The sequence below is a fragment of the Actinomadura rubrisoli genome (assembly GCF_004349215.1).
GTDB lineage: Bacteria > Actinomycetota > Actinomycetes > Streptosporangiales > Streptosporangiaceae > Spirillospora > Spirillospora rubrisoli.
On the sequence record NZ_SMKU01000007.1, the window covers coordinates 1 to 57,671 of the forward strand.

A 57,671-nucleotide genomic window follows, 5' to 3' on the forward strand; every position below is an offset into this window, starting at 1 on the left:
GCGGCGAACGCGGCTTCGCGCTGCTGACCGAACGCTGGACCGCACTCAAACACACCACTCTCAGCCCCAGCAGAATCGGTGACCTCGTACGCGCCGCCCACGTCCTCACACTCTTCGAACACCGCCGGATCCGCTGAAAGTCACTGGCAAAACCTCATTGCCGCTGTCACCGGCTGGCTCGTCGTACGGTACGTGCGCGAGACCCCTTTGCAACGCGTGTCGTTCGACGTCCGCAAACGCACCTTGGAAGGTTGAAGTTCCCGAGTTCGGGAAAGCCGCGAGGTTCCGTGGCGCTCCTTGATTTCTTGGTGCTCAAGGCATCTGCCGACGCAGCCTATGCCGGCAGATGCCGGCTATTGGGACGGCCGGTCGTCCCCTGCACTGGCCTCTCCGTCCTATGATGCGATGTGGAGGAGATGGGGATGACGAAGGCCGGGGATGCCGGACGGCTTGGCCTGTACGTGCGCACCTTCGACCGTGGGCTGGAGGTCCTGACCTGCTTTTCCGCCGAGACGCCGGAGCTCAGCGTCACGGAGGCCGCGGCACGGGCCGGCCTGGATCGGGCGACGGTCCGGAGGCTGCTGCTGACGCTGGAGGCACTGAGGTACGTCGAGCAGGTGGACGGGCGGTACCGGCTGACCGCCAGGGTCTTGGACCTCGGGTACGTGGCGCTCGCCTCCCGCGGCTTCGCCGAGCTGGTGCAGCCCTATCTGGACGATCTGTCGCGCGCGATGGACCAGTCGTGCTCGCTCGGGGTCCTCGACGGCGAGGCGGCGCTGTTCCTCGCGCGGGCCGCGGTGCGCAGGGTGATGACGATCTCGCTGGGTGCGGGGACGCGGGTGCCCGCGTACGCCTCGGCGCTGGGACGGGCGCTGCTCTCCGGCCTGACGGAGGAGGCACTCGCCGATTACCTGACCCGCGTGCGGCTCGTCGCCTACACCAGCCGGACGATCATCGATCCCGGGGAGATCACCCGCCGGGTGGAGCGGGTCCGGCGGGACGGCTGGGCGCTGCTGGACCAGGAGCTGGAAGAGGGCGTCCGCAGCGTGGCGGTACCCGTGCGCGGCCATGCGGGCGCCGTGGTCGCCGCGATCTCCATCGGCACCCACACGAGCCGGGTCGAGGTCGCGGAGCTGACCGGGACGATCGTCCCCGCGATGATAGACTGCGCCCGCGCGATCGAGAGGGATCTGACCGCTCAGCCCGTCCCGCTGCCCGGCGTCGGGCAGACGCCCGAGAACTTCGCGGTCATGTAGGCGTCGGCGATGCGCAGCAACAGGCCCTCGCCGCCCCAGGGGCCGATGAGCTGCATGCCGGTGGGCAGCGCCCCGGCGGGCCCGCACGGCAGCGACACCGCGGGAGTGCCCGCCATACATCCCGGATAGGTCAGGCGCACGAGCGTGCGCGTGATCTCCTCCTGATCGACACCGATCGGCGGCGGCGGGATCGGGACGACCGGCGCGGCGAGGACGTCCAGCTCTGACAGCACGGCGGCGACCTCGTCCCGCCAGCGGGTTCGGAGGCGGCGCGCCTCAAGGTAGTCCGCGATGGGCACCCGCTCGCCGTCCAGCAGCCGGCGCCGCACCGACTCGTTCGGCGATCCGGCGTCGGTGAACGGGCGATAGCTCACCGCCGCCTCGGCCCACACGAGCGTCTTGGCGGCTGCCGTGACCTCCTCCGCAAGCGGCAGCCGCACTGCGGAAAGGGACGCGCCGAGTCGCCTCAGCTCGGACACCGCCGCGTCGACCGCGGCGAGCACGCCGGCGTCGCATCCGTCCCGGAACCATCCGTCCAGGACTCCGACCCGAAGGCCCGCGAGCGGTGGGCCGTCCCGGACGGGCGGCTCTGTCACCGGCGGGAAAGCGCCGAGGGGCGAGGGGGTGACGCCCGGGCCGACCATCTCCGCCAGTGCGGTGCGCAGGTCGCGGGCGCGGGTGGCCAGCACGCCGACGGTGTCCAGCGTGGTGCTCAAGGGCGTTACGCCGGCGATGGGAACCCGCCCGCCGGTCGGCCGGATGCCGCAGACGCCGGTGAGCGCGGCCGGTATCAGCACGGAGCCGCCGGTATCCGTGCCGAGCGCGAAGGGCACCAGGCCCGCGGCGACGGCGACCGCGGAGCCGCCGCTGGACCCGCCAGGGCTGCGTCGCGGGTCCCAGGGGTTGCGGGCGGTCCCGTACAGCGTGTTCTCGGTTACCGCGGCGCAGGCCAGTTCGGACATGTTGGCCCTGCCGACCGGAACCGCGCCGGCCGCCGCCAGCATCGCCACGACCGTGGCGTCGGCGGCGGCCGGCGCGAGGCCGCCCGCCGCCGTTCCCGCGGTGGTGACCTCGCCGGCCAGGTCCATGTTGTCCTTGATCGCGAAGGGCACGCCCGCGAGCCGGCCGCGCGGATCGACCGCCCCCGGTGGGCGGGTTCTGGTGAAGGCCCCGGCCGCCGAGCCCGCGGCCCGGATCCGGCGCAGCGCCTCGCGGGCGGGGCCGTCCGGACGGACCCGTCCCGCGCGCACGTCGGCGGAGATCTCCTCGATGGGCGGCCACGGCGGCTCGGAGCCGATCGCGGGGTCGGTCACAGGACTGGGCTCCGTTCGTGCATCCGGGCCGCGTCTTCGACGCATGCGCCGATCCGGTAGAGGGTGGCCTCATCGTGGGGCTTGCCGATGAGCTGGACGCCGATCGGGAGCCCGGCCTCGTCCGCCCCGCACGGGACGCTGAGTGCGGGGAGCCCGGTGAGCGACGCGATCAGGGCGAAGCGGAGCATCGCCGTCGTGCGGTCCTCGGTACGGCCCGGCGCTGTCTCCACGTCCTCGCGGCCTATCGGCGTCGCGGTGAACGGTAGCATCGGCGTGACCAGCGCGTCGGCGCCTGCGAGCAGCGCGACGACCTCCTCGCGCAGCAACCGGCGGTAGCGCTGGGCCTGCAGATAGTCGCGCGCCGACACCGAGGTGCCCGCGACGAGCAGGGTGCGGACGTCGGCCCCATAGTCCTCCGGCCGCTCGGCCAGCCATCGCTCGTGGACGGCCGCCGCCTCCGCCAGGATGAGGGTTCGCCCCGCCGTGAGGTGGTGGGCGAGATGCTCCAAGCGCACGTGGCGGTGCTCGGCGCCGTCCCCGACGAGCCCGTCCAGCGTCTCCTGGACGGCCCGCGCGACGGCAGGCTGGACGTCGTCGAGCCACTGCCCGTCTGCGGTGACGAGCCGCAGGCCGCCCACGTCCGGGCGGGGCGGCACGGGCGGTACGGCCGCCCCGCCCGCCAGCACGCCGAACAACGCGGAGTTGTCGGCGACGGTTCTGGTCATCGGCCCCACCGTGTCCATCGTGTAGGCCAGCGGGAAGACCCCGCCGGTGGGCACCCGGCCGAGGGTCGGGCGCAGCGCCACCGTGCCGGTGAGCGCGGCGGGGAAGCGCACCGAGCCCCCGGTGTCGGTGCCGAGGGCGAGCGGGACGCAGCGGGCGGCCACCGCCGCCGCCGAGCCGCCCGACGAGCCGCCGGCGATCCTGCCGGTGTCCCATGGGTTGCCGACGGTGCCGTAGTGCGGGTTGACGCTGGTGCCGCCCCAGGCGAACTCGTGCATGTTCGCGCCGCCGACGACCACCGCGCCCGCCTCCCGCAGCCGACGCACCACGTCCGCGTCCTGCTTCGCACGACGGCCCGCCAGGATCTTGCTGCCGGCGGTCATCGGCTCCCCGGCGACGGCGATGTTGTCCTTCACCGCGATCGGCACGCCGGCCAGCGGCAGGTCGCAGGACGTTCGCGCGAGCCACCGCGCCGTGTCGATCGCGGCACGCTCGTGCACGGCGATGAACGCGTTGAGTCGCGCCCCGGTGTCGGCCATGCGGTCGAGTGCGGTGCGGACCGACTGCTCCGGCGTCACCTCGCCGCGGCGGACGGCCGCCGCGGTCGCGAGCGCACTCTCGTGGTCGGTCATCGCTTGTCCTCCATTCTCCGGTCGAAGGGCTCCACACCGAAGATCGGGACGACGTCGTCGTGCCGTTCCTGGGCCAGGTGCGCCCGCAGCGCCACCACCTCGGGCTCCCATGCGGCGGCCGCCTTCGCCGCGGCCTCCTCCGGTCCGCCGTTCACGCGGTGCCCATCCGCGTCGCCCCCGGCTCCGCCGCCCTGGTCGCCGGGCGCTGCGAGGTCGACGCCGGTGAGGCTGCGGCCGCGCGTCTCCGGCACCGCGAGCACACAGGCCGCGCTGACCATGCAGATCACCGCGATGAACAGCGACACCAGCCACGTGTTGGCGCCTCCGCCGGCCGCGGCGAGGAGCGCGGCGGCGATCAGCGGCCCGAATCCCGAGCCCAGCACCGACGCCGTCTGGTAGGCCAGCGACATGCCCGTGTAGCGGACACCGGTGGGGAACAGCTCGGCCAGCAGCGCCGCCGCCTGCCCGAACATCGTGCAGAAGATCAGCGTCGCGATGAGGAACGCCAGTAGGAACAGCGTCACCGAGCCGGTGTTGACCAGCCACAGCAGCACGAAGCCGTTGACGGCCAGCAGCAGTGCCCCCACCGCGTACACCGGGCGCCGCCCGACGCTGTCGGTGACGAGACCGAACAGCGGCTGCACGGCCAGTTGCACGACGGAGATCATGATCAGCGCACCCAGCGTGACACTGTTGGAGTAGCCGCGGTCAGCGGCGTACGAGACGACCCAGACCACGGTGATCATCTGTGCGCCGAGCGGGCCCACCGCGAGTCCGATCGCGGCGAGCAGCCGGCCCCGGCCCGTCCGGAGAACCTCGACGATCGGCGCCCGGTCCCGTCCGCCGTCCGGTCGGCGCTCGGCCGCGAACACGGGGGTCTCCAGGGTACGGGCGCGGACGAACAGGCCGATTCCCCCGAGCACGATGGCCAGCAGGAACGGCACGCGCCAGCCCCAGGCGTGGAACTGGCCCTCCGGCAGTGCCGCGAACAGCGCGAAGACCGGTGTGGACAGCAGCAGCCCGGACGCGGAGCCGAGCTGGGACACGCTGCCCCACAGCCCGCGGCGCCGACTGGGCGCGTGCTCGACCGCCATCAGCGCCGCGCCGCCCCACTCGCCGCCCACCGCGAGGCCCTGGACGAATCGCAGGACGGCCAGCAGCACCGGCGCCCACATGCCGATCTCGTCGTAGGTCGGCAGCAGGCCGATCGCGAAGGTGCCAAGGCCCATGAGCAGCATGGTGGCCATGAGCACCGACCTGCGTCCGATCCGGTCGCCGAAGTGGCCGAACAGCACGCCGCCGATCGGCCTCGACACCTCGCCGACCGCGAAGGTCGCGAGGATCGCCAAGGTGGCGACCGTCGGCCCGGCGTTCGGGAAGAACAGGTCGTCGAACACCAGCGCCGACGCCGTTCCGTACAGCAGGAAGCCGTACCACTCCACCACGCTGCCCATGAAGCTGGACAGCAGCGCGCGCCGCGCCGCCGCGGGCGCGACTTCACTGTTGACAGTCATCGATGCCTCCGGAGGTGCTTTTCCGCCCGTCGAGCAACGGGCTTCGGACGATCGCGCCCTGGTCGATGAGGAGGCCCGCCAGCTCCTCCGCCGGCAGGTCACGCGGCGACGCGCCGTGTTCGACCGCCAGCGCCGCGGCGGTCCCGGCGGCGTGCCCGGTGGCCATCGCGGTGCCCATGTGCCGCATCGCGCCCATCGCGGTCTGCGTCGCCGAGGCGCACCTTCCCGCCACGAGCGTGCCGTCGAGTTCCCGCGGCAGGAGGCAGCGGTAAGGCACCGAGAACGGCGCGGGCGGCTCCTTCAGGATCAGCCCGGCGCCGTTGCCGTCGTGCACGTCCAGCGGTCCGCCTCCCTGAGCGATGGCGTCGGGGAACTGCCGTCCGCTCATGACGTCCTGCTCGGTCAGCACGTAGTCGCCCGCGATCCGCCACGTCTCCCGCACCCCGATCCACGGGGCGAGCGCCGAGAGGTAGGCGCGCTCGAACCCCGGGACCTCGCGGCGCAGGAACCCCACGGCGGCGCGGACCTGCCTGCGGCCCTCGACTTCGGCGCGGGTCAGATCCCTGCTGTCCGAGCCGTCGAGACCGGAGACGCGTGTCACCATGACGAATCCGTCCTCGCCTGCCGGCGAGCCGACCATCGACAGCAGTTGCAGCGCGAGTTCGCCGCTCTCGACGCCACGCCGCGCGAGCGCACGCTTCTCCTGCCTGGGCAGTGACCGGAACCGCTGGACGTCGACCGCCGACAGCCGGGCCATCATCGTCATCGGCTGCCGTTCGCGGCGCTGATCCGGGGAGTTCTGCGTGGCGCAGCCCGCCCGCCGGACCAGCGTGGCGTTCGCCGTCGCGTCCACCACGACGTGTGCGGGGACGGCCTCCGCCCCGTCGATCCCCTGGAGGATGACGCCGGTGAGCGCGCCGTCGCGCAGCATCGGCTCGACGGCCTGCGTGTGCAGGAGCACCTCGACGCCCGCCTCACCGCACAGCTCGTCCAGAACGATCTTGAGTATCTCGGGGTCGAAGGGGAAGGTCCGTACCTTCGCCGGGTTCTCGCCGGCCTCAGCGAGCACGTACGGGCCGAATCCGGTGGCGCCGCCCGCCTCGATCAGCCGGCGCGTCACCTCATAGCCGATGCCGCCGCCTACACGCAGGTCGCGCCAGTAGAACCCCATGAAGCTGGCGACCATCGCGCCCGTCGCCGTGCCGCCGAGGAACGGCGCCCGCTCCACGAGCACGGCGTGCGCCCCGGACCGCGCGGCGGCGACCGCCGCGCAGAAGCCGGCCGGTCCCCCGCCGGCGACCACCACGTCGGCGTGCGAGCGGACGGGCAGGTCGCGGGCGGGCAGCGTGACCTTCGGCGGCTGGAGGCCGGGCTCCCCCGGTGCGGATGTCATGGGTGATTCCCCTTTCGCTGGGACTCGTCATGCCTGCGCGGCTCGGTGGGCCGCGCGGTGATCACCGTCTCCGCCGCGTGGCGGACGGCGATCGCCGTCCAGCCGCCGTGGCCCGCCGCGGCACCGACCGGGGTGACGGTCTTGCCGGGCGCCGCCGCCCGCGCTGCTTGAATGGGCGCGCCCGATCCGTCCGGTCCGAGCGATACCAGGACGGGACCGGTCCCGGAGATCACCCGGCGGCCGGCGAATGTGCGCACATGGACGGCGTCCGGCTCTATCGATTCGATGGTCGCGTTCGGCAGGAACTCCACACCGGCATCGGCGCGCAACCGGGCCAGCGGGAGCAGCTTGGCGCGCGGGCCCACGTCCTCAGCGGGTTCGTCCCCCGCGCCGACGAGGACCACGCGCACGCCGCGTGCGGCGAGGTGGTCGGCGACGGCGGCGCCGTCGCGGTCGGCGCCCCACACCACGTACTCCGAATCGAGCGGTGCGCACAGTCCGCCGTCGAGCCAGGCGGTCAGCTCGCGCACCCGAGGCAGGCCGGCGCCGGGAACGTCCGGGACCAGGCCGGGCAGGCCCGTCGCCATGATGACCAGATCCTCGTCCTGGCCGGCGAGGTCGCCCGGAGCGACCTCGGTCCCGAGTTCGACCAGCACGCCGAGCCGGTCGAGCCGGCCCGCGTACCAGTCGACGATGCGGTGATATTCCGGGTACTCGTGCAGGCCCGCCGCGAGCGCGAAGGTGCCGCCGAGGTGGTCCGACCGGTCAACGATTCTCGTCCGGCGGCCCAGCGCGGCGCTGCGGCACGCGGCCTCCAGCCCGGCGGGCCCGGCGCCGACGACCAGCACGTCCGGCTGCTCGCCATCGGGCGCGGGCGCCGCCGGCAGCGCCTCGTGCGCCTCGGGGTTGACGGTGCAGCCGACAGGCTCTCCGGTACGCAGCATGTCGGCGCAGTAGTTGCAGGCGATGCAGGGACGCGGCGGCTCGCCGCGCAGGATCTTGGCGGTCCAGGACGGATCGGCGTGCAGCGCACGGCCGACCGTGATGAAGTCCGCGCCCTCGTCCCGCAGGACGTGTTCGGCGGTGGCGCCGTCGGCGATCCGGCCCGCGACGCCCACCGGCGGACCGAGGTCCGCGAAGCCCCGCGCCGCCACGGCGTGCAACCCGGCCGGCAGTTCGCCGGTCGGCGTGATCCACTGCCCGGCCTCGTAGCAGCCGGCGGACACGTCGATGAAGTCGAGCCCGCCCGCCCCGGCGCGGTCCAGAATCTGGACGGTCTCGTCGACGCCGAGGCCGTCCGGCACCCCTTCGTAGGCCGAGACACGCACCCCCACCGTGGTCCCGGGAACGGCGGCCCGCACGGCGGCGATGACCTCCCGCAGGAACACCGCCGGGTCGCCGTACCGGTCGGCGCGCAGGTTGGTCCGCGGCGAGAGGAACTGGGAGATCAGGTAGCCGTGCGCCGCGTGGATCGAGATGACGTCGGCGCCCGCGCGGACGCTGCGGCGGGCCGCCGCACCGAACCGCTCCACGAGGTCGGCGGCGTCGGCGGCGTCCAGTTCGAGCGGGAGGTCGCCGTCGATCACCGTGGCCGCCACGGGCGACGGCGCGACGGAGGTGAATCCGCTGACCTCCGCGCGGGCCAGCCGCCCGCCGTGCACGAGCTGCATGCCGAACAGCGCGCCCCCGCGATGGACGGCGTCCGCGAGCCGCCGGACACCGGCGATCGCGCCGTCGTCGTCGATGGCGAGCTGCCGCGGACGTACCCTGCCGTCGGCGCGGACGTAGGCCGCCTCGGCATACACGAGCGCACTGCCGCCGCGCGCCAGCGCTGACACCTGGTGCTCGTAATGCCCGGTGGGCACGCCGTCCGGGCCGCAGTAGTTGCGCTCCATCGGCGCGGCCACCACGCGGTTCGCCAAGGTGAGCGCACCGAGCCGTACCGGCGTCGCGGCCGTCCTGGCGGCGCCCCGTGGTTCACCGGTCACGACGGCACCACATCGATCACGACCTTTCCGGCGCCGGCGTCGCCGGCGTGGACCAGCGCGAACGCCTCCTGCGTCCGCTCCAGCGGGAACCGGTGCGTGATCAGCTCCTCGGCGAGGCCCCGGTTGCGGGCGATGAACGCCGCCGCCTCCGGGAACCGGTCCATGCTGTTGCGGCTACCCAGCAGATCGAGCTCCTTGTACGGCAGCACACTCATCGGAAGCCTCGCCTCCGCCGTCGAGATCCCGACGGCGACCACGGTGCCGGCCGAGCACACCAGGTCGATCGCCGTCGCCAGCGCCGCAGGCGCACCGGTCGCCTCGATCACGACCGACGGACCCTCGCCGTCCGCCCAGTCGAGGATCTCGGCGCGGCGGCGCGGGTCGTCCGCGTCCGCGACCCACATGGCCGACGCCCCGAAACGCTCGGCCCGCCGTGCCCGGGCGCCGGAACGGTCTACCCCCGCTACCCGCACCCCCCGCTCGGCGAGCGCCCCGATCGCCAGCAAGCCGATCGGCCCGCACCCGAGGACGAGCGCGTGCGCGCCACGCTCGGCTCGCGACCGCGCCACAGCTTGCAACGCGATGGAGGCCGGCTCGATCAGCGCCGCGGTCGCCGGCGGCAACCCGTCCACCGGGTGGATCCGGCCGCTCGGCACCACGATGTGTTCCCGCAGCCCGCCGTCCGCGTGGACGCCGAGGACGGACGAACTCACGCACGCGTTCGACCGCCCGACACGGCAGGCGTGGCAGCGTCCGCACGCCCTCGCCGGGTCCACCGCGACCAGACGGCCGTCCACCCACCCGGCGATCTCGTGCCCCTGGACGAGGGGCGGCGGCGCAGACGGATAGTCACCCGCCCAGATGTGCGCGTCAGTGCCGCACACACTGACGCAGGCCACGGCGACGAGCACCTCGCCGTCCTGCGGCTGGGGCACCGGCCGTTCCAGGACGTCCACCTGGCCCGGCCGCAGCGTGATCGCCGCCCGATCGGGCGCTGTACGCACATTCGTTTGCATAGCGCCTCACTATGAACATTTGCTGGTAAGGTGTCAATGCCAACCAAGGATTCGAACCAACGTGCGTACAACGCGCATGTGGAACGGGACGCATCGTTGAGCGAAGCCGAACTCCTGACCTCGCTCCAGCGTGGCCTCGCCGTGCTGGCGGCCTTCCGCGCCGACCGCGCCACCCTCAGCCTCAGCGAGGTCGCCAAAGCCACCGACCTGGACCGCTCCTCGGCCCGGCGGCTCCTGCACACCCTGGTCGAACGCGGCTACCTGCGCACCGACGGTCAGTCGTTCGGGCTGCACCCCAAGGTGCTGCGCATCGGCAACGCCTACCTCGGCGCCCTGGCACTACCGGAACTCGCCCTCCCGCACCTGCGCGCCCTGGCGGGCGACCTGCACGAGGCCGTCTCCATGGCCGTCCTCGACGGCGACGAGATCGTCTACGTCGCGCGGATCCCCGGCCGACGGCTGATGAGCCTGTCCCTGACCATCGGCAGCCGGTTGCCCGCGCACGCCACCTCGATGGGCCGCGTCCTCCTCGCGGCCAGGACCGACGACTGGATCGACGGCTACCTCGCGTCAGCGACGCTGCACCGCCTCACCGAAACCTCCATCACCGACCACGCTCTGCTACGCGGCGAACTCCAGCGAACACGCCGCGTCGGCTGGTCCCTGGTCGACCAGGAGTTGGAGACCGGCCTGCGCTCCATCGCCGTCCCCGTCCACGACGCCTCCGGCCGCGTCGCGGCCGCGATCGACATCTCCAGCCACGCGGGACGCCGCGACGTGGACGACCTGACCGGCACCATGCTCCCCCGGCTGCGGCGCACCGCCGCGGCGGTCGAACACGACTTCCACCACCGCCCTCGAAAATAGACCGCACGTCATCCGCACCGCCGCAGTCGGTACCGTAAGGCGGAACCACCTGGCCGCCGTCTTCCAGGACGAGGCGACCAGTCGCCGACCGCGAACGGGACCCCATCTGCGCGTGGGGCTGGTCACGGCAGCAGGCACAGCCCGAGATCGTGACGCTCCAGGAATGGCACCAGCCCCACCTGGTCACCCCCAGATCAGACGACGCCGCCGATCCAACTCGGCCTGGGAACACGCGGTCGCCGACGAGCACGTACGGCTGAAAGCCGGCGGGCGCCAGATCAAGGTGCCGGTGCGCGAGGGCCGGCTATGACAGAGGACAGGGCTGCGGAAGGTGTCTAGCGCGCCGCCGCAGTGTCATCCCGGCTGATTATGTTCGCTCGTGGGCAAAACCCAGACATCGCGCGGGGATCGACCACATCATTGTTGCGAATCACAGACAACAACGACGGCCGGGCTCCTTGCCCTATGGCCAACCACAGCGGGCGTGGGTGCCGGATACTGCGTCACCTCATGCGACCTCCGAGTCATGCTGCGCGAACTGCAGAAGGCAGGGATCCTCACCCTGGCCGACAAGGCCCGAGGTGATCGACGGCTGCCCGACCACCACCGGTCTCACTCTCAACACCCCACCCGTCATCACCAATTGACCCTGGTTAGGCGCCGACCAGATACCCATCCAACACGTCACCGCGGAGCCGGCGTTAGACGACGGGGCTTCTGGCGCGGGCACCTGCGAGCACCCGTGATCTCCGTCCGTGACGGGGTCGAATATCAGACTGCGGGCCAGCCGGGAGAAGTCGACCATCCTCTGGCCGTCCATCTAACGAGCTTTCAGGCGTGATGTCGTCAGGGTGAGGCCGGTGGCGGCGAGGCAGCCGTTGATGAGGTCGCTGCGGTATTGGAGTTTGCGCAGGCCGTGGCGTAGGGCGGTCAGGAGTTGGTCGGGGTCGGTGAAGTGGCGATTGGTCTGGCTGCTGCGGCGGAGCAGGGACCAGACGGTTTCGACGGGATTGAGGTCGGGTGCGTAGGTGGGCAGGTAGAACACCCTCAGCCAGTCGCTGGCGTCGATGAAGGTCTTCAGGCGTCTGTCGCGGTGGACGTTCAAGTTGTCCCAGACCAGCACGACCGGGGCTTGAAGCTGGTGGTGAGCGGTGATGAGCAGGTCGCGGTAGTCGGTCCAGGCGAAGCTGCGGCGCTGGCCGGTCTTGTGGTCGGGGTGTTGTTTGGGCCGGTAGATCAGCCGAGCTCGTTCGCCGGGCTTGTAGCAGGTCAGCGCGGCCAGGGAGAAGCGGCGTTGCGACCGGCCTCGCACCCTGATCACCGGAGTGCGGCCGCGAGGGGACCAGGTCTTGCGGGTCGGCGGCGTCATCGAGAAGCCGGCCTCGTCTTCGAAGACGATCCAGGCGTCGAGCGCCGCCGCGGTACTTCCACGCGCGGCCAGGTCTCCCTCACCCACCCGGCGATCACCGACTCCTGGCGTTCGACCGCGCGCCGGGCCGGTGTCTGGTGGCTCCAGCCGTGCCGGTGCAGCACCTGACAGATGGCCGCCAGGCTCATGGACTTGTGAAACCGGCGGCCGATCACCGTCTGGATCCGCGACAGGGTCCAGGTCTGATCCGGCCACCCGTGCGCCACCGGCCCCTTCTCGAGCTCGGCTTCCAACATCGCCCACAACCTCGGGCTCAGCTTCGGCCGACCAGGCGACCCCTTGGACGACAGCCCTTGCGGCCCGGCCTTGGACCAGGCTTTGCGCCAGCGCTGCACCGACCGCACACCGACCCGCAGCTCGCGGGCGATCACAGCATTGTTCGACCCGGTGGCAAACAGCTCCGCCGCCTGCAGCCGCACCCTCTCCCGAAACACCCGCCGCTGCGCGGTCAACCCACCACCCTGCGGATACCTCATAACCCGAACTATCCCGGCCCAACAGAGCCTGTCCACCCCCGCGACATCACGCCTGAAAGCTCGTTAACGGCCGCACACCCGACTATGCATCTGTGTTGGTGCGGGTGACAGCGCCGGGATTGCCTGCGTTGACGCGGCATCGCCGGCACGATCCCGGTGCCTGGCGAGCAGGCCGGTCACCGGCAGCGGCGAACACGCAGGCTCGTGCCGATCGGGCGGCGAGTGCGCGGCCTGGTGGTGCAGAGCGGGGCGGGTCAGAGGCGGCCGAGCACCGTCACCGCCTGCGTCCCGGCCTCTTGGGTGATGGTGGTGTAACTGCCGGGTGCCGGTGGCTTGCGGGCGGGCGACAGAGCCAGGAATACCACATGGCCGTTGACTCTGATGATTGCGTACTGGTGCCGCTGCGCCCCGGTGGGAGTGCTGAGGATGTAGGTCGTCAGGCGTTCGATTCTGCCGCCCCTTCTGCGGACGTTGTCGCTCTCCACGAACATCCGCATCGCCTCTCCGTTCGAGCGGAAGTGGTGGTCACGGCACTGCGTAGTGATCGGCTTTGCGATCAGCTTGCTCGCCGTGGTGTCAGGCAGCGCGACGATGCTCTCGCTGACCATCACCGACCGGGCCGAATCGGTCCAGATGCCTAGCGCGGCCGCGCTCCTGACCGGCCCGGTCGTCACCCCCTCTAGCTGGCCGGAGGAGGTCTGGCCCCACACGCAGGCGTCCGGTTCCCGAGGGCCGGCGATCAACTCTTTAATGATCTTTTCGAACGGGCCCGAGGCGACCCCATAGCGCACCGGGTCGGGCTTGCCCGTGGCTCGCGGCATGATGAGCGCCTGCTCCACCCGCTTGAGCGCGGACGCGCTAGGGGAGGACGGCGCGGCCGTCGCTCGCCGTCCGGTCGCCGCGCACCCGCTGACCATCAGCACCGTCCCGGCGATACCGGCAAGACACGCAGAAGGCCGAAGCATCCGCTGATCGTAGGGGACACCACAGCGAAGATGACCTTGATCCCAACCTCCCTGCTGGCCAGATCAGGCCCCCGGGCTTCGCATGGAGGCGCTATCCCTGATGCAGAGCCCCGTGTTGTCCGGTCCCTCAACGCGGTCCCACCAAGCAAGAATCGCCCGTTGCGCTGCGCACCGTCCTCAGCACCGGTCTTCAGCAGGTTCTGCAGCGTGTGCGGGCAGCAGTACGCGCAGGCAGGTTGCCCCGCACGCTCGATCCGTAGGACCGCGCCTAGGCACTGCGGATGCTGGCCGCCGAGGCTCCCGGCAGCTGCGCAGCGCCACCGGATCGGGAGGCTGAACCAGCCGAGTTGGTTGAAGGGCGCGACGAGCTCCTGCACTTCGATGGACTTGATCTTCGGCTCCATGGCCCTCAGGACCGCGCCGGTGCTGCGGACGGCGGCACTCTCGGCGGAGTGGCCGGGCCGCCCATTTTCGACCAGCGGAGTGAAGGCATTTCGCGCTATCCGCGAATCGCTGCCCGGGTTACCGCGAGATTGACTTTACGGTGACGACCCTTGGTGATTGAACCCCGTATTGTGGTGGGTAGTGATTGGTCGAAACAGGTCGGCGGCCGATATCGAATGATCTTCAATCATAGCGACGGGCTCCGGATGGAGTGCGTCATGACAACCTACGCATATACCGATTCTCTTTTCCGCGTGGCTCCGTTGGCGCGCGGTGGCTCGCTGACGCCCCATCATGCTGGACCGCGCGGAGCACGGCCCGGCCGACCCTAAGGACAGCCAATGACGCCGCACATCACTGGACGGGAGAAAGCCGCCGTCCCGGATCCCCTGGGCATCCAGGCATTGTCGGCCTGCATCTCAGTGGGCGACCTGGACGCCTGTATCGCCTGGTACACCCAGAATCTAGGCTTCCGCTTACTGAAATTGGTCCAATTCCCAGAGCTGGGGGCCCGCGTCGCCTTCCTGACAGGCCACAGCCTGCGGCTTGAATTGGCGGAGCAGGCTGAAGCGGAGCCGGGACCGCGCCGTCAAGATCCACCGCGCCACAGCGTTGTGCGGGGCGTCACGCAGATCGCCTTCTATGTGACCGACGCGGAGTCGATTCTGGCCCGTGCGCGGCAGCACGGACTCAACGTCGCGATGGATCTCGCAACGGTACCCGAGCTCGGTCTCAAAGCGTTCTTCGTGCGTGACCCTGAGGAGAACCTCATCGAGTTCATCGAGCTCACGGACGCCTGAGCGGGCCAAGTATTTCTTCGGAGGAAAGATTGTCATGGGAACCCAGACAAGTCGGACCGTAGTCGACAGCTTCTTCACGAGCCTTGAGCGAGGCGACCTGGACTCCGCTTTCTCGACGCTGTCAGAGGACATCGAGTTCGAACTGCCGTTGAACCAGTGGAATGCGGTGATCCCGTATCTCGGGCGGCATGTGGGCATCGCGGAGGTGAGCAGGGCCTTCGCGGTGCGCGCAGAGACCACCGAGGTGCTCGACTACGCGCTGCGTGATCTGCGCGCCGAGGGCGACACCGCGTTCGCGGTGATCTATACGCGGGCCCGCTGCAGCGCCACCGGCCAGGAGTTCGAGGTCGAGGACGTCCACCGGCTCACCGTCACGGACGGGAAGATCGCAGACTGGAAGGTCTACTTCGACCCCAATTCGGAGGTCGCCGCCTTCACCGCGGAGCGGGACCGGGAATGACCGCGGCGGCCCGAGACGGCGACCGGGAACGCGCCGCGGAGCTCGTCCGGTCCGGCTCCGGCGTTCGTTCCAGGGACTGCACGTCACCAGCCGGTGGCTGCGGCCGGGCGCCCGCCGTCGTATCATCTCGGCGTACATGACGTCCTACTTCGCCGGTGGCGCGGCCGGTTCGGCGCTCACACCCGTCACGTACGGGCGGCGGGCTGGACGGGCGTGAGCGTCCTCGGCGCCGTGACGTTCCTGGCGTGGCTCGGGGCGGCGGCCTGGAGCCGCCGCCCGTGCTGTGCCCGGCGGGCGGCCGATGGACCGGCGCGTCCCGAGGATCGGCGCTGAACGCAGCCCTGATCCTGTCCCGCGCGAGTTTCGAGTTTTGGTCTCTGAGCTGCGGTTGTGCGGCGTGATGCTATTCGTTGGCCGTGCCTGTGACCACGGGTTTCGCCGGATGGGTCGCAGTTCCGCAAAATCGCCCCGATGCGTGGCAGCTCGACGTCCTTGGACGAGTCCGAGCGGCAGTATCAAGGCGGTCCAGGTTGCCGAGCCCATGGCGGTGAGCGGCGACGTCGATGTCGAAGCCCGGGAGTGCGGGCCGGAGATCGAGTGCGACAGCGTTACGGGCTCCGACATGGACTCCGCCCACGGTCGCTCGCAATGGAGGGTCAGACGGCGGCGAAGGCGCCCGTCCGCGCTCTGGTGTTACCGCGCGATGTCAGCAAGGCGCCGGAAGGACCACTTCCGACCAGTCGCCCGAATACGTCGGAACCGTGGCCTCCCCTCGCTCGCGGGCGTCCTGCCCGCACGGCAACTCCCGCGGCGGCGCGAAATAGGGCCTTTCGTCTCCCGATGGCAGCGTGTCCGAGTCGGTGGTGTCGGTCGTCCAATCGCCGACCGTATAGTCCCAGCGTTCCAGAGTGAGGGTGAAGTCGGCTTCGTTTATGCCCCGGTTGGACACAAACAGGATGCCTTGTGCGCTGTACTGGTCGTCCGGTCCCGTCCAGGTCACTTCGCTGCACGCTCTATAGACAACTGGGCCGGCCTCTATCTCCGGCCCGCACGCATAGTTCACGACGGGGGCCGGGGCGGTGGCCGCCGCCGGCTGCGCGGCGAAGCCGAGCATCGCTATGGCACCGGCCAGCGGCATGATCCAGTGATTACGGCGTGTGCCAAGAAAATTCATGTCCGTCTCCTTTACTGCGGTCGGCTGTCCTGCGTACTCACTCGATGACCGTCCTTCGCTCAGGGTGAGCGTGAGGCATCCCTTCCGTGCGTTGGGACGGAAGGAACCCCTGCCCTCCGGCGCTACGCGATCACCGGTGGATGGTCGGTCGTATCGACGGTAGAAGCCTCCGGGCGCGGCAGGCGATCCAGCCCACGCGTCCATTTCTGGTGCAGCAGGCCGTACCACTCCGCTCGCCTCCACAAGGGAATGGGCGTAGCTCGAACGCAGTGGCCGACGCCGGGCTGACGATCCGCCGACCCTGACCTTTTGCCGAAGGTGCGGGTCGGACGGCCGGCACCGCGGCAACACGAGAAGGCATGCAACCATTGGTCAATGCGGGCATAGCAGTAGCGTTCGACGCTCTCAATCCGCGGGTTCGACGTTCGGGTCACTGACGACGCACCGCACCCCACCAAGGCAAACGCGAGAATGTATGTGTTTGTCCATCCGTATTTATCCCCTTGTCCCTTCATGCGTCGGCGAGGCGGTTCGATCTACCGATGCGGAGTGGGAACAACGGGAGCCGCTCCTACGACTGATCAAGTCCCGCTCCAGAGCCCGCCGTCCCTCGCCCTTCGGCAAGCGCAATGTCGGCTAAGTGCGGATTGTGACCTGGAGGAGGAGTGCAATGTTGAAGAGGCCTGCGGTCCGCGCTCCGTGTCCGTCACGATGAGCATCGGAGGTTCGGATGGCTGACCGGGAACGCATACCCAACATCAACGCGCGACGACTCGGGCTGTATCTGCGCCGGGCCCGCGAGATCATCGAGTGGTCCTATGAGGAGGCGGCAGCGCGTAGTGGCTGCGACGCTGATTGGCTGGCCCGAGTGGAGACGGGGTTCGCCCAGCCCACGGTCGCCGACGTCGAGCGGCTGCTGGAGCGCTACCAGGTCCGAGCCGCCAAGGTCGCCGATCTGATGGTCGACCTGGCGACGCGGCCCAACGGACCTGACTGGCTGGCGCCCCTGCTGCCCGACATCAAGGCCCTCAAGCGAGACGGGCTGATCTCCGAGGCGGAGGCATGCGTCGTCCATTCCTACGGCATGCGGCTGATACCGCCCCTCGCACAGGTCGAGGAATACACCCGCCTGCTCAACTCTCACCGCCTCCCGCCGCACAATCCCGAGGCCGATTGGGACATCGTCCTGCAGCGCCAGCGGTTCCGCGCCGGGGGACGCCCCCGCTTCCTCGATCTGATCATCGATGAGGACGCGCTGAAGCAGGTGCCCGAGCCAAAGGTGATGACCGCTCAACTCCGGTGGTTGCTGGCTCTCGACGAAAGCCCGGACGGCAGGGTACGGATCGTGCCTTCGTCCGCTCCGCTGTACGAGGACCGAACCTGCAACTTCGACGTGCTGGAGTTTCCCGGAGTCAGCGACCGGCTCAGCCTCGCTCACAGCGTCTTCGGCGTCGAACTCGCCGGGACCGACCTGACCGACCTGTGGACGCTGATCGAGGAGGAGTCGGCGCTCCCGAGAGATGAAAGCTGCGAGATCATCCGTCACTACCTGAACCGCCTCACCACCCAGTGAGCGGCGCAGCGGGAGGGGCAGCGTGTCGTCGGTGATCAGTTACGCAACCCGGGCGGTGCCCGCGTGCCTTCCCGCGCGGCAGGTCGCTTGACCTTGACACAGTGGCAAGGTCTTCACTGGGGGGAGCCGAGGAGGTGACTCCGACCATGCCGAAACAGGACGCGGACACGATGCGAGCTCTCCAGGGGCTGGAGAGAAGCAGCCCGTCAGTGCGGCTGCGGGCGGCGCTGGCGGTCGGCACGGCCCCTGACCCGCGGTTCATCGACAAGCTCATCGAACGATGCGCGATCGAACCTGAGTTCTACGTGCGCGACATGCTCACGTGGGCGCTCACCCGCCACCCATCGTCGATGACGGTCCCAAAGCTTCTCAATGAACTCCGCTCGGAGCGCGCTCAGGCGCGCAGCCAGGCGTTGCACACGCTATCCAAGATCGGGGATCGTCACGCATGGCCGGCGATCACACGGGCGCTGCTGGCCGACGCCGACGACGAGGTGGCGCGGAGCGCCTGGCGGGCGGCGGTCGTGCTCGTGCCCGAAGGCGAGGAAGCCGAGCTGGCCGCGGCGTTGGCGACACAGCTCGGTCGCGGCGGGCGGGAGACGCAACTGAGCCTCAGCCGGGCGCTGATCGCGCTCGGTGAGGTGATCATGCCGACCTTGCGCGCCGCGATGACGGATCCCGGCCCTCGCGTGCGTCAACACGCGATCGCCACGGAACGGCTGTCGCACGACCCGGATGCCGGATTCGAGTTCGCGATCGAGGAGGCGAAGCGCATCATGGCCCTTGGCGCGCCCGGTCAGGAGGGGTGATGGGCAGTGCTGATCGGTGAGGTGGCACGACGGTCCGGGGTCAGCGCCCGCATGCTCAGGCATTACGACTCGCTCGGCCTGGCGCGGCCAACGGGACGCACCGACGCCGGCTATCGGGAGTACTCCAGCGAGGACATCCGGCGGATCTTCCATATCGAGAGCCTGCGGTCTTTGGGTCTGTCGCTGAGTGAGGTCAGGCGTGCGCTCGATGATCCCGGCTTCAAGCCCTCGGACCTCGTCGACGACCTCGTCCGCCAGACGCGAGAGCGCATCGCGAGTGAGACGGAGCTGCTCACCCGGCTCCGCCGGATCGGTGCCGCGGAACCCGCCGCCTGGGAGGACGTCCTCCAGATCGTCGCGCTCCTCCACGCTTTGGAGTCGAAAAGCGCCGGGAAGCGCCAGCGCGCGGCCTTGTCCTCCGTTCCGGTGCCGGTGGAAGCGCTGGTCGAGGCGGCCTTGAGCGAGACGGATCCGAACGTCGCCGGAGCCCTTCGATGGGCTCTGGCGCAATCGGGAGAGGACGGATTGGCGCTGCTGGCGGAGGGTCTTGGCTCACCGGTGGCCCAGGTGCGGAAACGTGCCGTCCAGTCCATCGCCGAGATCTCGACCGGTGAGGCGACCGCGCTGCTTCGGGACGTCCTCGCGAGTCCTGACCTCGTGGTCCGCAGGTGCGCGGCTCTGGCGCTCGGGACACGGGGAGTGGCCGACGCGGTCCCGACGCTCATCGACATGATCGTCGAGGAGACGAACGACGTCGATGCGGCCGACGCGCTGAGCGCGCTGGCGAGTGACCCCGCGTTGGAGGATCGGATCGCCACCGGGCTCGTTGACCGCCTCGCCCGCGGCACCCTGGACTCGCCTGCCCGTCGGCGGCTGGCACAGGCGCTCGCGGATATCCCGGGGACGACAGCGTCGGATGCCCTCGCAGACCTGTCACGCGACGACGACCGTGCCGTCGCGCTTACTGCGACGTACATCCTCAAGCTGCGCAACGCCCGGTGACGAATCCTTCCTGAGATGCCACCCGCGTCCGAAAGAAGTGACGCCGGCCTGTAAGAAGGTGAGGCGATCTCGGGGGTACCGGGTGACCCCTGAGAGGAGGTGGTGACGTGGACGCCAGCGTTGAGCGCTTCACAGCCATCTACCGGCAGCACTATCCGAAGGTCCTGGGCTACGCGCTCGCCCATGACGCGCGTGCGGCGGCCGAGGACGTGGCGAACGAGACGTTCCTGACCGCCTGGCGCAAGCTCGACCAGGTACCGGACGACGATCCGTTGCCCTGGTTGTTCGGCGTGGCGCGGCGGCACCGGCTGAAACAGCGCGACGCCGGACGGCGGCACGCGACGATCGCCGAGCGGGCCCGGCAGATGAGGACCGAGCACGACACCGACACCGGCGAGGTGGTCGCCGAGCGGGAGGCGGGACTGGCCGCGTTCGCGGCGCTCGCCGAACGCGACGCCGAGGCGCTGGTCCTCAGCGCCTGGTACGGCTTCTCGGCCGGGCAGGCCGCGCGGGTGCTCGGCTGCTCCACGGCGACGTACTTCGTCCGCCTGCACCGGGCGCGCAAGCGGCTCGCCCGTCTGCTCTCGACCTCTGACCACGCCTCTGTTCCGCACCCGGCCCTGGAAGGACAGCGCGGATGAACACCGTCGACCGCACCGTAGCCTCGCTCAAGCCCGCCATGCTCGACGCCGTGGAGAACACCCCGGCGGACGAGTCGCGCATCCCCGCGCTCACCGCCGCCTCCCAGGAACGGTCGCGGCGTCACGTCCCGAAGCTGCCGATCGCGCTGGCCGTCGGTACCGCGGTGGCGACCGCGGGCGTCGCGGTCGTCGCCCTCCGGCCCGGCGACGGTTCCGCGCCTGCCCCGGGCAACGCGCTGCTGGTCGCCGCCGCCAGCGCGCAGAAGGCGCCGGCCGGCCGCTACTGGCACGCCAAAACCGTCCTCGGCGAGATCTACGCGGTCGGCGCACGGAAAGCGACGCATTACAGGGTCGACTCGCGTCAGGGGATCGACAACTGGACCGCGCGGGACGGCAGGGGCAGCTCGGCCAACCTCGACCTGCCCGACGTTCCGGTCACCGCCCAGGACAAGCAGAGGTGGAAGGCCGCCGGGTCCCCCGGCTGGGTGAAGATCCCCAATTCAGAGGGAGGCGAGGAGCAGATGCTCCTGGAAATGAACCCTCCGCCGGGGCAGATGGGGCCGCGGATGCCCAGCGACGGACGGTGGTACGGCCTGACCCTGGGCCAGATCGCCAAGCTGCCCACCGAACCGAAAGCGCTCCAGAACACCCTGCTCGGCCTCAAGGGCGACTGGCACGCCTACACCTCCAAGACCCGCAAGGAGCCGATCCGGGCGCTGTCCGGCCAGGAGCGGGTCCGGGCGCTGAGCGACGTGGCCGGGACGCTGCTGTCCACCGCGCCCGCGCCTCCCAAGGTGCGCGCGGCGACGTTCCGGATGCTCGCGGCCCTGCCCGGAGTACGGCCCCAGGGCAGGACGGTCGATCCGCAGGGACGTCCCGGGACCGTGGTCTCGCTGCCGCTGGAGACCACCGTGGAGCTCGGCCTGTACACCGCGCCCAAGCAGCTCGGCACCTACCAGCGGCAGTTCATCATCGACCCCGCCGCCGGGAAGCTGCTGGCGATCCGGGACCTGGTGGTGAATCCGCCGCACGGCGGCCGCCCGCTTCCCACCGGGGACAACGGCAAGCCCAGGCGGCTGGAGGCCAAGGACATGCCCGACCGCTTCCACCAGCGCGGCGAATTGGCCGGTTACCAGCTCTTCGAGGTCAGCGAGTGGACGGACGCGGTGCCGCCCGCCGGCGCCCTGCTCCCGCCCGATCTGAAGACCGCGCGCCCGCGCGGGTGAACCGGACCCGGCGTTCAGGAACGCCTGACAAGCCGACTCGTAACCGACAATGACCGTGTGCGCTCGCATCAATACCCATTGATGCGAGCGCACATCGGCGAATTGCCCGGCAGGCCGGCCGGACCGTCCTGCATAGCCCGGGTGGGTTCAGGTTCGGCGGGCGGTTTCGCGGTACCGGCCGGGGGTGAGGCCGATCTGCCACGCGGCGGCCTGCACCGGGTCCCGGATCCAGCCGGGCACCAGCTCACCGAACTCGCGCCGGGTGCCGTCCCGTTCCAGCGTCCCGTTGGTCATCAGCAGCAGGTGCAGGTGGTCGTCGTACAGCTCCTCCACGCACCAGAGGCTGAGGGCCTGTCCGGGGTTGCCCGGGTCCGGCAGCTCCCGACCGACCTGCGGCCATCCTGCCTGGCCGACCACCTGGCGCCAGCCGGCCCGTCCGGCCAGCAGCTCCACGGCGCAGCGCCGCTGTTCGGAGTTGCGCAGCGACACCGCGCGGCGGATCGAGACGTCGTCCTCGACGATCTCGCGCGGCATGGTGACGCCGTGCCATGCCCACAGGCACCAGCCGTCGGGGTATCGCACCGCCGGCCCGCTCGGATGGTGGAGCCGGCCTTCGGCGTCATGGTGCAGTTCGGTGGGACGTTCGGTGAGGATCACGCTGTTGCGCATCGGCCACCACTCCCCGGCCGCCCGTCCCACCCGCAGCAGGCCGCGGCTGTGACGGTCCGGTTCCCAGACGCCGCACCGTGCGAGGAAATCGAGCTGGGCGAGCCGCCCTGGCATCCGCGGACGGAACGCGCCCAGCCGGGGCAGCGCCGCCACTTCGGGAAGCCGCTGCGCGTCCTGCCAGGTCGCGGCCACCTGGTCAACGGCCGCGCCGACGGCCTTGGCCAGCCCCGTCTCGACCGCGGCGGTCACCTCGCGGTCGAGACGGCCCAGCAGGGCGGCCCACCGCGGGTCCCGCTCCAGGTCGCCGAGCTCGGGCGGCAGCGGGTCCAGCATGATCAGGTCGGTTTCCGGAGCGTCCTGCGGCACCTGTTGGACGATGGCCTCGCCGGTCGGTTCCGGCAGCGTCTGCCACGCCCGCCTGGTGACCAGCGGAAGCCGGCCCGCGCGGATGTCGGCACCGATGCCGCCCGCCATCGGCGAGCCCAGCCAGACCACGTGTTCCGGCGGCTGCCGGCCGGCGCCGAGGTAGACGTCCTGGACGCCCGCCTCGGCCGCCGGCCGGTCCGCCGGACCCACGGCCAGCCCGTACCCCACCCACTCCTCCCGCACCGACGGCAGCAATGCCTGCTGCTCGGCGGTCGGTGCCGGTAGCGGCCCGCCCTGGCCGTGAGGTGGCCGCTGGTCCGCCATCGTCAGTCCGCAACGAAACGGACGGTCGCGCTCGATGCCTGCGCACGTGCCGCCTGGTCACGAGCCGCCCGCGCCTGCGCCTGCGACGCCTGCTTACGGGCCTCCTTGCGAGCCCGATCGCGCTTGCGACGAGCCCCAGGATCGAGGACGCGCGGCGCCAGCTCGCGCTTGCGCCGCAGCACATACAGGCCAGGGCCGATGCCGGTGTTGCCGTGCTCCGGGTGATCGAGCCATGCGGTCGCGCCGTCGCCGACCTCCAGCGACCCCAGGACGATGTCGTTCGCCGCGCCGTCGCGGGCGTCGTACCAGACGTCACCGGAGGCCAGCAGCAGGTGCGTGTGGCCGCCCGCCTCTCCACGGACCACCGCGACCCCGGCCGCCGGGACCGGGCTCATCGGGTGCTGGAAATCCTCCACCGCCATCGCGGCGGGGATCACGGAAACGTCGCCCTGGTGCTGCAGTCCGGCGATCGTCGGAATGTCGAGTTCGGCGGCCAGATGAGCCAGGTCGGCGCCATCCGACAGCACGCTGCTGAGAAGTTCCACTACGGCCTCCCGCGAAGTGTCTTCCACAAAGCTAGCGCCGTCCGCCCCCATGGGAAACGTATTTTCTGGGACCGCATCACCCCGGTCAGCACGGTCTTCTCCGCTTCTTTGCCGGGCAACGATGCAGGTCTGCTGGAAATGCTAACGGGGACATTACATGGCAGGGTCAATGCTGACGGCATGAAAATCACCAAGTCGGTCGCGGTGGCCTTGGCGGCCACCGCGTCGCTCACCCTGGTCGGGCCGGCGAGCCATGTTTCGGCCGCCCCCCAACGCCCAAAGTCCTGCTCCGTGCCGCCGCAGACGCCGCCGGAACCGCGCCCCACCACGGTCGACGTCGTGGGGCAGGCATACCACTGCCTGTTCGAGAATTACTACAGCGGCCCCGTGCTGGACAGCCGAGCCGTCCTGTTACCCGCCTTCGCCGCACTCACCCAGGAACTGCAACGGCGCGGGCTGGACCAGCCGGACGCCGCCATGCCCGCGCTCACCGGCAGGCGACATGCCGACTGGGCCGCGTTCAAGGGCGTCCTTGAAAAGGTCGTCGCCAAACTGCCCGCGGAGGCGGCGCAGGCGGCCGCCAAGGCGACGATCGAAGGCATGGTCAAGAGCCTGAACGACAACCACGCGCGCTGGCGGCCCACAAGAGAGTCCAGGACGAAACTGCTCGGCTTCAGGACGTCCGGCTTCCAGGGACCCGGGTCGGTCGACCCAGCGGGCAAGGCGCCGCTCTTCGTCAACCAGATCCTCCCAGGCGGCCCGGCCGAGAAGGCCGGGATCAAACTGGGCGACGAGATCGTCTCGATCGACGGTGTACCGCCGTATATCAATGGAGTCCCGCTTTCGAGCGTCATCCTGGGGCTCCAAGACGGCCCCAAGGACACCGTCACGCTGAAGCTGCGCCGTCCCTCCACCGGTGCCACCTTCACCAGCGAGCTGACGCGGGCGCTGGTACCGGGCGGCCCCCCGCAGATCGAGTCCCGGCTGCTGCCCGGCGACGTCGCCTACGTGAAGCTCCCGGGCTTCTTCCCCGAGGCGGCCGACAAGGTGCTGGCCGCGATCGAGGCGCTCCGCAAGGGCAGGACGCTGCGCGGGGTCGTCCTGGACCTGCGGAACAACGGCGGCGGCAGCCCCAAGGAGGTCAGGCGGCTCGTCAGCGCCTGGACCCACAACAAGATCATCAGCTACCTGTGCACCGTGCAGGGAGACTGCACCCCCACCCGCACGGACGACTCCGTCGAACTGCTGCGGCTGCCGCTGGTGGCGCTCACCGACCGCGGCTGCGCCTCGGCGTGCGACGACTTCTCCAGCATGGTGAAGGACCTGCGCCTCGGCACTCTCGTCGGAACCCGCACCGCGGGAGTCGTCTCGGGCCCCGCCGTCCCCTGGGTCCTCGACGACGGCAGCACGCTGACCCTCCCCCAACGCCACGAGATCGCCGCGAACAAGGAGATCATCAACACCGTCGGCGTGGCGCCCGACCATCAGGCCCCCGTGTCCTCGGCGGACCTGTCGGCCGGACGCGACCCCGGTCTCGCAAAGGCGCTCAGCGTCCTGAGGTAGGACACATCCGGTCCTCGACGAAGTCACGGTGCCGGGTCGAAAGCCGGTAGGCGTCCGCCGCGAGATCCGCGGCGGGCGCATCGGCGTGTTCGGGGCTGGCCCGGTGCTCAGTAGACGATGTTGACCAGGCGTTCCTCGGTGTTGGCGAGGAGGCCCGAGAGGCCGAGTTCCCGGCCCACTCCGCTGGATTTCATGCCGCCCCAGGGGACGCGGGGGTCGGGGGCGCCCCAGGAGTTGACCCATACGGCGCCTACTCGGAGCGCACGGGAGGCGGCCATCGCCTCGCCGATGTTCTGGGACCAGATCACGGCGGCCAGCCCGTACCGCGTGGCGTTGGCGAGCCGGATCGCCTCGTCCGTGTCGTCGAACGGGATGATGGTGCCGACCGGCCCGAAGATCTCCTCCCGGGCGATGGTGAGGTCGTTGGTGCCGACGAACAGGGTCGGTTCGACGTAGTAGCCGGGCCGGTCGGGTGCCGTGCCGCCGGTGATCAGTTCGGCGCCCTGGTCCAGGCCGGCGGTGACGTAGCCCATGACGCGGTCGCGCTGCGCGGCGTTGATGAGGCTGCCCATCGTGGTCTGGGCGTCGAAGGGGTCTCCGAGCCGCTGCGCGCGGGCCTGGGCGGCGAGGGCTTGCGCGACGTCGTCGACGCGGCTGCGGTGGACCAGGATGCGGGTGCCGGCCGCGCAGGTCTGGCCGCTGTTGGCGAACAGCGACACGGCGGCGACGGGTGCCAGGGCCTCGATGTCGGCGTCCTGGAGGACGATCTGTGGGGATTTGCCGCCCAGTTCGAGGGTGACGCGGGTGAAGCGTTCGGCGGCGGCCCGGCCGATGGCCCGGCCGACCTCGGGGGAGCCGGTGAAGGAGAGCTTGTCGATGCCGGGGTGGGCGGTGATCGCCGCCCCGGTGGTGCGGCCGGGGCCGTTGACCACGTTGAGCACGCCGGCGGGGAGGCCGGCCGCCGCCGCGAGCTCGGCCAGCAGCTGGGAGACCAGGGGCGCGTCCTCGGCGGGCTTGAGCACCACGGTGCAGCCAGCGGCGAGCGCCGGGGCCAGCTTCCAGCTGGTGATCATGGTGGGCGCGTTCCAGGGGGTGATCGCGCCGACGACGCCGACCGGGACCCGCTCGGTGAAGGAGAAGCGCGGGCGTCCCATGTGGTCGGGGACGGGGATGGTCGAGCCGTGGAGCTTGTCGGCCCACCCGGCGAAGTGCCGGAAGGTTTGGACCGCCAGGTCGACGTCGACGGCCAGGGCGTCGCGGTAGGGCTTGCCGACATCGAGCGACTCCAGCTCGGCGAAGCGGGTGGCGTTCTCCTCGATCAGGTCGGCCAGGCGGTGCAGGAGCCTGCCGCGCTCGGCGCCGGGCAGGGCGGGCCAGGGCCCGAGGTCGAAGGCGCGGCGGGCGGCCGCGACGGCGCGGTCCACGTCGCCGGCGTCCGCGCTGTGCGGCTTGGCGATGACGGTGCCGTCCGTGGGGCTCTCCACGGTGAACGTCCCGCCGTTCCCAGGCCGCCATTCGCCGTCGATGAACAGTTCGGTGGGAGGCAGCGTGATGGATGTCGGCTTCATGCCACAGCCTTCCTTCCGCGCCGGGCGTGGTCCGCATCACCGGCTGCGTTCACTTGAGGAGTACGATCGTATCATCTAAAGTGAACATTCCGGGAGCGTACCGGCCCGCGGAATCCTCACTCAGGAGAGACCATGGACAAGTCCGCCCTGTCGCACTGGTGGCACAAGATGGAGACCGCGTACGGGGGGCCCATCCCCGAGCGCCCCGCCCTCGCCCAGGACGAGGAGGCCGACGTGGCCATCGTGGGCGCGGGCTACACCGGCCTCTACACGGCCCTGGAGCTCCTGAAGTCCGCGCCGGAGATGAAGGTCGTCCTGCTGGACGCCAACGTGGCGGGGTACGGCGCGTCCGGCCGAAACGGCGGCGCCGTGATCGCCCAGCTCAACGGCTCGCGGGCGTTCTGGGCCGGACGGGGCGGACGGCAGGCCGCGATCGACATGGAACGTGCCGTCCAGCGGGCCGTCAAGGAGGTCGGCGACGTCGTCGCCTCCGAGGGCATCGAGTGCGGCTACGCGCGCAACGGCGTGGTGATGGTCGCCCGCACCGAGCTGGAGGCCAGGCGCTTCAAGGCCGGCGTCGAAGAGGACCGCCGGTTCGGCTTCGGGCCCGAGGACTCCCGTTTCCTGCCCCGGTCGGAGGTCCTGGAAAGGATCAACATCGACGGGGCGCTCGGCGCGCGGTGGAGCGCCCACTGCGCCGGCGTCGACGGCGGCCGCCTCGCCCGCGGCCTGGCCGCGGCCGTGGAGAGGCGGGGCGGGGTGATCTACGAGAACTCCCCCGTGATCCGCATCGAGCCGGGCCGGGCGGTCACGGCACGGGCCAAGGTCCGCGCCACGTTCGTCGTCCGCGCCACCGAGGCGTACAGCGAGTCGATCAAGGGGCAGGAACGCTCCATCGTCCCGATCCACACCTCCATGCTGGCCACCGAGGTGCTCACCGATGAGCAGATGGCCGGGCTGCGCTGGAGCGGCCACGAGGCGCTGCTGGCCGAGCACCCCTTCCTCCACCTGCAGTTCACCGGCGACAACCGCATCACCATCGGCGGGGACGACCCGCGCGTGCCCTACAAGTGGGGTTCGGCGCCCAGCGCGGACGGCCCGGCCGCGCCGAAGGTCCGCGACCACTACTACGGGCAGCTCGTCAAGCTGTTCCCCGTCCTGGACGGCATCAAGATCGTCGACACCTGGCAGGGCGTCTTCGGGACGACCAAGAACTGGGCGCCCGGCGTGAGCCTGGACCGCGCCACCGGCCTCGCCGTCGCCGGCGGCTACGTGGGCGAGGGCCTGGCACCCTCCAACATGGCCGGACGGACGCTGCGCGACCTCATCCTCGGCCGCGACACCGAGATGACCCGCTTGCCCTGGACGAACATGGGCAACCGCAAATGGGAGCCGGAGCCGCTGCGCTACCTCGGCTCCGGCGTCATCTGGGCCGCGCGCGCTCTGGGAGACGCCAAGGAGCATCGCACCGGCAAGCCGTCCGCCCTCATATCCATCGGCAACCGCACGGCCGGGTTCACCGGTCACCTCGGCTGAGAAGGGCGCGCCATGACAGAGACCCGGTTGCGCAGCGGCGGCCTCGGACCCTACGACTTGCACGGCAAGGTCGCCGTGGTGACGGGGGCCAGCAGCGGCATCGGCGCCGCCACCGCGCGGGCCCTCGCACGGGCTGGCGCGCACGTGGTGGTCGGCTACAACAGCGGCCCGGACCGTGCGGACGAGGTCGTCCGCACGCTTGCGGGTGACGGCCACCAAGCCCTCCGCCTGCCGATCGAGGACACTCCGGCGCTCAAGATCGCGGCGGCGCAGGTCGCCGAGCGCTTCGGCGAGGTCCACGTCCTGGTCAACTCGGCCGGTTCGACGGCGAAGGTGGCCCACGACGACCTGGAGACGATGACCGACGAGCTCTTCGACGCGATGCTCCGGATCAACGTCCGCGGCCCGTTCGCCGTCATCCGCGCGTTCGTGCCGCTCCTGCGGGCCGGCGGCGACGCCGTCGTCGTCAACATCTCCTCGGTCTCGGGCACGACCGCCTCGGGGAGCAACATCGCGTACTGCGCGGCGAAGGCGGCCCTGGACAACCTGACCATGTCGCTGGGGCGCGCGCTCGGGCCCGGGATCCGGTTCGTCGGCGTCGCGCCGGCGGCCGTCGAGACCGGTTTCGTGGCCGGCCGCGGGCGCGACGCGATCGCCGCGCAGGCGGCGTCCACGCCGTTGAAGGTGCTGGTCCACCCCGACGACATCGCCGAGGCCGTCCTCGGGGTGGTGCGGAACATGCGGGTCGTGACCGGGACGACCTTCATGGTCGATGGCGGAAAGCACCTGTAGGGGGCGCGATAATGGCGGCCGTGCCCGGCGGCGGGCCGGACCGGCCGGACGAAGACGGGAGTCCGTGTGGACCAGTTGCAGGCGTTGGCCGAGAACATCCGGGCGCTCCGCGCCACACACGGGCTCTCGCTGTCGCAGCTGGCCGAGCGGTCCGGGATCGCCAAGGCGACGCTGTTCAAGATCAGCCGCTGCCAGACCAACCCCACCCTCGACACCCTCACCGCGATCGCCGACACCTTCGACGTCACCGTGATCGACCTGTTGACCATGGCGCCTTCGCCGGCCGTCGACGTCGTCCGCCCCGGCGAGGGGCTGGACCTGTCGGACGACCTCGCCAAGGGCGAGATCCTGCGCAGCCAGGTCATCGGCGCCGGAACCCTCGAAATCCACTCCCAGACCTTCCAGGCGGGGGGCTCGGAGGTCTCGCACTCCCACGGCGCGGGGACGCGGGAGCACGTGCTGGTCCACACCGGGACGATCCGGCTCGGGCCGGTCGGCCACGAGGTCGAGGCCACTGCGGGCGACTACGTCACCTACCTGGCCGACTGCCCGCACCGCTGGCAGGCGGTCGGCGACGACTCCCACGTGTGGATCGTCCACACCTATCCGCGCGCCGCGGCCTTCCTCGACGGCTGAGACGCCGCGCGCCACGGCGACGCCCGGCGAGGCCCGGCCCGGCTCAGCGGCCGAAGTGGCGCTCGATGCCGTTCCAGACCTCGTCGTAGGAGTCCTGGAGGTTGGGCGCCGTCATGGCCTGCTCGGAGACGATGATCGGAAGCCGGGTCTCGAACATGAACGCGAGGGTGTCGTCGATCTTGCGCGGCTTGAGCTCGATCGTGCTGGCGACGTCGTAGGTCTCGCGGTCGGGGCCGTGCGAGGTGAAGCAGGTGTGCAGGCTGGCGCCGCCGGGGACGAAGCCTTCGGCCTTGGCGTCGTAGACGCCGCGGACCAGGCCCATGAACTCGCTCATGACGTTGCGGTGGAACCACGGCGGGCGGAAGGTGTCCTCGCCCACCAGCCAGCGCGGCGGGAAGATCACGAAGTCGGCGTTCGCGGTGCCGGGCCTGCCGCTGGGCGAGGTGAGCACCGTGAAGATCGACGGGTCCGGGTGGTCGAAGGAGATCGTGCCGATGGCCATGAAGTCGGCCAGGTCGTACTTGTACGGCGCGTAGTTGCCGTGCCAGCCGACGACGTCCAGCGGAGAGTGGTCGTAGTCGGCGGCCCACAGGTTGCCCAGGTACTTCTGGTACAGCACGACGTCCTCGTCGCGGTCCTCGAAGGCGGCGACGGGGGAAAGGAAGTCCCGGTGGTTGGCCAGGCCGTTGGCGCCGATCGGGCCGAGCTCGGGCAGCGTGAACAGCCGGCCGTAGTTCTCAAGGATGTAGCCGCGGGCCGCACCGTCGGGCAGCTCGACCTTGAACCGGATGCCGCGCGGGACGACCACGATCTCGCCTGGGCCCGCGTCGAGAAGGCCGAGTTCGGTGGCGACGCGGAGCCGGCCTTGCTGCGGGACCATCAGCATCTCGCCGTCGCTGTTGACGAAGTACTCGCGGTCCATCGACCTTGTCGCCAGGTACATGTGGATGGCCACGCCCTCGTGGGAGCGGACGTCGCCCGTGCCGCCGATGGTGAACAGCGACTCCACGAACGTCCTGGACGCCGCCGGCAGCTCGAAGGGGTCCCACCGCAGCCGGTTCGGCTCGGGGAAGGGGTTGCCGATCGGGCTGGCCAGCAGGGCCCCGGCGTCGACCCGGCGGTAGCGGCCGTGCTTGGCGGACGGGCGGATGCGGTAGACCCAGGTGCGGCGGTTGTCGTGCCGGGGCGCGGTGAAGGCCGTGCCGCTGATCTGCTCGGCGTACAGGCCCAGCGGCGCCCGCTGCGGGCTGTTGCGGCCCTCCGGCAGGGCGCCCGGGACGGCCTCCGTGACGTGCTGGTTGCCGAAGCCGGCGAGATACTCGGGCCGGGTCGCGGTCGAGAGGCCGGTGGACGTGTCGAGACTGGTCATGGGTGTCCTTCGCTTTCGACGGTGCCCGCCGATCGTTGGTGGAGCGGCACCAGGCGGCGGACAGAACGGCGCGGGCATGGCTCTTACCTATATTCGCAACGAAGGGTTCGCATCTCCTACGCCGGCCGGCCCCTGGCGGCTCACACCGGCTCTATCGAGCGCGTGCCTTTGACCAGCTCTTGGGTGTAGGGGTGGGCGGGGTGGTCGAGCACGTTGGTGACGGTGTCGAGTTCGACCACGCGGCCGTCCTTGAGGACCAGGACGCGGTCGGCGGTGTTGCGCACGACGGCCAGGTCGTGGGTCACGAACAGCATGGCCAGACCCTCGTCGCGCTGGAGGCCGCGCAGCAGTTCCAGGATCGCGGCCTGCACCGAGACGTCCAGGGCGGAGGTCACCTCGTCGCAGATCAGGACCTCGGGACGGCAGACCAGCGCACGGGCGATCGAGACCCGCTGGCGTTCGCCGCCCGACAGCTCGTCGGGGTAGCGGGTCATCGTGGCCCCGGTCAGGCCGACGCGCTCCAGGGCCCGCTCGACGGCGGCCGTGACGGCGGCGCGGTCGTCGCGGTGGAACATCCGGTGCACCACCGCGAGGATCTCGCCGACGGTGCGGCGCGGGTTGAGGGAGTTGAAGGGGCTCTGGAAGATGTACTGCATCATGCGGCGCGTGCCGGCGGGGCGGGACCTGGCACGGGACGCGAGCGGAGTGCCGTGCAGGAGGACCTCCCCCCGGTGCTCGGGATGCAGCCCGATCAGGCAGCGGGACAGCGTGCTCTTGCCCGATCCCGACTCGCCGACCACGGCCAGGCACTCGGCCGCCCGCAGCTCGAAGGAGACGTCGAAGAGCACCTGCCGGTGCCGGTAGCCCGCCCGCAGGTCCGTGACCCGCAGGACCGCCGGTCCGTCCGGCGGCGGCGGTATCTCCTGGACGATCCGTGCGACGACCCGCCGGCGTTCCCGTACGCGGGTGCAGCGGACCTCGCGCCCGCCGACGGGCACCGCCGCGGGCGGTTCACCCGAGGCGCAGGCGTCGACGGCGATCGGGCACCGGGGATGGAACGAGCAGCCGCCGGGCCGGCGCCCCGGCGGCGCGGTGGTGCCGGGGATGGTGGCGAGGACGGTACGGGCGCGGACATCGGGCACCGAGCCCAGCAGCGCCTGCGTGTAGGGGTGGGCGGGATCGGCGAAGACCTCGCGCACCGGGCCGGACTCGACGATCCGTCCCGCGTACATGACCAGCACCCGGTCGGCGATGTCGGCCACCAGCGACAGGTCATGGGTGACGTAGAGCGCGGCGATGGAGTGCGCGTCGCACAACCGGCGGACCATGGCGAGGACGCGGGTCTGCGTCGTCACGTCCAGCCCGGTCGTCGGCTCGTCGAGGACGAGGACGGCCGGCGTGAGGATCACCGCCATGGCGATCCCGACGCGCTGCTGCTGCCCGCCCGACAGCTGGTGCGGGTACCGGGCCTGGAAGGCGGCCTCGGACGGCAGGCCGACCTCCTCCAGCACGGCCCGGATCCGGGAGCGGGTCTCGGCCCTGGACGTCCCGGGCTCGTGCGCCTCGATGACCTCGCCGAGCTGGCGGGCCACGCTGAGCGCGGGGTTGAGCGCGGCGGCGGGATCCTGCGGGACGTAGGCCACGGTCCGGCCGCGGAGCGCCCGGCGCCCCTGGTCTCCGAGCGGCAGCAGGTCGGTCCCCGCCACCTCGACGCTCCCGCCGGCGATCCGCGCGCCGCGCCGGGCGTAGCCGAGCAGCGCCATGCCGACCGTCGTCTTGCCGGAGCCGGACTCGCCGACCAGCCCGACGATCTCCCCCGGCCGGAGCGCGAGCGTGATCTCGTCCACGATGTCGTGGTCGGCGGAGACCTCCACCCTCAGGTCGCGGACCGCGGCCGCCCTGTCGTCGCCGGTCATGGGCGGATCACGCTCCGTTCCCGCGGTCCAGCCCCGCCACCGAGCGGGACATGCCTTCCGCGATCAGGTTGACGCCGAAGGCGAAGATCGCGATGCACAGGACGGGGACGATGACGGCCAGCGGCTGCGCGGACATGCCGTCCCGGCCCTCGTTGATCATCAGTCCCCAGTCGGCGGTGGGCGGCCGGATCCCCGCGCCGAGCACGCTGAGCCCGGCGACCGCGGCGATCGACCAGACGACGCGGAGCCCGAACTCCACGGTCAGCGGCGTGAAGATGTTCGGCAGGATCTCGCCGAGCAGGATCCGGCGCCGCGGCAGGCCCAGCGCCTCGGCGGAGCCGATGAACTCGCGCCGGGCGACCTCGGCGGTGACCCCGCGGGTGACCCGCGCGACCTGCGGGGCGTGCGCGACGCCGATGAGCAGCACGAGCAGCCACAGCCGCATCCCCAGCAGCGACACGAACAGCATGGCGAAGACGATGACCGGCAGGGCCAGCACGACGTCCCCGACCCTCATGATCAGCTCGTCGAGCCAGCCGCCGGCGTACCCGGCGACCAGGCCGGCGCCGGTGCCCAGCAGCATGCCGAGCGCGGCGGAGGCGAGCGACATCCAGACCAGCAGCCTGCCGCCGCCCAGCACCCGCGAGAGGACGTCCCGGCCGAGCTGGTCGGTGCCGAGCGGAGCCTTCCCGGACGGCCCGGTGAAGGGCGCGCCCACGAACTCGCTCGGGCTGTGCGGCATCACCAGGGGTCCCGCGAAGGCGAGCACCACGATGAAGAGGGAGAGCGCCAGGCCCACCCGGGCCCGTCTGGAGGCCAGCAGGCGCCGCCGCTTGGCGTGCCGTCCCCTGACCTTGGAAGCGATCGTGAAGCCGGACGCGGGGTCCGTTGTCCGCGTGGTCACTGCGTCCTCAATCTCGGCGTGAGGTAGGCGGTCAGGACGTCGGCGATGAGGTTGAACAGCACGTAGCAGGCGGCGAACAGCAGCACGATCGCCTGGATGACCGGCAGGTCGCGCTGGTTGACGGCGGTCTGCAGCTGGCTGCCGAGGCCCGGGTACTGGAAGACGTACTCGACGATCACGACGCCGCCGAGCAGGTAGGCGAGGGAGAGCGCGGTGCCCTGGATGGCGGGGACCAGGCCGTTGCGCAGCGCGTGCCGGAGCAGCACGACGCGGGGGCTGAGCCCCTTGAGCCGCGCCATCATGACGTAGTCGGAGTCGAGCGCCTCGATGAGCGACGCGCGGACCAGGCGTGCCAGGTAGGGCACGACGGCCAGGGTCAGCGTGGCGACCGGCAGGACCAGGACGTCCGGCACGGCCAGGGCGGTGCTGCCGGGTTCGACGAGCGACACGGCCGGCAGCACCGGCAGGACGGTGGTGGAGAACAGCATGACCAGCACCAGCGCGGTGACGAACTCGGGCATGCCCGCGAGGGTGACCGACACGGCGTTGACGATGCCGTCGAGGACGCCCCGGGGGCGGAGCGCGGCCGCCGCGCCCACCGCGATCGACAGCGGCACCGACACCAGCGCCGAGACCGCGAGCAGCGTCAGCGAGTTCCCCGCCCGCCAGCCGACGGTCGAGGAGACCGGTTCGCTGCCCGCGAGCGACCGGCCGAGATCGAGGCTGAGCAGCCGGCCCGACCAGTGCAGGTACTGCGTGACGACCGACTCGTCCAGGCCGAGTTCCGCGCGCAGCGCCGCCACCTGCGCCGGCGACGCGGTCGGGCCGAGCACGGCCCGGGCCGCGTCGCCCGGCAGCAGGTTGGTCGCCAGGAACACGACCATGGAGACGGCGACCAGGGTCAGCACCCCGAAGGCGAGGCGCCGGAGCAGCCACAGGTGCCGCCCGCGCCATCGGGGCCGGTCGGCGGGCCGGCCGGCCGCGGCGGGGGTGCTCGCCGCACCGACCGCCGTATCGTTGCTCATGCTGCCCTCCTTGCTGTTCCGGTCGTTGCCGCGGCGGCGGTCAGCCGAGCCGCACGACGTCCCGGACCTCGTCGGTGGACGACACGCCGAGGGCCGCCTCGAACGCGTCGATCGCGGGCTGCGCCTCGGCCTTGAACGCCGCGTACGCCTCGCGGCTGGGGTACTCGTCGTAGTCGGTGAACTCGCCGTCCCCGAGCAGGCGGAACAGGAACCGGCCGCCGTGCTTCTCCAGGAGCGGGCGGACGGCTCCGAGCAGGTGCGGGTTCTCGCCGACGATCCGGTCGGCCTCGTCGGAGGCCATGGGGAAGGTGATGGTGACCATGACGGACATGAAGACTCCTGTCTGTTGATCGGCGACCGGACTCCCCGGTGCCGGTGAGGGTTCTCGGATGCGACGGCGCGTCCCGGGTCAGGCGGTGAAGGGTCAGGCGGTGAAGCCGACCTTGCCGAGGCCGCGCGTCATCCCGAAGCCGGTCAGGTCCCTCTCGGGGAAGCCGGCAAGCTTCTTGCTGTAGGCGCCGAGCGTGTTCGGGTGGACGGCCACGATCCAGCCGCCCCGCTCGAAGAGGATCCGCTGCATCTCGTGCAGGTACTCCTTGCGCTTGGCCGGGTCGAACTCGGCCGACGCCTTGTCCCAGAGGGCGGCGTATTCGGGGTCTTTGAAGTGGGTCTCGTTGATGCTGGCCCGCGGGCCGTCGTTCAGGGAGGAGGTGGTGAGGATGGCGGACGCGGGGTAGGTGTCGACCGCGAAGTCCCACTGCAGGTAGTTGGGGCCGAACAGGGTCGCGGGGTCCACCACGTTGACCTTGACGTTCAGCCCGATCTTCGCGGCGTTCTCGGCGAGGACCTGGCAGGTGGCGACGAGCCCCGGGCCGAGGTCGCAGGTGTTGAGGGTGAGGTTCGCGCCCTGCTTGCCCGCCTCCTGCACCAGCGCCCTGGCCTTGGCCATGTCGGTGGTGCGGACCAGGTCGGTCGCCAGGTCCGGGTCGTAGCGGCCGTAGAGGTCGTTGCCGACCTGGGCGTATCCGCCGTAGGCGGAGAGGACGACCTGCTTGCGGTCGAGGCAGAGCCGCAGCGCCTGGCGCAGCCGCACGTCCGCGAGGGGCCCGGAGTCCACCCGCATGGTGATCGGGAAGAAGAACCCGGCCTCCGAATTGAAGATGACGAGGTCGGAGCGGTTCTTGGCCTGCGCGACCTGCGAGGCCGTCAGCCCGATGACCGCGTCCATCTGCCCGGAGACCAGCGCGTTGTAGCGGGCGCTGTCGCTGGCCAGCAGGGTGGCCGTGACCCCGTCGAGGAACGCCGCGTCCCCGTGGTAGTGGGGATGGCGTTCGAACGTCGCGCTGACGCCGGCGGTGAAGCCGGTGCACTTGAACGGGCCGGTGCCCACCGGCTTCTTCGGGTCGAAGCCCACCGGGACGATGCCGAACGCCTGGCCGTCGCCGATGGCCTGGTCGAACCAGGCGGTCGGCCGGGCCAGGGTGAACCGGACGGTCCGCTCGTCCACCTTCCGCATCGACGCGACCATGCCGATCTGGCCCGCGCCCGTGGCGTGCGTCTTGGGGTCCAGCATCCGCTCGAAGCTGTGGATGACGTCCTCGGCGGCGAGCGTCTTGCCGTTGTGGAACTCCACGCCCTGCTTGACCCGGATCGTCCATTGGTCGCCCTTGGCGTTGTGCTCGATGCTCTCGGCGAGCTGCCTGGTGAGCTTGAAGTCCGGATCGACGAAGGTGAGCCCCTCGTAGACCGCCGCGGAGACGACCCCCGACATGGTGTCGACCTGGACGTGGGCGTCGGTGCTGGACGAGGCGCCGCCGCCGGAGAAGCCGAGCCGGAGCCGGCCGCCTTTGACGGGTTTCCCGGTCGGACGGGCCGAGGCCGCCGTGGAGCCCCCCGAGCAGGCGGCCAGTAGCGGTGCCGCGGTCATCGCCGCGCCGCCGAGGCCGATCGCGCGGAGCACGTCGCGGCGTCCCGGGCCGTCCTGGCCCGCAAGCCGGTCGTTCATGAGCACCTCCGGGGTGGAGAGAGGCGGATCGGGTCAGGTCGCGGGGAGGGAGCGGAGGTAGGCGCCCGCCGCGGCGGCGGCCATCCGTTCCAGCTGGTCGGCGCGGGTGCAGGCGGCGACCATGTCGCGGAAGTAGCGCTGCATCGCCTGCCCGTCGGCGACGGCGCTGGAACTGGCGTTGCGGAGGAAGAGCTCGACCGTGTCGTAGGCGAGCTGCTCGGAGGCGAAGTACATGTCGTTGAGGCGGGCGCTCTTGTCCAGGCCGAAGGGCTCGATCCCCTCGACCGAGAGGCGCGCGTACTCCTCGTAGAGCTGGCCGCCCCGGACCGAGATCGCCGCGGCGGCGTCGGCCCAGGCCAGCCCCATCCCGAGCCAGCGCTGGTAGTCGGGGTGGTCGGCGCGCAGGACGGGCTCGTCGTGGTGCGGGACGTTCGAGGTGGTGATGATCCGGACGTACTCGTCGACGGCGGCCATCGCGGTGCCGGCCGTGACCGCGGCGATCTCGCCCTCGGCGAAGCCCTCGAAGGTGCCGCCGTAGACGGGGTTGCCGTGGAGCGCCGAACCGGCCGTGGGTCCGTCGGACGCCCCGAACCAGGTGCAGTCCACGGCGAAGTGGTCGGGGACGAACGCGCCGTCCAGGACGACGCTGTTGGAGCCGCTGCCCTTCATGCCGATGATGCCGCCCCAGTCGTCCAGGATCGTGTAGCCGCCGCCGGGCACCACGAACCAGCAGAAGCGGTCGGGCGCGTCCGGCTCGACGCCGGGAAAGGTGCCGAACCCCATGAAGTGGGTGGAGTAGGGGACGCCCGAGCAGTACCGCCACTTGCCGGAGACCTCGTAGCCGCCCGGCACGCGCTCGATCGCGGTGTTCTGCCCGTGGCCGCTGGCAGGGCTCACGAGCTGGCCGAGCAGGCCGAAGATCTCCCGCTGGGCGCGCTCGGAGAAGTAGGAGCCGACCTGGAGGGCGTGCCCGGCGCCGAGGCACAGGCACCACGCGGTCGACGGGCATCCGCGCGCCACTTCGGCGATCAGCCGGTAGAACGCGGGGACGCCGAGCTCCAGGCCGCCGAACCGCCGGGGCTGGAGGATCCGGTAGAAGCCCGCTTCCCAGAACGCGTCGTGCGTCTCGGGCGAGTAGGTTCCGCGTTCCTCGGTGGCCTGCTGCTCGGCGCGCAGCACCGGGCGCAGCTCGGCGGCCCGCGCCAGCAGAGCGGCGAGCCCGGGCGGCTCACCGGGACCGACGTCGCCGCGGCCGGCCGTTGAGCGGATCGGTGCTCTGGTCACCACACGTCCTTCCCGAGGGCCTCATCGAGGTGGGGCCGAATGTGTGGTGAATCGTGCATCGCGAGGCGATGACCAGGCCATGTGCGCCCGACCAGCCTTGCGGGGACCGGTTGGGCGGCGGCACAGCACGCCTCCCGGCGCCGTGCCGCTACAGTGCGGAAGGAGGGTGCGGTCCGCGGGCTTGGGGGGCGCCCCGTCCCGCTCCCCTTTCCGCAAGCCCCTGTCCATGAACGGTGCGTATGAAGCCTTCGACCGGTCCTGCCTGGCTGGTTCTCGTATCGTCGGAACCGTCCGCGGCCGCCTCGTTCTACCGGGCGCTCCTGGACTGGTCGTTCGAGGAGACCGGGGACCGGGGGCTGAGGGCGGCGCGACCCGGCGGTGACGGATTCGGCGAGATCCTCGACGTGGGCGCGCCCGCCGTCGCCGGTGCGCCCACCGACCGCTGGACGGTGTGCTTCGGCGTCCCGGCGCTGGGCCCGGCGCTGGAGGCGGCGTCGCCGTGGGCGCCCCAGGTGGCCCGGCCGGTGAGCCTCGACGGCCGTCCCGGCGCGCTGGTGACCGATCCGCGGGGAGCCGTGTTCGGGCTGGTCGAGTCGGACCGGAGCCCGGTGCGCGGGGCGGAGGGCCCCTTCCACTACGAGCTCGCCACCGACGACCTGCCGCTGGCCGAGCGCTTCTACTCGGCCGTGCTCGGCGCGCGGATCCAGCCCGTCAAGGACGACATCTTCGACTTCCGGTCCCTGTCCGCGCCCGACGGCCTCACCCTGGGCGGGATGCTGGACGTCCGGGAGTTCCACCCGAGCCCGATCGCACCGCACTGGGTGCCCTACTTCCACGTGGACGACGTCGACGCGGAGGCGATGCGAGCGGTCGAGCTCGGCGGCCTGATGCGGATCCCGCCGGACTCCTCACCCTTCGACCGGTACGCGCTGCTGGCCGATCCGAACGGCGCGCTGTTCGGCCTGTCCGACGAGCACCTGCGAGACGCCGGCCGGCCGCGCGACGTCCGCGACCCCGGCGAGCCCGGGCGCCGCTGAGACACTGTCCCCCGGAACAGCCTTCGCTCGGCCCGCTGGTCACGGGCCCATGGCGGGGCCCGGCCCGGCTTGCGACACTCGGGTCGCATGACCAAGATCGACCTTTGCATCGCGGGCGAGCGCGCCCGGGCCCGGGACGTCGTCGACGCCGCCGTCGCCGCCGAACAGGCCGGGTTCGCGGCCGTCACCTTCGCCGACCAGCTCGGGGCGGCCTTCGTCGGGCCGGACGCCTGGAACCAGGAGTGCTGGACGATGATGAGTGCCGCAGCCGCGCGGACCGAACGGGTGGACATCGGCTCCATGGTCCTCAACTACGCCAACCGCGACGCGGGGACCACCGCTGTCGCGGCGGCGTCCCTCCAGGACCTGTCGGGCGGGCGGCTCTGGCTGGGGATCGGTTCGGGCACCGGGCGGCGCAGCCCCTTCGCCCGCGAGCAGTTCTCGCTCGGCCGGACGCCCCCGCCCGATCCGCGGCGCCGCGCCGGGACGGCCGCATGGATCTCCGAACTCCGGCGGGTGTGGACCCTGGAGGGGCACGGCCTCCTGCGGCCGGAACCGCCGCCGCCGATCATCGTCGGCGCGTTCGGACCGAAGACGGCGGCCCTCGCGGGGCAGGTCGCCGACGGCATCGCCTGCCCGCTCGACGGGTTCGGCGACCACGCCCGGCCCGTTGAGGAGCTCCTGGAGGTCGCGCGCGCGGCCTTCTCGGACGCCGGACGGACCGGAGGATTCCGGGTGGTGGCGCACACCGGCCCGCACGATCCGATCGACGACCCCCGCTGGGGTCCGGGCGCGCCGGTCTGGGACCGGCTGGCGAAACTGGACGCCGAGCGGCTCGTCCTGTTCGCCCCGGCCTCGCCACAAGCGGTCACCAAGCTCGGCAAGCGCCTACTGGGCTGAACCGGTGTCTTTGAACCCTTGTCTCCGCCCGGGAGCGGTGAATCGTGGGCGGTCGTTGGCGCGCCGTCAGGAGGTGAGAGTGTCGCGGTCGTCGGCGTCCTGCTCGGCGTGTGCTGTGGCGTAGCGCTGAGTGTCGTGGTCGTACCAGTCCTGGTAGCCGCGCATCCAGTCCTTGAGTCCTTCGATGTATTTGAACAGGGCAGGACTGGCGGTCTGCTGCGCCGGCTGTGCCGATCGCAGGAAAGCGTCGATCTCCACACGGACCCGCCCGGCGGTCGTGTCGACGGCTTCCCGCAGGGTTTGGCCTTGAGCGGCGTAGAGAGTGACCATGTTGCGGAACTGCCCGGGCTGACGTGCCTCTACCTGGAGGCTATGGATGTCGTTGGACCAGCACACCACGTTGTTGGTGTGCATGCGCAGTCGATGGAGGGTCGGGTGGTGATACTCCTCGGCGGTGAGGTGGGCCTGGTTGGCCGCGTCCGGCAGCGCCAGGCTCGGGGTCATGCCGCTGGCGTAGCGGCGGATCGTCTCATAGTCACCCATGGCGATCGGACGCCGCTGGAGATGGTCGAGCATTTGAAGTCCCGCCGTGCTCGCCCAGAGCCGTATGCCGGTGGCGAATCGCTCGAACTGCTCGGCCGACAATCGAGCGCGCAGCCGCCGGCATACATCCAGCCATGCCGACTCGCCATAGACCGGGAGCGGTCGGGAGCGGTCGTAGTCGAGAACGTCGATCATCGCTGTAAGGTTCGTCAGCGTGTCTGGGGTGACGGTCTGGACGCGGTCGACGAACAGGTCGTCAGCCAGGAAGAACCACAGGAAGTAGTCGGCGATGATCTGCAGCAATTCGGTGTCGGCGTGCGGGTAGCAGCGCGCCGCCAGATATCCGTACCGGGTCCGGATCACACGCTCTAGATAGACCTCATCGGGAATGAGGTCGTGCGCTCTCCCCCAGGCGATCATCTGTTCGTCGACGGCGAGGGCCTGGGGGTGGCAGGCGCTCGGCCACGGGAACTCAAACCTAGGAGGCTCGATCTCAGCAAGCTCGATGGGGACGTTCATCGCTTGACCTCTCCAAGGGACTGAACCGCCATACCCGTCGTCATCACCACCCGATCCAACCCGCTAACACCGGACCGCCCCCGGAACTGTCGCGCTTTGGAGCCCCTGTCGCGCTTTCCTCCCCACCGGTGGAAGCGACATGGCAGGGACCGGCAAGATCACGGCCTTGTATTCAAGGGATTGAAGACACCCTCTGAGCTTGCCGTTTATAGGGGCGGCCTCGTCGGGTCGGCCCTCCTCGGGGGGTCAGGTGGCTCTGGAGAGCATGGCCGGGCGGGAGTAGGAACCCCGGTGGAACACCAGCGGGTCGGCCTGCCGAAGGACCTCCAGCTCCTCGACCAGTGCGAGGACCAGGTCGTGGTCGCCCGCCGGTTGCACCGAGAAGCGCGCGCAGCACAGCCAGGCCAGCGCTCCGTCCAGGCGCGGCAGCCCGTGCGCGCAGGGGGACCACCCCACACCGTCGAACCGCTCGGCGGGCGGACGGGCGAACCGTCCGCACAGCCCGCTCTGGTCGGCGGCGAGCACGTTGACGCCGAAGTGCGTCCCGTCCCGCATCGCCGACCACGCCCGCGAGCCCACGTCCGCGCAGAACGACACCAGCGGCGGCCGCAGCGACACCGAGGTGAGGGTCCCGACCACGAACCCCGCGGGCCCGGTGGACGCGACGGCCGTGATCACGGCGACGCCGGTCGGCACGTGCCCGAGCACGTGCCGGAAGTGGGCGGTCTCGATCGACATGACGGACTCTCCCTCAGGCGAAGACGTGCCGGGCCGCGCCCTGGACGAGCAGCTTGCCGGCCTGCTCGTAGGACTTCCGCTGGTGCATGATGTGCCGGGAGATCGTCATCAGGTCGCGCAGCGGCCGGTCGAACGGGCCGCTGGAGAACACCGCCTTCGAGCCGACCAGCTCCAGCGCCTGCAGCACCGCGTCGCGGCACAGGTCGGCCGTCAGCACGCCCGCCATCACCCCCCGGGCCCGCTGGGCGGGGGTGAGCACGCCGCCCGCCCAGAGCGTGTCGGAGAACTCCCCGGCCACCTCGTAGACGTACGCGTGCGCCGCCTGCAAGCGCGCCTCGGCCTCGGCGTAGCCCGCCAGCACCCGGTACTCCTCGCGGATCGGCCTTCCGTCCGTCCCCACCTTGGTCCGCGCCAGGTCGAGCAGATCGTCCAGGACGTGCCGGGTCAGGCCGAGGGCGACGCCGAGCCCGTTCAAGGCCAGCACGTCGGCGCTGCGGGTCAGCGGGGGCAGCCCCTCGCGGCCCTCGTAGCGCAGGGTGAACAGGTGCTCCTCGGGGACGAAGACGTCGTCCACCGAGTAGTCGGTGCTGCCGCTGCCCGCCAGCCCCGTCGTGTGCCACGTGTCGTGCAGGGTGACCTGCTCGATGGGCAGGAACGCCAGATGCTCGCGGATCTCCCCGTCGGCGTCGCGGACCGGCTCGCCGTCCACGTAGACGAACGCGCCGCACAGCACCCGGTCGGCGTTGCGCACCCCGCTCCCGAACGGCCACCTTCCGGTCAGCCGGTAGCCGCCCGGGACCGGCACCGCCCGCGCCGGCGGGATCCAGGCCCCCGCGGTCGCCAGGTCGATGGTCGGGAAGATCTCCCGCGCGACGTCGTCCGGCAACTGGCCCGCGTAGAAGCCGCTGTCGGCGAGGATCTGCACCGCCCACCCGGCCGAGGCGTCGTGCCGGGCGATGGACTCGATCATGCGGATCTGGTCCTCAAGCCGCATCTCGGGCCCGCCCCAGGCGCGCGGGAACGCGATCCGGAACACCCCGGCCTCACGCAGCCGCTCCAGCAGGTCGGGCGGCAGCCGGCGCTCCCGTTCGATGGTGTCCGCCGCGGCCCCGATGGCCGGTCCGAGCTTGTCGACCCGCTCCAGGATGTCCGCGGTCTCCAATGTGACCGGACGAACCGTGCCGCTGCTCATCAACCGCTCCTCGGTGTCTGGTGTCTTGCGGGTACCAGCAGAATCGCGAGATCGCGGCGGAGCGGCCATGTGCCGCCCCACAGTCTTGCCCGGGGCGGCCTGTCACCGTGCCCTACTGCGGGCGGCGGCCCTGCCGCAGGGCGGTCGTGGCGAGCCAGAAGTGGATCCGGTCGCCGAAGGACGACAGGTCCCGGCCCGTGATGCGCTCGATGAGGCTCAGCCGGTAACGCATCGTGTTGCGGTGGATGAACAGTTCCTCGGCCGCCGGGCCGGTCGCGCAGTCATGGCTGAAATAGGCGTGCAGCGTATCGACGAGCTGGCCGCCGTGCTGCTCGTCGTAGTCCAGAAGCGGCTGCATCGCCATCGCGGCCAGCTCGTACATCGGCAGGTCGAGGTTGGCGCACAGGAGCGCGGCACCGAGGTTGATCTGCTCCCGATGGTTGATCCCCGGGCCGCGCTGCAGCGCGTCCTGGGCCTCGTAGTAGCCGAGCCGGACGCCGCTGACGCCCGGGTGCGCACCGCTCACCCCGACCCGGGCGTTGGGGCCGAGCTGCGCGAGATGCCCCAGCGTGAGCCGGGCGATCCGCTCCATCTCCTCCCCCTCCGGCACGAGGAGCATGAGCCGGCCTTGCACGGACGCCCGCACGTAGGGCTCGTTGCGCTGGGCGAGCAGCGCGTGCAGGTTCCAGGGGAACTTCTGCAGCCGCTTCGGCGAGCAGTCCGCGGCGCCGAGGATCACGTGGTTCGCCTGCCCGGTGTCGACCCCGAAGCCGCGCAGCCGGCGCTCGGAGTCCCAGTCCGGAATGGCCGCCGTGATGATGTCGTGGAAGAGCTGGGCGGCCAGCTCGCGGCGCCCGGACAGGATGGCGTGCAGCCGTCCGAGCTCAAGCGCCGCGACATTGGCCGCGAACCCCAGGAGCGGCAGGCAGCCGGGTCCGGTCGCCGTGCAGAGGAGCGCGACGACATCGCCCTCCAGCTCGACCGGAACGACCGTGAGCCCGTCGACCGCGGCACCGCCGTCCGGCTGCCAGACGCACAGGGCCTCGACGGGCCAGACCGCGCGGCGGGGGGCCTGCGCCAGCACGCTCCCCCGGAGGTCGATGAAAGCGGCCGGAGCGTCCAGGCGGCGGCGGAGCAGGGCGACCAGCGCGTCCATCCCCTGGCCGAGGGTCAGGCACTCCACCAGCTCGCGCTGCAGGTCCACCGGGTCGCCGTACGCGCCCGCGGCGCCGGGTTCCCGTGGCGGAAGATCGCTTGGCAGTGACGGAACGACCTGGGGAATCGCCAACGCGAACCCTCCCTGGATCGGGTCGAACACGGATCGGGCTAGGAGGCGCCATCATCACCGTGCCCAAGACGAAACACCCGTGTCTAGTGCACCGACCCAGAATCGTCCCTACAAGGCTGTCTCCACGCACAGGACTGAGCGACCAGAGCGCCTCATGCCGGGTGTCAGCCGGACTGGCGGAGTCGGTGCGCGGCTGCTTCGGGGGTGATGTCGTTGATGAACGCTCCTGCGCCGGATTCGCTGGAGGCGAGGTATTTGAGCTTGTCGACGTCGCGGCGGATGGTGAACAGCTGGCCGTAGAAGTGGGCGTGGACGTCGCGGTGGTGGAGGGGCGTCTGATGCCAGCACGCCATGTACGGGGTGGGGTCGTCGAAGAGCCCGTCGAAGCGGCGCAGGAGATCGCCGTACAGGGCCATCAGTTCGTCGCGTTCGTCGTCGGCGAGGGCGGTCAGGTCGGCTGCGCAGCGGCGGGGCGCGATGTGCACCTCGTAGGGCCAGCGCGCCGCTTCGGGGACGTAGGCGAGGAAGCGGCCGGTACCTGACACGACGCGCGGCCCCGCGGCCTCGCGTTCGACGACCGCGCACAGCAGGCAGCCGCCGTGCCGCACGCGATGATCGCGGGCCGCCCGCACCACGGCGGCCTGGACGGGCGGAAGGTAGGGATAGGCGTAGATCTGACCGTGCGGGTGGGAGAGCGTGGCTCCGACCTCGGCGCCGCGGTTCTCGAACACGAACACGCTCTGCACGCCGGGCAGCTCCGACAGCCGCGCGGTGCGGTCGGCCCATGCCCGCCCGATCGTCTCCAGCCGCTGCCGCGGCAGCGCGGCGACGGACTGGTCGTGGCCGGCGGAGAAGCAGACCACCTCGGTGCGTCCGCCGACCGCGCCGCCGAGGGAGGGGAACCGGTTGTCGAACACCGCGACGTGGTAGTCGTCGGCGGGGATCTCCGACGGGTGCCCCGGACGGGACGGGCACAGCGGGCAGCGGCCGCCGGCCGAGCCGGCGGTCCTGGTCTGCCTGTGCGCCGCGATCAGGACGGGCTGCCTTGTCAGGGGGTCGATCCGCAGTTCGGCGGCCGGTGTGAAGGCCGCGAGGTCGCGCTCGTCGGCGGCCCGCCGGTCGTGCCCCGGCCCGTCGTCGTAGTAGTGGATCGCCCGCCCGTCGGCGAGCGTCCCCGAGGTCCGGTACAGGGGGGCCTGTGGCAGCGATCGGAGATCCTGGTCGTCCAGCATGAGTCCCCTGCCCGTCGAAGGCGCCATCTCGTCCATGTTTGATTGTGTTGTATCACTCTCAACATAAACCAACAAGTCCGATACCTCGCGCGGGTCACACGACGACGAGGGCGCCCACGTGGGCGGCGAGGTCCTCCCGTGCGGCCTCGCTCAGGCCGCTGTCGGTGACGAGGACGTCCGCGTCCCTCAGGTCGGCGATCGTGCTGATGCCCACGACCTCCCACTTGGTGTGGTCCGCGAGCACGATCCGGCGGCGGGCGGCCGCGACCAGCGCGCGGTCGGTCTCGGCCTCCATCAGGTTCGGAGTCGTGAATCCCGCGTGCAGGCTCATCCCGTGCACGCCCAGCAGCAGCAGGTCGACGTTGAGAGATTTGATGGCGGCCACCGCGATGGGCCCGACGAGCGCGTCGGACGGGGTGCGGATGCCGCCCGTCAGGACCACCGTCTGATCGGCCCGGCCCCTGCCGTGGAACACGTCGGCCACCCTCATCGAGTTGGTGACCACGGTCAGCCGGGGGACCTCGATGAGCCGATGGGCCAGCGTCCAGGTGGTCGTGCCCGCGGAGATCGCGATCGTGGCACCGGGCTGGACCAGCGAGACCGCGTGGGCGGCGATCGCCTCCTTCTCGGCCTGGCCGACCGCCAGCTTGACCTCGAAGCCGGGCTCCTCCGCCGAGGGCGGGCCCGCCCGGGTCGCTCCGCCGTGCACCTTCACCACCAGCGAGCGTTCGGCCAGCGCCTCAAGGTCGCGGCGGATCGTCATGTCGGACACCCCGAACCGGCCGACCAGATCCGCGACGCGCACCGAGCCGTGCCCGTTGACCAGGTCGACGATCTCCTGCCTGCGCTGCTGCGCGAGCATCCGTCCCTCCTCCACTACCCCAACATAGTCCAACATAACTCGACACATTCCGAGCTCAAGACCTCTTGACCTCGCCGCCGAGGAGGTGGAACTCTCCGTCAATGCTCGCATGGAGCGTCTCGGCTAGGGGGAGCGAACATGACCGGCGATCGGCTGCTGGAGATGCAAACAGGTTTCAACACTATCTTTCACCAGGACCCCCACGGCATCTGGGCCGCCCCCGGCAGGGTGAACCTGATCGGCGAGCACACCGACTACAACGCCGGATACGTGCTCCCCCTCGCGCTCCCCCACACGACCCTCGTCGCCGCCCGGCCGCGAACCGACGGCAGGCTGCGCGTCTTCTCCGCGACACACAGCGAGGACGGTCTGCTCGACCTCGGCCTCCCGGATCTGGAACCCGCCGCAGCACACGGCTGGAGCGCCTACCCCGCCGGGGTCGCCTGGACGCTGCGTCTCGAAGGCCACCCCGTCAGCGGCGCGGACCTGTACATCGACGGCGACGTCCCGGTCGGCGCCGGCCTGTCCTCCTCCGCCTCCCTGGAATGCGCCGTCGCCATCGCGTTGGACGACCTGTACGGCCTCGGCCTGGCACCGGCCGACCTGGCCCGGATCGCGCGGCGCGCCGAGAACGAGTTCGCCGGGGTCCCCTGCGGCATCCTCGACCAGATGGCGAGCGTCGCCTGCCGCGCCGGCCACGGCCTCTTCCTCGACACCCGCGACCTGTCGTCCCGGCACGTCCCGATGGACTTCGAGGCCGCCGGGACGCGCCTGCTCGTCATCGACACCCACGTGAAGCACGACCTGGGCGACGGGGCCTACGGCGAGTTGCGCGCGGGCTGCGAGGAAGCGGCCCGGCTCCTCGGCGTCGAGCACCTCCGGGACCTCACCGCCCCGGCCCGCCTGCCCGACCCGGTGCTGACCCGCCTGGTCCGGCACGCCGTCACCGAGAACGCCCGCGTCCTCGCGACCGTCGAGGCGCTCGACGCCGGCGACTGGGAACGGGTCGGCGCCATCCTGCACGACGGGCACGCCTCGATCCGCGACGACTTCCAGATCACCTGCCCCGAGACCGACCTGGTGGCCGCGACCGCCGAACGGCACGGCGCGCTCGGCGCCCGCCAGACCGGCGGCGGCTTCGGCGGCTCGGTCATCGCCCTGGTCCGGACGCAGGACGCCGACCGGGTGGCCCGCGCCGTCATCGAGACGCCCACCGGCCATCCCTCTCCCACGGTCTTCACCGCCGTCGCGGGCCCCGGCGCCCGCCGCCTGAAATGAGCGGGCACGGTGGTCCGGGGACCGCGGGTCAGCCGGTGAGGCGGGCGATGATCCTTTCCTTGCCGCTCTGCCAGTTGGCCTTGAGCGCCTCCACGGCCCCCTCGATGTCCATGGAGACCAGGTGCTCGGCGATCCGCTCGTGCTCCTCGGCCGAGCGTTCCAGCACCTCGGAGTCGCCCACCGCGACGCGCTCGTAGCGGTGCATGGTGAGCTTGAGGGAGGTGATCAGGTCCATCAGCCGCTCGTTCGGGCAGCCGGACAGCAGCAGATCGTGCCAGGCGTCGTCGTAGCGCTCTATTAACTCGTGCTCCGCCTCGGGCACCGAGAACGCGCGGGCCTCCTCCAGCAGCCGCGGCGCGACCGAGCGCAGGTAGTCGGGGTCGGTCAGCTCCAGCGCCAGCGACTCCAGCGTGGCGACGATCGTCGTCAGGTCGTCGAACTCCCCGGGGCTCATCGGCGCGAAGCGGAATCCCTTGCCGCGCTCGCTGACGATGATCCCCTCGCGCTCCAGCCCGATGAGCGCCTCGCGGAGGGGGGTGCGGCTCACGCCCAGCTCGGCGGCCAGCACCATTTCGTTGATCGGCTCGTCGGCTGCGAAGTCGCCCTGGCCCAGCCGGTCGAGGATCTCGTCTTTGATCTGTTCGCGGAGGGGGCGGCGGTCGATCGGCATCCTGTCATCCTCTCGTGCGGGGGCGTTTCAAGTCCGCCGTTCACGCCGTCCCGGCGCCGTCGACGGGGATGACCGCTCCGCTCACGAACGAGGCCGCGTCGCCCGCCAGGAACGCCACCACGTGCGCGATCTCGTCGGGCCTGCCGACCCGGCCCAGCGGCCGGTCCGCCGCGTCCGCGTAGAACGCCTCAAGGGAGCCGCCGAGCTGGCGGGCCTCCTCGGCGAGCATGCCGGTGGCCGTGTCGCCCGGGCACACGCAGTTGACCCGGATGTTCTGCGGCCCGTGGTCGATCGCCATCGCGCGGGTCATGTTCACCACGGCGCCCTTGGACGCGCAGTACGACACGGCCCGCGCGCCGCCCTGGATGCCCCAGCCCGAGCCCGCGTTGATGATGCTGCCGCCCCCGGCCGCCGCCATCACCGGTATCGCCGCCCGGCTCATCAGCATGATCGATTTGATGTTGACGGCCATCACCAGGTCCCAGTCCTCCTCGCTGATCTCGCAGACGGTGGAGCGGCGGATGAGGCCGGCGTTGTTGAACAGGACGTCCAGGCCGCCGTAGGTCTCCCGCGCGGCGGCGACGAAGCGCGCGCAGTCGGACGCGTCGGACACGTCGCCGCGCACGAACGCGGCGCGCCCGCCCGCGGCCTCGATGGCCTTCGCGGCCTGCCCGCCCGCCTCGTCCACGTCGGCCAGCACGACCGCGGCGCCCAGGCCGGCCATCAGCTCGGCGGTGGCCCGCCCGATGCCGGACGCCGCCCCGGTGACGACGGCGGTCTTGCCCTCCAGTGAGTTCACGTTCAATTCCTTCCTAGCATCGGACCGGCGTCATCGGACGGGGTACATGGCGGTACTGCCGTGGCCGGTCAGCACGGGCAGGTGGCCGCGCAGGTCGTCGTCGAGCTTCTCGTCGCCGGTGTCGACCAGCAGCGGACGCCCGCCCAGCGAGGCGAGCTTGGCCTCCGTCGCCACGACGATCAGCCGGTCGCGGCCCGCCGCGCGCAGCACGTCCGGCGAGATCTGCTGGTTGCCCCGGCCGAGCAGGAAGCCCTGCCCGCCGATCGGCGTCACGGCGATCCACGCTGGAGACGCCCCGACCAGCGCCTCCAGCTCGGCGGCGGACACGTCCGCGGCGGCGACCCGGCCGCCGGCCAGCACGTTCACGCCCATGACGGGCACGTCGGCGCCGAGCACGGCGGCGATAGCGCGGGTGGTGCCGCCCGGGCCGAGGACCAGCAGGCCGGACGGTCCCGGACGGGCGGCCAGGTCGGCGGCGATACCGGAGACCGATGCGGGGCTGGTGACCGTGCCGCCCATCTTCCGCTGCTGCACGCGCACCGGAATGTCCGGGACCCGCAGGTAGCCGTACAGCCGGGCGGAGACCCGGCCGCCGCGGACGGCGTCCTCGTCCAGGTCCATCACCTCGGCCTCGCGCAGCGGCACGCCGCCGGCCGCCATCAGCGCAGCCGCCTCCCCCGCGGCGCGCGGGCTCACGCCGAACACCGCCGAGTGCATCTTCACGCCGGTCGGCACGCCGAGCACGGGAACCGAGGGCCCGACCGCGTCCAGGATGTCGCGCGCGGTCCCGTCGCCGCCGGCGAACAGCAGCAGATCGACCCGCGACGCGAGCGCGGCGGCGGCGCGCACGGTGTCGGACGGCGTCGTCGGCGAACCGGGCGTGTGGCAGACCTCGGGCGTCAGCCCGGCCGCGACGACGGCGTCCGCGCCCATGGCCCCGGCCGCCGTCCGCACCGTGATGCCGCCGCCGAGCCGGGAGCGCAGCTCCTCCAGGGCGAGCGCGGCGCGCTCGCCCGCCCGGGACCGCGCGCCGAGGGCGCGCGCCCTGGCCTGGACGTCCGCGCCGTCGCTGCCCTTGAGGCCGACCCGCCCGCCGAGCCCGGCGACCGGGTTCACCACCAGCCCGAGCCTCATCCGCGCCCCGGGACCCATGCCGGCCTCCTTACCCCCCGGCTCGCTTCACTCATTTTTGGAGGACCTTGCGGCGGTAGGCGCGCCAGGTGACCGCCCACGTGGCCGGATCGTCCAGGACGTCCTCGCGGGTGCGGTGGACGGTCGAGCGGTGCGGCGCGGTCCGCACGGTCTCCGGCTCCTCGTAGGCTTCGCGCGCCACCTCGGCGAGGATCGCGGCGTACTCGTCCAGGTCGGCCTTGGAGTAGGACTCGGTCGGCTCCAGCGTCATCGGCTCGGGGACGACGTACGGATGGTGGCTCGTCCAGTAGTGGGTGCCGAAGTCGGCCGTCCGGAGGCCGAGGTCCTCGCTGTGCACGCCGGTCTCCTCGGCGAGCCGCTCCCAGCTGTAGCGGACCTGCTCGATCCGCGGCCTGCCCGCCGCGTACGGGACGGACGCCCCGCGGATCTCCAGCACCTTCGCCATCAGGTAGTTGTTGTTCAGCACCGCGACCTCGGCGGCCTCGCGCAGCCCCGCGCCGCCCATCGACATGATCCAGGCGTAGGCGCGCACCAGGTTCGGCACCACGCCGTAGAACGGACGGATCTTCCCGATGGACGCGGGCCGGTCGTCGTCCAGGTGGTAGCGGTCGCCGTCGAACTCGACGGTCGGCGTCGGCAGGTACGGGGCCAGCTCCTCGGTCACGCCGCACGCGCCCGCCGCCGGGCCGCCGCACGCGTGCGGGGTCGAGAACGTCTTGTGCAGGTTGAAGTGGCACAGGTCGAACCCGGCGTCGCGGGCGCGGGTGATGCCGAGGATGCCGTTGGCGTTGGCCTGGTCGTAGGCGCACAGCCCGCCCGCGTCGTGGACGATCCGGACGAACTCCTCGATCCGCGGGTTGAACAGCCCGGTGTCCTCGGGGTTGGTGATGAACAGCGCCGCGGTGCGCGGGCCGACGGCCTGCTTGAGCGCCTCGATGTCGGGGTAGCCGTCGGCGTCGGGGTACAGGGTGATGACCTTGTACCCGGCCGTCTTGGCGCAGGCCGCGTTGGACGGGTGCGAGAAGATCGTGGTGATGACCTCGTCGCGCTGCCCGGCCTCGCCGCGGGCGGCGAAGTAGGCGCGGATCATCGACACGTTGGCGTAGATCGCCGCCGAGCCGGCGCCGGGCTGGAGCGAGAAGCGGGCCATGCCGGAGATCTCCCGCAGCAGCCCCTCCAGCCGGTGCATGATCTCCAGGACGCCCTGGACGGTCCGCTCGTCCTGGAGCGGATGCAGCTCCGCCACCTTCGGGTCGCGGACGAACTGGTCGTTGACCTTGGGGCTGTACTTCATGGTGCAGGTGCCCTGGCCGACGTCGATGTTGAGGTCGACGCCGAGGTTCTCCTGCGACAGCCGCAGGTAGTGCCGGAGCACGTGCGGCTGCGACATCTCGGGGAGCGCGGGCGGGGCGGCGCGGCGCAGCGCGTCCGGGAGGGAGTCGTCCAGTGGGACGTCGGGGGCGGGCACCAGCACGCCGCGTTCGCCGGGGCTGCCCATCTCGAACAGCAGTGGCTCGTCCCAGCTCGCCTGGTGGAACCGGCGCAGCGGCGGCTTCGGGCCGATCTTCGCGTCGGCCGGGGTGACGGGGGAGCTGTCGGACTTCACTTGGCGATCTCCTCCAGGATGCCGGCCAGCCGGTCGATGTCGTCCTTGGCGTGCACTTCGGTGACGCAGTAGAGGGCCTCGGTCCGCGACAGGACCCTGCCGCCGAAGACGCCGCGTCGCAGCAGCGCGTCGTTGACCTCGGCGGCGGTGCGCGAGCCGGTGAAGGCGAGCGTGAAGTCGGCGAAGTGCGGCGCGTCCGCGTACGGCGCCTCGACGCCGGGCACCTCGGCGAGCCGGCGCAGCGCGTACCGGGTGTTCGCCATGATCGTCTCGCCGATCTCCCGCATCCCCTGCGGCCCCATCAGGGCGAGGTACACCCCTGCGGTGATGCCGTTCAGGGCGGCGGCGGTGCCGACCCACTCCCGGCCTTCCTCGCGGACGGCGAAGGAGGTGCGCTCGTAGGCGACGTCCCCGAAGCCGTACTCGCCTTCGACGACGGTGGGCGCGAGCCCGAACAGCCGTGACGGGAACTCCGCGACGAATCGCTCCTCGTCGCGGGTGGCGATGAACCCGCCGTTGAGCCCGCCGTAGCTCATGTGCAGGCCGAGCGGCTGGATGTCGCCGCACACGATGTCGGCGCCGTAGGCCGAGGGCGGCGCCACGACGCCGAGCGACATCGGGTTGCAGCCGACGACGTACAGCGCGCCCGCGTCGTGCGCGAGCCCGGCCAGCGACGGGAGCGCCGGGTCGATGATGCCGGAGGCCGAGGGCGCCTCCGCGAACACGGCCGCGACGTCGCCGGACGCCAGCTCCGCGCGCAGTGCCGTGACGTCCGCCAGCCCGGTGTGCGGGTCCACCGGCACGACCACCACGTCGTGGACGGGCCGGACGTAGTCCTCGATCTTGGAGAGCTTGTCCGGGTCGACGGCGGTGGCGAGCAGCAGCCGCCGGGCGCCGGTGATCCGCCCGGCCATGCGCAGCGCGGTGGCGGACGCCTGGTGGCCGTCGTAGACGGGGACGTTCACGACGTCCATCTCCAGCAGTTCGCCCATCAGCGACTGGTACTCCCAGAGCGCCTGGAAGCGGCCGTGGTCCTCGTACGGCTCGCCCGCGTACGCGGTGAGGAACTCGCTGCGGTTGACCACTTCGTCGACCACGGCGGGCACGTGGTGCTGGTAGCAGCCGGAGCCCAGGAAGCTCAGCGCGTCCCGGGTGCTGGTGTTCCCGGCCAGCAGCCCGCCGACATGCCGGACCAGTTCCGCCTCCGATCGCATCGGAGGAGGCATGTCCAGCGGACGGCCCAGCCGGATGCTCTCGGGCACGTCGGCGTAGAAGTCCTCGACGCTCGACGCGCCGGTGGCCGCGAGCATCTGCCGCTTGGTCTCCGGCACGGAGTTCGGGATGTAGGGGTGAACGGTCATGCGCGCCCTCGCTTCCTGGGGTTTTTCTCGCCCGGCCCTTGACTAAAACACATGATTCAGTGTGCTGTATACAGCATTATCCAGTCCGAGCTGGGAGGACAAGATGGCGACGGACCCCGAACGGATGAATTTCGGACGACGGGCCGTCCTGGCCGCCGGAGTCGCCGGAGCCGTCTCGACACTGCTCGCGGCCGCAGGCTGCGCCACCGGGGGCGGTGTCAAGAAGACGGGTCCGACGCTGAAGGCGGGCGAATCAGACGCGATCAAGGGGACGGTGCGCGTCTGGTCGTGGGACATGACGACCAAGGCGCTCAAACGGCTGGCACCGGCCTTCGAGCAGCGGTATCCGGGGACGAAGGTCGAGGTCGTCGACATCGGCTACGACAACGCCTACGACAAGATCACCGTCGGGCTGAAGTCGGGGACGGGGCTGCCCGACGTCCTCACCGTCGAGGGCAGCAGGCTGCCCGGCTACATCGGCGTCTTCCGCGGCGGCCTGTACGACCTGACCTCGCTCGCCGGCCGGCACAAGGCGCAGTTCGCCCCGGCCGACTGGCGGAACGTCACCGACGAGCAAGGCAAGGTCTTCGCGCTGCCCTGGGACAGCGGGCCGTGCGCCCTCTACTACCGCACCGACATGTTCGAGAAGGCCGGGATCGACCCGAACTCCATCGCCGTGTGGGACGACTACGTCCGCGCCGGTGAGCGGCTCAAGTCCAAGACCGGCAAGAAGCTGCTCGTCATCGACCCCCAGGAGGACAGCACGTTCCCGATGCTCCTCCAGCAGCAGGGGCAGCGGTACTTCAAGAACGGCGAGATCGTCGTCGCCGACCAGCGGGCCGTCCGCGCCGCGACGCTGCTCAAGACGCTCGCCGACAAGGACCTGATCGCCTTCGAGAAGGGCTGGGACGGCCTGGTCGCCGCCACCAAGGCGGGCAAGGTCGCCACCACCCCCTACGCCGCCTGGTGGTCGGGCACGCTCACCGACGAGATGAAGGAGCTCAAGGGCAAGTTCGGCGTCGTCCCGCTGCCCGCGTTCGACCCCGGCGGGGTGCGGACGTCCAACAACGGCGGCTCGACCCTCGCGGTCAGCGGCCACAGCGCGAACGCGCGGACGGCCTGGGCGTTCATCGAATTCGCCCTCGCCGACGCCGGGAACCAGGTGTCCATGCTGAAGAACGAGGGACTGTTCCCCGCCTACCTGCCCGCGCTGAAGGACCCGTTCGTCACCGCGCCGCAGCCCTACTACGGCGGCAAGCCCGCCCTCAAGGTCTTCGCCGACCTCTCGGACAAGGTGCCCCCGGTCGAGGACACCAAGGACGGGCCGAAGGCGAGGGACATCGTCAACGGCACCCTCTCCGGCATCCTCCTGCACGGCAAGGACCCCAAGAGGGCCCTGGACTCGGCCGCCAAGCAGATCGCCGCCGCGACCGGCCGTCCGATCGCCAAGTAGCGCCGTGACCCTCGACGTGACAGACGTGACGACGGCCGGGCCGTCCCCTTCGGCGGACGGCTCTCGCCCCGGCAGGACGCACCGGTGGTGGCGCCGCTCCACACCGTGGATCTTCGCGGGACCGGCGGCGGTGCTGTTCGGGTTCTTCTTCGCCTATCCCCTGCTGGCCGGCCTCTACCAGAGCTTCACCGCCGACCGCGACGGCGTGACGACCTGGGTCGGGCTGGCGCAGTACCGCCGGATGATGGAGGACCCGGTCTTCTGGGCCTCGCTCCGCAACACCGGGCTGATCCTCATCGTCCAGGTCCCGCTCATGATCGTGCTGGCGCTGGCGCTGGCCTACGGGCTGAACCAGTCCTGGCTGCGGTTCCGCGCGACGTTCCGGATCGCCTACTTCCTGCCCGCCGTCACGATGCTCGTCGCCTACTCCGTGGTGTTCCGCGTCCTGCTCAAGACCGACGGCGGCATGGTCAACCAGATCATCGGCGCGGTGGGCCTGCCGGAGGCCGACTGGCTGAACAGCCCCGGCTGGGCGCGGCTGGCCCTGATCGGCTCGATCACCTGGCGCTGGACCGGCTACAACGCGGTGATCCTGCTCGCCGGACTCCAGGCGATCGGCCGCGAGCAGTACGAGGCGGCGGCCATCGACGGCGCCGGGTCCATCACCACGTTCACGCGGGTGATCATGCCGCAGCTCCGCCCGGTCATCCTGTTCTGCTCGGTGACGTCGACGATCGGAACGCTCCAGCTCTTCGACGAGAACTACGTGCTGACCGGCGGGGGCCCTGGCAACGCCACGATGACCCCCGTCCTCTACCTCTACAAGGTCGGCTTCGAGCAGCTCGACTTCGGCTACGCCGCCGCCATCGCCTGGGTGATCGTCGTGATCATCGGGCTGATCTCCTACGTGCAGTTCCGCTTTCTCGGGAAGGACGGGTCCCGGTGAACCCCGTGATCGAACGGCCGGGCCCCCGGCGTCCCGGACGGCAGGATCCCCAGCGCTCCGGACGGCAGGGCTCCCGGCGTCCCCTGCGGCTGGCCCCCCGGCATCTGGCCCGCGCCCTCGTCGGCGCGCTGCTCGTGGTCGGTGCGGTGATCAGCGCGGCACCGTTCTACTGGATGGTGGTGGCCTCCACCCGGGACAACTCCGAGCTGTTCGCGTCGCCGCCGCCGCTGGTGCCGGGCGGCCGGCTCCTGCACAACCTGGTGGAACTGCAGCACTCCATCGGCTTCGGCCGGGTGATGTTCAACAGCGTCGCCATCGCCGTCGTCTACACCGCGCTCAGCTCGCTGATCTCCGCGATGTGCGGGTACGCGCTGGCCAAGTACCGGTTCCGCGGACGGCGCGTGCTGCTCGGCGTGGTGCTGGCGACCATGATGATCCCGTTCCAGGTCCTGCTCGTCCCGCTGTTCCAGATGATGGCGAGCCTGGGCTGGGTCGACAGCTACCAGGCGGTGATCCTGCCGTTCCTGGCCAACTCGTTCGGCATCTTCCTGATGCGGCAGGCGTTCCTCGGCTTCCCGGACGAGCTGATCGAGTCCGCCCGCCTCGACGGCGCCGGCGACCTGCGGATCTTCTACCGCATCGTCCTGCCGGTGGTGCGCCCGCAGTTCGGCGCGCTGATCATCTTCACGTTCATGACGCAGTGGAACGCGTTCCTGTGGCCGCTGCTCATGCTCAACACCGAGGAGAAGTACACCGCGCCGGTCGCGCTGTACACGCTCATCGGGCAGAGCCACGTCGACTACGCCGGGCTGATCCTCGGCTCGTTCCTGGCGACGCTGCCGCTCATGCTCGTCTTCTTCCTGTTCCAGAAGCAGTTCGTGTCCGGGCTATTGGGGGGTGCCGTCAAAGGATGAAGGGACCTACGCGGGTGCCGGGGCTGCTCTACGGCGGCGACTACAACCCCGAGCAGTGGCCCGAGGACGTCTGGGCGGAGGACGCCCGGCTGATGAAGGAGGCCGGGGTCAACCTGGTCACCCTCGGCGTGTTCTCGTGGGCCCGGCTGCAGCCGGGGCCGGACGCCTGGGACTTCGGCTGGCTCGACCGGCTGCTGGATCTGCTCGACGCGCACGGGATCGCCGTGGACCTGGCCACCGCGACGGCCTCGCCGCCCGCCTGGCTGGTGCGCGCCCACCCGGAGGTGCTGCCCGTCACCGCGGACGGGGTGCGGCTGGAGTTCGGCTCGCGCCAGCACTACTGCCCGTCCTCTCCCGTCTACCGGGATGCGGCGACGCGGCTGGCGAGGGAGGTCGCCGAGCGGTACCGCGACCATCCGGCGGTCGTCCTCTGGCACGTCCACAACGAGTACGGCGACCATGTGACCGAGTGCTTCTGCGCCGAGTCGGCCGCGGACTTCCGTGGCTGGCTGCGGGACCGGTACGGCGATGTGGCGGCGCTGAACCGCGCCTGGGCGACCGACTTCTGGTCCCAGCGCTACGGCCGGTGGGACGAGATCGAGCCGCCGCGCACCGCGCCCGGACCGGTCAACCCGACCCAGCTGCTCGACTGGCGGCGGTTCTGCTCCGATGCCCTGCTGGCCTGCTACCTGGCAGAGAAGGCCGTCCTGGACGAGGCCGGCGGGGACATCCCGGTCACGACGAACTTCATGTCGATGTTCAAGCCGCTGGACTACTGGACGTGGGCGGCGCACGAGGACGTCGTGTCCGACGACGCCTATCCCGACCCGGCCGACCCGGTGGCGCACGTCGGCGCGGCGATGAACTACGACCTGATGCGCTCGCTGAAGGGCGGGCGGCCCTGGCTGCTGATGGAGCAGGCACCGTCTGCGGTGAGCTGGCGTCCGGTCAACGTGCCCAAGCCGCCCGCGCTGTCGC

At 71.2% G+C, this 57,671-nt stretch carries 51 protein-coding genes (1 of these 51 running past the window's edge); 20 read left to right on the forward strand and 31 right to left on the reverse strand.

Annotation, left to right across the window (positions count from 1 at the left end; all coding sequences use genetic code 11):
• The first annotated feature begins 422 nt into the window (after positions 1-422).
• A complete protein-coding gene (locus tag E1298_RS03250; protein WP_131889228.1) occupies positions 423-1,256 on the forward strand; it encodes an IclR family transcriptional regulator domain-containing protein in 834 nt (277 codons plus the stop codon).
• Here the strand turns inward: E1298_RS03250 and E1298_RS03255 are convergent.
• Genes E1298_RS03255 through E1298_RS03280 form a run of 6 tightly spaced genes read right to left on the reverse strand, consistent with a single transcriptional unit; the run spans position 1,199 to position 9,835 of the window.
• Entirely contained in the window at positions 1,199-2,569 is a 1,371-nt protein-coding gene (locus E1298_RS03255; RefSeq protein ID WP_165975271.1) for an amidase, read from the reverse strand. The two genes, E1298_RS03250 and E1298_RS03255, sit on opposite strands and share 58 nt — an antisense overlap.
• A complete protein-coding gene (locus E1298_RS03260) occupies positions 2,566-3,924 on the reverse strand; it encodes an amidase (protein ID WP_131889230.1) in 1,359 nt (452 codons plus the stop codon). The genes E1298_RS03255 and E1298_RS03260 overlap by 4 nt, the downstream gene beginning before the upstream one ends.
• A complete protein-coding gene (locus tag E1298_RS03265) occupies positions 3,921-5,438 on the reverse strand; it encodes an MFS transporter (RefSeq protein WP_131889231.1) in 1,518 nt (505 codons plus the stop codon). The genes E1298_RS03260 and E1298_RS03265 overlap by 4 nt, the downstream gene beginning before the upstream one ends.
• Positions 5,422-6,831, reverse strand: coding sequence for an FAD-dependent oxidoreductase (locus E1298_RS03270; protein ID WP_131889232.1), 1,410 nt, complete (start codon positions 6,829-6,831; stop codon positions 5,422-5,424). The genes E1298_RS03265 and E1298_RS03270 overlap by 17 nt, the downstream gene beginning before the upstream one ends.
• Complete coding sequence (locus E1298_RS03275; RefSeq protein WP_131889233.1) at positions 6,828-8,819, reverse strand: oxidoreductase; 1,992 nt, start codon at positions 8,817-8,819, stop codon at positions 6,828-6,830. Before E1298_RS03275 ends, E1298_RS03270 begins: the two co-directional genes overlap by 4 nt.
• Positions 8,816-9,835 (reverse strand): zinc-binding dehydrogenase, encoded by a 1,020-nt coding sequence (locus tag E1298_RS03280; RefSeq protein ID WP_131889234.1) that lies wholly within the window; start codon positions 9,833-9,835, stop codon positions 8,816-8,818. The genes E1298_RS03275 and E1298_RS03280 overlap by 4 nt, the downstream gene beginning before the upstream one ends.
• 96 nt (positions 9,836-9,931) lie before the next feature.
• On the opposite strand from E1298_RS03280, the gene E1298_RS03285 reads away from it, so the two are divergent.
• Positions 9,932-10,702: an IclR family transcriptional regulator domain-containing protein gene (locus tag E1298_RS03285; RefSeq protein ID WP_243725364.1), complete on the forward strand. Its 771-nt coding sequence runs from the start codon at positions 9,932-9,934 to the stop codon at positions 10,700-10,702.
• Between the two features lie 820 nt (positions 10,703-11,522).
• On the opposite strand, the gene E1298_RS03290 is transcribed toward E1298_RS03285, so the two are convergent.
• From E1298_RS03290 to E1298_RS03300, 3 genes are all read right to left on the reverse strand, one after another.
• Positions 11,523-12,158: a transposase gene (locus tag E1298_RS03290; RefSeq protein ID WP_131889236.1), complete on the reverse strand. Its 636-nt coding sequence runs from the start codon at positions 12,156-12,158 to the stop codon at positions 11,523-11,525.
• Complete coding sequence (locus E1298_RS03295) at positions 12,068-12,583, reverse strand: helix-turn-helix domain-containing protein (RefSeq protein WP_207944412.1); 516 nt, start codon at positions 12,581-12,583, stop codon at positions 12,068-12,070. Before E1298_RS03295 ends, E1298_RS03290 begins: the two co-directional genes overlap by 91 nt.
• Positions 12,584-12,861: 278 nt before the next feature.
• Positions 12,862-13,530 (reverse strand): hypothetical protein, encoded by a 669-nt coding sequence (locus tag E1298_RS03300; protein ID WP_131889238.1) that lies wholly within the window; start codon positions 13,528-13,530, stop codon positions 12,862-12,864.
• A gap of 827 nt (positions 13,531-14,357) precedes the next feature.
• On the opposite strand from E1298_RS03300, the gene E1298_RS03305 reads away from it, so the two are divergent.
• Positions 14,358-14,816 carry a VOC family protein gene (locus tag E1298_RS03305; protein ID WP_131889239.1) on the forward strand — a complete coding sequence of 153 codons (459 nt, stop codon included), beginning with the start codon at positions 14,358-14,360 and terminating at the stop codon, positions 14,814-14,816.
• A gap of 34 nt (positions 14,817-14,850) precedes the next feature.
• Positions 14,851-15,276, forward strand: coding sequence for a nuclear transport factor 2 family protein (locus E1298_RS03310; protein ID WP_131889240.1), 426 nt, complete (start codon positions 14,851-14,853; stop codon positions 15,274-15,276).
• Positions 15,277-15,982: 706 nt separating this feature from the next.
• On the opposite strand, the gene E1298_RS03315 is transcribed toward E1298_RS03310, so the two are convergent.
• Positions 15,983-16,450: a hypothetical protein gene (locus tag E1298_RS03315; protein ID WP_131889241.1), complete on the reverse strand. Its 468-nt coding sequence runs from the start codon at positions 16,448-16,450 to the stop codon at positions 15,983-15,985.
• A gap of 730 nt (positions 16,451-17,180) precedes the next feature.
• On the opposite strand from E1298_RS03315, the gene E1298_RS03320 reads away from it, so the two are divergent.
• From E1298_RS03320 to E1298_RS03340, 5 genes are all read left to right on the forward strand, one after another.
• Positions 17,181-18,023, forward strand: coding sequence for a helix-turn-helix domain-containing protein (locus E1298_RS03320; RefSeq protein ID WP_131889242.1), 843 nt, complete (start codon positions 17,181-17,183; stop codon positions 18,021-18,023).
• 146 nt (positions 18,024-18,169) lie between these two features.
• Positions 18,170-18,832 carry a HEAT repeat domain-containing protein gene (locus tag E1298_RS03325; protein WP_131889243.1) on the forward strand — a complete coding sequence of 221 codons (663 nt, stop codon included), beginning with the start codon at positions 18,170-18,172 and terminating at the stop codon, positions 18,830-18,832.
• Positions 18,833-18,838: 6 nt separating this feature from the next.
• Entirely contained in the window at positions 18,839-19,834 is a 996-nt protein-coding gene (locus tag E1298_RS03330; RefSeq protein ID WP_131889244.1) for a HEAT repeat domain-containing protein, read from the forward strand.
• Between the two features lie 107 nt (positions 19,835-19,941).
• The gene (locus tag E1298_RS03335; protein WP_165975272.1) at positions 19,942-20,475 is read left to right on the forward strand and encodes an RNA polymerase sigma factor; all 534 of its coding nucleotides are present in this window, start codon (positions 19,942-19,944) and stop codon (positions 20,473-20,475) included.
• Entirely contained in the window at positions 20,472-21,701 is a 1,230-nt protein-coding gene (locus E1298_RS03340) for a CU044_5270 family protein (protein WP_131889246.1), read from the forward strand. The genes E1298_RS03335 and E1298_RS03340 overlap by 4 nt, the downstream gene beginning before the upstream one ends.
• 147 nt (positions 21,702-21,848) lie before the next feature.
• Here the strand turns inward: E1298_RS03340 and E1298_RS03345 are convergent, their stop codons facing one another.
• Entirely contained in the window at positions 21,849-23,060 is a 1,212-nt protein-coding gene (locus E1298_RS03345) for a DUF6745 domain-containing protein (RefSeq protein ID WP_131889247.1), read from the reverse strand.
• Positions 23,061-23,062: 2 nt separating this feature from the next.
• Entirely contained in the window at positions 23,063-23,605 is a 543-nt protein-coding gene (locus E1298_RS03350; protein WP_131889248.1) for a hypothetical protein, read from the reverse strand.
• Positions 23,606-23,785: 180 nt separating this feature from the next.
• Here E1298_RS03350 and E1298_RS03355 point away from each other — a divergent pair, with 180 nt between their 5' ends.
• Complete coding sequence (locus tag E1298_RS03355; protein ID WP_165975273.1) at positions 23,786-25,168, forward strand: S41 family peptidase; 1,383 nt, start codon at positions 23,786-23,788, stop codon at positions 25,166-25,168.
• Positions 25,169-25,275: 107 nt separating this feature from the next.
• On the opposite strand, the gene E1298_RS03360 is transcribed toward E1298_RS03355, so the two are convergent.
• Positions 25,276-26,736: an aldehyde dehydrogenase family protein gene (locus E1298_RS03360; RefSeq protein ID WP_131889250.1), complete on the reverse strand. Its 1,461-nt coding sequence runs from the start codon at positions 26,734-26,736 to the stop codon at positions 25,276-25,278.
• A 132-nt stretch (positions 26,737-26,868) separates the two neighbouring features.
• Here E1298_RS03360 and E1298_RS03365 point away from each other — a divergent pair, with 132 nt between their 5' ends.
• The 3 genes from E1298_RS03365 to E1298_RS03375 all read left to right on the forward strand — a co-directional run bounded on the left by E1298_RS03365 (position 26,869) and on the right by E1298_RS03375 (position 29,700).
• Positions 26,869-28,272 (forward strand): NAD(P)/FAD-dependent oxidoreductase, encoded by a 1,404-nt coding sequence (locus tag E1298_RS03365; RefSeq protein ID WP_131889251.1) that lies wholly within the window; start codon positions 26,869-26,871, stop codon positions 28,270-28,272.
• Positions 28,273-28,284: 12 nt separating this feature from the next.
• Entirely contained in the window at positions 28,285-29,064 is a 780-nt protein-coding gene (locus E1298_RS03370; RefSeq protein WP_131889252.1) for an SDR family NAD(P)-dependent oxidoreductase, read from the forward strand.
• 66 nt (positions 29,065-29,130) lie between these two features.
• Positions 29,131-29,700 carry a helix-turn-helix domain-containing protein gene (locus E1298_RS03375; protein ID WP_131889253.1) on the forward strand — a complete coding sequence of 190 codons (570 nt, stop codon included), beginning with the start codon at positions 29,131-29,133 and terminating at the stop codon, positions 29,698-29,700.
• Positions 29,701-29,743: 43 nt separating this feature from the next.
• Here E1298_RS03375 and hmgA read toward each other — a convergent pair whose 3' ends face one another.
• The 7 genes from hmgA to E1298_RS03410 all read right to left on the reverse strand — a co-directional run bounded on the left by hmgA (position 29,744) and on the right by E1298_RS03410 (position 38,203).
• Positions 29,744-31,069 (reverse strand): homogentisate 1,2-dioxygenase, encoded by a 1,326-nt coding sequence (gene hmgA / locus E1298_RS03380; protein WP_131889254.1) that lies wholly within the window; start codon positions 31,067-31,069, stop codon positions 29,744-29,746.
• A gap of 140 nt (positions 31,070-31,209) precedes the next feature.
• Positions 31,210-32,985, reverse strand: a complete 1,776-nt coding sequence (locus tag E1298_RS03385) for an ABC transporter ATP-binding protein (RefSeq protein WP_131889255.1) — start codon at positions 32,983-32,985, stop codon at positions 31,210-31,212.
• A 7-nt stretch (positions 32,986-32,992) separates the two neighbouring features.
• Positions 32,993-33,889 carry an ABC transporter permease gene (locus E1298_RS03390; RefSeq protein ID WP_165975274.1) on the reverse strand — a complete coding sequence of 299 codons (897 nt, stop codon included), beginning with the start codon at positions 33,887-33,889 and terminating at the stop codon, positions 32,993-32,995.
• Positions 33,886-34,914, reverse strand: a complete 1,029-nt coding sequence (locus E1298_RS03395) for an ABC transporter permease (protein ID WP_207944413.1) — start codon at positions 34,912-34,914, stop codon at positions 33,886-33,888. Before E1298_RS03395 ends, E1298_RS03390 begins: the two co-directional genes overlap by 4 nt.
• 40 nt (positions 34,915-34,954) lie before the next feature.
• Positions 34,955-35,245 carry a DUF1330 domain-containing protein gene (locus E1298_RS03400; RefSeq protein ID WP_131889256.1) on the reverse strand — a complete coding sequence of 97 codons (291 nt, stop codon included), beginning with the start codon at positions 35,243-35,245 and terminating at the stop codon, positions 34,955-34,957.
• A gap of 93 nt (positions 35,246-35,338) precedes the next feature.
• Positions 35,339-36,919 (reverse strand): ABC transporter substrate-binding protein, encoded by a 1,581-nt coding sequence (locus E1298_RS03405; protein ID WP_131889257.1) that lies wholly within the window; start codon positions 36,917-36,919, stop codon positions 35,339-35,341.
• 33 nt (positions 36,920-36,952) lie between these two features.
• Positions 36,953-38,203 carry an acyl-CoA dehydrogenase family protein gene (locus E1298_RS03410; RefSeq protein ID WP_165975275.1) on the reverse strand — a complete coding sequence of 417 codons (1,251 nt, stop codon included), beginning with the start codon at positions 38,201-38,203 and terminating at the stop codon, positions 36,953-36,955.
• Positions 38,204-38,442: 239 nt separating this feature from the next.
• Between E1298_RS03410 and E1298_RS03415 the strand changes: the two genes are divergently transcribed.
• Both E1298_RS03415 and E1298_RS03420 read left to right on the forward strand, forming a co-directional pair.
• The gene (locus E1298_RS03415; RefSeq protein ID WP_131889259.1) at positions 38,443-39,240 is read left to right on the forward strand and encodes a VOC family protein; all 798 of its coding nucleotides are present in this window, start codon (positions 38,443-38,445) and stop codon (positions 39,238-39,240) included.
• Between the two features lie 87 nt (positions 39,241-39,327).
• Positions 39,328-40,140, forward strand: a complete 813-nt coding sequence (locus E1298_RS03420) for an LLM class flavin-dependent oxidoreductase (protein ID WP_131889260.1) — start codon at positions 39,328-39,330, stop codon at positions 40,138-40,140.
• A 66-nt stretch (positions 40,141-40,206) separates the two neighbouring features.
• Here E1298_RS03420 and E1298_RS03425 read toward each other — a convergent pair whose 3' ends face one another.
• The 6 genes from E1298_RS03425 to E1298_RS03450 form a co-directional block, all read right to left on the reverse strand.
• On the reverse strand, positions 40,207-41,202 hold the full coding sequence (locus E1298_RS03425) for a terpene synthase family protein (RefSeq protein ID WP_131889261.1): 996 nt from the start codon (positions 41,200-41,202) through the stop codon (positions 40,207-40,209).
• 246 nt (positions 41,203-41,448) lie between these two features.
• Complete coding sequence (locus E1298_RS03430) at positions 41,449-41,940, reverse strand: flavin reductase family protein (protein WP_131889262.1); 492 nt, start codon at positions 41,938-41,940, stop codon at positions 41,449-41,451.
• A gap of 13 nt (positions 41,941-41,953) precedes the next feature.
• Positions 41,954-43,132, reverse strand: coding sequence for an acyl-CoA dehydrogenase family protein (locus tag E1298_RS03435; protein ID WP_165975276.1), 1,179 nt, complete (start codon positions 43,130-43,132; stop codon positions 41,954-41,956).
• A gap of 112 nt (positions 43,133-43,244) precedes the next feature.
• Positions 43,245-44,336: a PucR family transcriptional regulator gene (locus E1298_RS03440; protein WP_131889264.1), complete on the reverse strand. Its 1,092-nt coding sequence runs from the start codon at positions 44,334-44,336 to the stop codon at positions 43,245-43,247.
• Between the two features lie 248 nt (positions 44,337-44,584).
• Entirely contained in the window at positions 44,585-45,679 is a 1,095-nt protein-coding gene (gene galT / locus E1298_RS03445; protein ID WP_341770589.1) for a galactose-1-phosphate uridylyltransferase, read from the reverse strand.
• A gap of 67 nt (positions 45,680-45,746) precedes the next feature.
• Complete coding sequence (locus tag E1298_RS03450) at positions 45,747-46,514, reverse strand: DeoR/GlpR family DNA-binding transcription regulator (protein WP_131889265.1); 768 nt, start codon at positions 46,512-46,514, stop codon at positions 45,747-45,749.
• Between the two features lie 138 nt (positions 46,515-46,652).
• On the opposite strand from E1298_RS03450, the gene galK reads away from it, so the two are divergent.
• Positions 46,653-47,792, forward strand: coding sequence for a galactokinase (gene galK / locus E1298_RS03455; protein ID WP_131889266.1), 1,140 nt, complete (start codon positions 46,653-46,655; stop codon positions 47,790-47,792).
• A gap of 28 nt (positions 47,793-47,820) precedes the next feature.
• On the opposite strand, the gene E1298_RS03460 is transcribed toward galK, so the two are convergent.
• The 5 genes from E1298_RS03460 to gcvPA are packed head-to-tail and all read right to left on the reverse strand — an operon-like array spanning position 47,821 to position 53,380.
• A complete protein-coding gene (locus E1298_RS03460; protein WP_131889267.1) occupies positions 47,821-48,462 on the reverse strand; it encodes a GntR family transcriptional regulator in 642 nt (213 codons plus the stop codon).
• A gap of 40 nt (positions 48,463-48,502) precedes the next feature.
• The gene (locus E1298_RS03465) at positions 48,503-49,261 is read right to left on the reverse strand and encodes an SDR family NAD(P)-dependent oxidoreductase (RefSeq protein ID WP_131889268.1); all 759 of its coding nucleotides are present in this window, start codon (positions 49,259-49,261) and stop codon (positions 48,503-48,505) included.
• A 30-nt stretch (positions 49,262-49,291) separates the two neighbouring features.
• Positions 49,292-50,413, reverse strand: a complete 1,122-nt coding sequence (locus E1298_RS03470) for an ATP-NAD kinase family protein (RefSeq protein WP_131889269.1) — start codon at positions 50,411-50,413, stop codon at positions 49,292-49,294.
• 31 nt (positions 50,414-50,444) lie between these two features.
• Positions 50,445-52,019 (reverse strand): aminomethyl-transferring glycine dehydrogenase subunit GcvPB, encoded by a 1,575-nt coding sequence (gcvPB, locus tag E1298_RS03475; protein WP_243725365.1) that lies wholly within the window; start codon positions 52,017-52,019, stop codon positions 50,445-50,447.
• Positions 52,016-53,380 (reverse strand): aminomethyl-transferring glycine dehydrogenase subunit GcvPA, encoded by a 1,365-nt coding sequence (gcvPA, locus tag E1298_RS03480; protein ID WP_131889270.1) that lies wholly within the window; start codon positions 53,378-53,380, stop codon positions 52,016-52,018. The genes gcvPB and gcvPA overlap by 4 nt, the downstream gene beginning before the upstream one ends.
• 103 nt (positions 53,381-53,483) lie before the next feature.
• Between gcvPA and E1298_RS03485 the strand changes: the two genes are divergently transcribed.
• The 4 genes in view from E1298_RS03485 to E1298_RS03500 are tightly spaced (at most 4 nt apart) and all read left to right on the forward strand, a layout consistent with a single transcriptional unit that may run on beyond the window.
• Positions 53,484-54,833: an ABC transporter substrate-binding protein gene (locus E1298_RS03485; RefSeq protein WP_207944414.1), complete on the forward strand. Its 1,350-nt coding sequence runs from the start codon at positions 53,484-53,486 to the stop codon at positions 54,831-54,833.
• Between the two features lie 4 nt (positions 54,834-54,837).
• On the forward strand, positions 54,838-55,779 hold the full coding sequence (locus E1298_RS03490; RefSeq protein WP_131889271.1) for a carbohydrate ABC transporter permease: 942 nt from the start codon (positions 54,838-54,840) through the stop codon (positions 55,777-55,779).
• On the forward strand, positions 55,776-56,693 hold the full coding sequence (locus E1298_RS03495; RefSeq protein ID WP_207944415.1) for a carbohydrate ABC transporter permease: 918 nt from the start codon (positions 55,776-55,778) through the stop codon (positions 56,691-56,693). Before E1298_RS03490 ends, E1298_RS03495 begins: the two co-directional genes overlap by 4 nt.
• Positions 56,690-57,671, forward strand: partial view of a beta-galactosidase gene (locus E1298_RS03500; protein WP_131889272.1) — the beginning only. The gene runs 1,034 nt beyond the window's last position; 982 of the gene's 2,016 nt are visible here — the first part of the coding sequence; it begins with the start codon at positions 56,690-56,692; the stop codon falls past the right edge of the window. The genes E1298_RS03495 and E1298_RS03500 overlap by 4 nt, the downstream gene beginning before the upstream one ends.

Coding starts and splice junctions, on each gene's coding strand:
- E1298_RS03250 (WP_131889228.1), top strand. CDS start 423: ATGACGAAGGCCGGGGATGCCGGACGGCTTGGCCTGTACGTGCGCACC.
- E1298_RS03260 (WP_131889230.1), bottom strand. CDS start 3,924: ATGACCGACCACGAGAGTGCGCTCGCGACCGCGGCGGCCGTCCGCCGC.
- E1298_RS03265 (WP_131889231.1), bottom strand. CDS start 5,438: ATGACTGTCAACAGTGAAGTCGCGCCCGCGGCGGCGCGGCGCGCGCTG.
- E1298_RS03270 (WP_131889232.1), bottom strand. CDS start 6,831: ATGACATCCGCACCGGGGGAGCCCGGCCTCCAGCCGCCGAAGGTCACG.
- E1298_RS03280 (WP_131889234.1), bottom strand. CDS start 9,835: ATGCAAACGAATGTGCGTACAGCGCCCGATCGGGCGGCGATCACGCTG.
- E1298_RS03305 (WP_131889239.1), top strand. CDS start 14,358: ATGACGCCGCACATCACTGGACGGGAGAAAGCCGCCGTCCCGGATCCC.
- E1298_RS03310 (WP_131889240.1), top strand. CDS start 14,851: ATGGGAACCCAGACAAGTCGGACCGTAGTCGACAGCTTCTTCACGAGC.
- E1298_RS03315 (WP_131889241.1), bottom strand. CDS start 16,450: ATGAATTTTCTTGGCACACGCCGTAATCACTGGATCATGCCGCTGGCC.
- E1298_RS03320 (WP_131889242.1), top strand. CDS start 17,181: ATGGCTGACCGGGAACGCATACCCAACATCAACGCGCGACGACTCGGG.
- E1298_RS03325 (WP_131889243.1), top strand. CDS start 18,170: ATGCCGAAACAGGACGCGGACACGATGCGAGCTCTCCAGGGGCTGGAG.
- E1298_RS03340 (WP_131889246.1), top strand. CDS start 20,472: ATGAACACCGTCGACCGCACCGTAGCCTCGCTCAAGCCCGCCATGCTC.
- E1298_RS03345 (WP_131889247.1), bottom strand. CDS start 23,060: ATGGCGGACCAGCGGCCACCTCACGGCCAGGGCGGGCCGCTACCGGCA.
- E1298_RS03355 (WP_165975273.1), top strand. CDS start 23,786: ATGAAAATCACCAAGTCGGTCGCGGTGGCCTTGGCGGCCACCGCGTCG.
- E1298_RS03360 (WP_131889250.1), bottom strand. CDS start 26,736: ATGAAGCCGACATCCATCACGCTGCCTCCCACCGAACTGTTCATCGAC.
- E1298_RS03365 (WP_131889251.1), top strand. CDS start 26,869: ATGGACAAGTCCGCCCTGTCGCACTGGTGGCACAAGATGGAGACCGCG.
- E1298_RS03370 (WP_131889252.1), top strand. CDS start 28,285: ATGACAGAGACCCGGTTGCGCAGCGGCGGCCTCGGACCCTACGACTTG.
- hmgA (WP_131889254.1), bottom strand. CDS start 31,069: ATGACCAGTCTCGACACGTCCACCGGCCTCTCGACCGCGACCCGGCCC.
- E1298_RS03385 (WP_131889255.1), bottom strand. CDS start 32,985: ATGACCGGCGACGACAGGGCGGCCGCGGTCCGCGACCTGAGGGTGGAG.
- E1298_RS03395 (WP_207944413.1), bottom strand. CDS start 34,914: ATGAGCAACGATACGGCGGTCGGTGCGGCGAGCACCCCCGCCGCGGCC.
- E1298_RS03400 (WP_131889256.1), bottom strand. CDS start 35,245: ATGTCCGTCATGGTCACCATCACCTTCCCCATGGCCTCCGACGAGGCC.
- E1298_RS03405 (WP_131889257.1), bottom strand. CDS start 36,919: ATGAACGACCGGCTTGCGGGCCAGGACGGCCCGGGACGCCGCGACGTG.
- E1298_RS03415 (WP_131889259.1), top strand. CDS start 38,443: ATGAAGCCTTCGACCGGTCCTGCCTGGCTGGTTCTCGTATCGTCGGAA.
- E1298_RS03420 (WP_131889260.1), top strand. CDS start 39,328: ATGACCAAGATCGACCTTTGCATCGCGGGCGAGCGCGCCCGGGCCCGG.
- E1298_RS03425 (WP_131889261.1), bottom strand. CDS start 41,202: ATGAACGTCCCCATCGAGCTTGCTGAGATCGAGCCTCCTAGGTTTGAG.
- E1298_RS03430 (WP_131889262.1), bottom strand. CDS start 41,940: ATGTCGATCGAGACCGCCCACTTCCGGCACGTGCTCGGGCACGTGCCG.
- E1298_RS03435 (WP_165975276.1), bottom strand. CDS start 43,132: ATGAGCAGCGGCACGGTTCGTCCGGTCACATTGGAGACCGCGGACATC.
- galT (WP_341770589.1), bottom strand. CDS start 45,679: ATGGCGCCTTCGACGGGCAGGGGACTCATGCTGGACGACCAGGATCTC.
- E1298_RS03450 (WP_131889265.1), bottom strand. CDS start 46,514: ATGCTCGCGCAGCAGCGCAGGCAGGAGATCGTCGACCTGGTCAACGGG.
- galK (WP_131889266.1), top strand. CDS start 46,653: ATGACCGGCGATCGGCTGCTGGAGATGCAAACAGGTTTCAACACTATC.
- E1298_RS03460 (WP_131889267.1), bottom strand. CDS start 48,462: ATGCCGATCGACCGCCGCCCCCTCCGCGAACAGATCAAAGACGAGATC.
- E1298_RS03470 (WP_131889269.1), bottom strand. CDS start 50,413: ATGGGTCCCGGGGCGCGGATGAGGCTCGGGCTGGTGGTGAACCCGGTC.
- gcvPA (WP_131889270.1), bottom strand. CDS start 53,380: ATGACCGTTCACCCCTACATCCCGAACTCCGTGCCGGAGACCAAGCGG.
- E1298_RS03485 (WP_207944414.1), top strand. CDS start 53,484: ATGGCGACGGACCCCGAACGGATGAATTTCGGACGACGGGCCGTCCTG.